This is a genomic window from Acetobacter cerevisiae, from assembly GCF_001580535.1.
Lineage (GTDB): Bacteria > Pseudomonadota > Alphaproteobacteria > Acetobacterales > Acetobacteraceae > Acetobacter > Acetobacter cerevisiae.
Map to the genome: position 1 here is coordinate 1 of NZ_LHZA01000147.1, position 57521 is coordinate 57521.

Consider the following 57521-nt stretch of genomic DNA (forward strand, 5'->3'; position numbering starts at 1 on the left):
CGGCCTCTTTTGTTTCCGCCGATGGGCTGGTGATGACCAATCACCATTGCGCCAATGAGTGTCTCCAGCAGCTTTCCGGCAAAGGGAAGAACTACTTTCAGGATGGCTATAGCGCCAAAAGCCCTGCGGATGAGCAGCGCTGCCCTGCCATGGAGCTGAACCAGCTGGATAGCATCACCGATGTAACGGACCGGATGCAGACGGCCCTGCGCGGCAAGGATGGTGCGGCCTACACCACGGCGCGTCAGGCCGAGGAAAGCGCCATTGAAAAAGAATGCGCCAAGGATGACCCCAAGAAATGGCGCTGCGATGTCATCAGCCTGTATCACGGAGGTCGCACGGCGCTATATCGTTACCGCCGTTATCAGGACGTGCGCATGGTGATGGCGCCGGACCAGAACGCAGCCTTCTTTGGCGGAGATCCGGACAACTTCAACTTCCCGCGTTACGATCTCGATATGGCGTTCATGCGTGTTTACGAAAACGGAAAGCCCGCCAAGGTTGAGGCTTTCCTGCCGTTTGACGCTGCCGGGCCGAAAGAAGGGGAGCTGGTGTTCACCTCCGGCAATCCGGGTTCTACGGAACGTGAAGTGCCGCTGGCGGATCTGGAATTTTCCAGAAACGTGACAGTGCCGTTCATCATTGATAACTATTCCGCACTGGATGGCGCGCTGTGGCAGTACAGCCGGGAAAGCACGGCACATCATCAGGAAGCGCAGGAACGGGTCTTCGGGATTGAGAACAGCCTGAAAGTCTATCGCGGCCGCGTGGACGTTCTGTCTGACCCCAAACTGCTGGATGCCAAGGCAAAAAGTGAAACCAGCCTGCGCGACTGGATCAACGCCGACCCCAAACGCAAGGAAGCCTATGGCGACCCGTGGGCGAAAAACGCCCAGGCGCTGGCCGTCAAGAAGCGTATTTTCAAACCTTACGTGATGCTGGAAGGCGCTTTTGGGATTCAGGGTGAACTGTTCCAGTATGCCAAGCTGCTGGTGCGCGCTGCGAACGAACGCCAGAAACCCGATGCTGAACGTCTGACAGCGTATCATGATGCCCGCCTGCCTGCGCTGGAAGCCGAACTCGGTTCCACGGCCCCGGTCTATCCTGATCTTGAAAAGACAGAACTCGCCTTTTCTCTGACCAAACTGCGGCAGGTGCTGGGTGCGGATGATGAGATGGTGAAGCTGGTTCTGGGTAAGGCTGCCCCGGATGATCTGGCCGAAACGCTGGTCAAAGGCACGAAACTGGCAGACCCCAAGGTGCGTCTGGAGCTCTGGAAAGGTGGGGCAGACGCCATTGCCGCCTCCAAAGATCCGATGATTGTGCTGGCCCGCAGCACCGAACCGCAGACCCGTGCCCTGCGTAAGCAAATGGATGATGAAGTAGCTGCTCCGTCCCGTCAGGCGAGCGAAGCGATGGCTAAGGCCCGTTTTGAGCGCGATGGAGTGTCGTCCTACCCGGATGCCACGTTTACGCAGCGTCTGTCTTTCGGTCAGGTCAGGGGCTGGGATGAAAACGGAAAAGCCGTGCCTGCCTTTACCTATTTCTCCGGCCTGTATGACCGCGCAACCGGGTCTGACCCGTTCAAGCTGACCAAGCCCTGGCTGGACGCCAAGGCGCACGTCAACATGAAAACCCCCTACGATTTTGTCTCAACCAATGACATTATTGGCGGCAATTCAGGTTCTCCGGTCATTGACTCTGAGGGCCATGCCGTGGGTCTGATTTTTGATGGCAACATTCACTCTCTGGGTGGGGATTTCTATTACGATGAAACCACCAACCGTGCTGTTGCTGTCGATACGGCTGCCATTATGGAAGCGCTGAAGGTGGTTTATAAAAATCAGGCGCTGGCTAACGAACTGTCTCAGGGGCATCTCTGAGGCCTGACGACTGATCTGCAAGGCTTCGGCGTATAGAGCGCCGGATTTTGTAGGGTAGCGTGCAGGAGGAACAGGCTCGCGGGGCAATGGCTCTGCGGGCCTGTTTTGCGTTCTGTGCAGGCTCTCTGGAATGCGAGCGACATAAAACCGTAACATGTGTCATTCTTTTCCAGTCAGAAGACTCTACAGTATGATGTTAAGTCTTAAGAGACGATGAGCCCTATGCCCGCAAGGCTGATGCGGGCAGGATGAGGGCAAACAGGGGAGAATGGGTGTGACGACGGGGCAGGACAAAAAGACGGGTCAATCAGCCGGAGCCAAAGTGCCCGCCCGCAGACGCACGCCGGCAGTTCGTCGAACCAGAAAAAAGCCGGCCCAGAAAAAGGTGACGCTGGACATGCCCGAGCGGTTTATCAACCGCGAACTCTCCTGGCTGGCCTTTAACCAGCGTGTGGTGGAAGAGGCGGATAACGCGCGCAACCCGTTGCTGGAGCGCCTGCGTTTTCTGTCCATCAGTGCCAGTAATCTCGATGAATTTTATTCTGTGCGTGTGGCCGGTCTTGTCGGGCAGGTGCGGGAAGGGCTGGTGGCGTTCTCGCCCGATGGTCTGACCCCTGCCGAGCAGCTGGATGCCGTGCGGGAACGCTGCGCGCAGCTTCTGCGTGAACAACAGCGTATCTGGGTAGAACTGCGCGGCCTGCTGGCGGATGCCGGTGTGGTGCTGTGTGAACCGTCTGATCTGGATGAAGCCGACCGCGCCTGGCTGCACACCTGCTTTATGGACCGCGTTTTTCCGGTGCTGACGCCGCTTGCGGTGGACCCGGCGCACCCGCTGCCCTTCATCCCCAACATGGGGCTGGCGCTCGGCCTGCGTCTGCTGCTGGCGGAAAACGGCGCGTTTGCCATGAACGCGCTGATCCTGCTGCCTGCGCAGGTTGAGCGGTTTATTCGCCTGCCCAGCAAAGACGGTGCAGGCAACCGCACGGTGCGCTTCATCCGTCTGGAAAACCTGATTACCCTGTGCATGGACCAGCTTTTCCCCGGCCTTGTGGTGGGGGAAAGCGGTATGCTGCGCGTGGTGCGCGATACCGATGTGGAGTTTGAGGACGAGGCGGAAGACCTTGTCCGCTCTTATGAAAGCGCGCTCAAACGCCGTCGCCGTGGCGTGGTGATCCACCTGGATATGGAAAAGCGCGTGCCGACGGAACTGGCGGACGCCATTGCCTCCGGGCTGGACTTGCCGCCGGAAGAAATTGCCGTCCATTCCGGCATGATCGGTGTGGTGGACCTCAAGCAGATGATTGTGGATGACCGCCCCGATCTCCTGTTCCCGCCCTACACGCCGCGCTTCCCCGAGCGGATTCTGGACTTCAATGGTGATTGTTTTGCCGCCATCCGGGCGAAGGATCTGCTGGTTCATCACCCGTTTGAAAGCTTTGACGTGGTGGTGCAGTTCCTGCGTCAGGCAGCGCTCGACCCCAACGTGATTGCCATCAAGCAGACACTGTATCGCACGTCCCGCGACTCCCCCATCGTCAAGGCGCTGATTGAAGCCGCTGAGGCCGGGAAGTCCGTTACCGCCATGGTGGAACTGCGGGCGCGGTTTGATGAAGAAGCCAATATTCGCCTCTCCCGCGCGCTGGAAGCCGCAGGCGTGCAGGTGGTGTTCGGCTTTGCGGACCTGAAAACCCACGCCAAGCTCAGCCTTGTGGTGCGGCGCGAGGGCAATCAGGTGCGGTCCTACGCGCATTTTGGCACGGGCAATTATCACCCGATTACCGCCAAGATTTACACGGACCTCTCCTTCTTTACCTGCAAGCCGGAACTGGCGCGGGATTCCGCACGCCTGTTCAACTACGTGACCGGCTACGCCATGCCGGCCAAGATGGAAGCCATTTCCTTCTCGCCCATCACTATCCGCAGCACGCTGCGGGAGCTGATTGAGGAAGAAATTGCGCATGTTAAAGCCGGGCGTCCGGGCACCATCTGGCTGAAGATGAATGCGCTGGTGGACCCGGATCTCATTGACTGCCTCTATCGCGCCTCCTGCGCCGGGGTGCGGATTATCGGTGTGATCCGGGGCATCTGCTGCCTGCGGCCGGGGGTGCCGGGGCTTTCTGAAAACATCCGTATCAAATCCATTGTCGGACGTTTTCTGGAACATTCCCGCATTTTCGCATTCGGTAATGGCCATCGCCTGCCGTCCCGCTACGCCAAAGTCTATCTGTCCTCTGCGGACTGGATGACGCGGAACATGGACTGGCGGGTGGAAAGCATGGTGCCCGTCACCAACCCCACGGTGCATGCTCAGATGCTGGGGCAGATCATGGTCTCCAACCTCAAGGACAATCTGCAATCCTGGGGGCTGGAAGCCAGCGGCACATGGCGCAGGCTAACGCCGGGGGCGCGGCCTTTTTCTGCGCATGAATGGTTCATGACGCACCCGTCGCTTTCGGGCCGTGGCTCCGCTGCGCATGAAACGCCCCTCCGCGCACCGGCCTCTCTGCCGACGTCAAAAGACCTGATGTTTGATGACTGATTTCAGTCAGCAGTGCGGGAAAAGCAGAATGCGTGCTTTTGGCATCTGTTCTCGGTTTTCGTGAACGATTTTCGGGAGTAGAGTGCCGCCCATGCAGACTGATATGCCGCGCCGCTCGGCCGTTGTTGATCTTGGGTCCAATTCTGTGCGCCTCGTGGTGTTCGAGGGCGTATCGCGCAACCCTGTGCCTATCTTTAATGAAAAGGCCGTGTTGCGACTGGGCCGGGGCCTGACAGCAACAGGCAAGCTGAATGAAGAAGGCGTGCAGATGGCCATGGAAGTGCTCAGCCGCTTCCACGCTATTGCCCGTGCTATGGATGCGGACCCGTTTGAAATTCTGGCGACTGCTGCAGTAAGGGATGCGCTGAACGGGCCGGAGTTTGTCGACGCCCTGCGCAGGAACATGCCGGGGGTGCCCATCCGTATTCTGAGCGGGGAAGAAGAGGCCGATCACTCCGCCATTGGCGTGATGTGCGGCATTCCTGGCGCAAAGGGGCTGGTGGCCGATGTGGGCGGCGGCTCTCTGGAGTTGATCCGTCTGGCGGAAGATGGCCGCCATGATGCCAATACCCTGCCGCTGGGCGTTATCCGCCTGAGTGACCGCGCCAGGGGAGACCTCGGCGTGGCGCGCACGCTGGCGGATGAGGATATCGGGCGCGTCAAATGGCTGTCTCAGGTCAAGGGGAACACGCTGTATCTGGTTGGCGGGGCATTCCGTGCGCTGGCCCGCCTGCATATTGCCCGCATGCAGTATCCGCTGAATATCGTGCATTATTATACGCTGGGGCTGGAAGAAGCGCGGGAGATGACCGGCTGGCTGCTGCATGCGCAGCGCCGCAGTCTGGAACGTCTGCCCGGTGCCCCCAAAAAACGTCTGGATGATGTACCGTTTGCCGCGACTGTGCTGCGCAGATTGCTGCGTAAGGTGCAGCCGGACCGGGTGGTGTTCTGCGTGGATGGCCTGCGGGAGGGGTGGTACATGCTGAATGTCGCCCCGGACTGCCTGCCGCAGGACCCGATGGACGTTGTGGCGCGGGATATGTGTGCCCGTCTGGGCCGTAGCAATACGCTGCCGGATGTGCTCTGCCGCTGGACGGATGGCCTGCTGCCCAAGGAAAGCAGGCAGGAGCAGCATCTGCGGCGCATTGCCTGCCTTCTCTCGGATGTTGGCAGTCACGATCACCCGGAATATCGGGCAGAGCAGACCTACTGGCGTATCCTGCGCATGCAGGGCGTGGGGTTTGATCATGAATCGCGGGCCTGGCTTTCTCTGGCACTGGCCGTGCGGTATGCGGCGGATACCAATGCAGAGTTTCTGGGAACGTCCCGCACGTTGCTGAGTGAGGCCGCATGGCGGCGCGCCATCGTGCTGGGGCAGGCGCTGCGTCTGGCGTATTCCCTTTCCGGTGGGACGGCGGTGTTGCTGGATGGCACGGCTCTGCTCTGGCAGCGCAAGGAGCTTGTGCTCAAACTTGTGTCATCCCGTGTGGCTGTGCGGGGGGAAACCGTGGGGCGTGGACTGGCCCGGCTGGGTCAGGCGCTGGATGTTTCCACCCGCTTTGAGTCTGATCTGGAAGCCTGATACAGCCTTTTGCCTGTTCTCTGTCAGGAGCAGATGTGTGCGGGGAGCAGGGCATAGAGGCTCTGCGCCGGCGGGCACAGTCATGGGACTGGACAAGCTGCGGCGTTCTGGGCACCTTAAATTTCAGACATCTGCCGGGGATGGGGATTTATGACCAGTAGTCAGGGGAAAAAGTGACGTGTCTTCTGATGAGATAGCCGATCCGACAGTGCAGAATGATGCGTCCGTGCGGCGTGTCCTGCTGCATCTGGTCCTGCCGTTTGGCTCGCTGCTGCTGGTTGTAGGGGCAATTGTGGCCATTGGGCTGCATTCCTACCGCTCCACGCGGACCGGTGTGGTCTCGCTGACCCATGAGCTTCTGGGCGCGGTCCAGCAGAATATTTCTCAGGAAGTGTCTGATTACATCATGCCCGCCGTGGCGGGGAACGTCATCGCCAGTGGCATGATTGCGCATGCGCCGCCGCAGGTAGCGGACCGGGTGTTTAATTCCTATGGCGCGGCCATGCTGCAAAGCGTGCCGCAGTTGCAGTCCTTCTATCTGGGGGATGAAGACGGCCATTTCCGCCTGATTACCCGCGGGCCTGATGGCAAAAATGAGGAACGTACCACGTTTGAAGTGCGTGATGGCAAGCAGGTCTATCACCGCGAATTCTATACGAATGACGGCGTAAAAACGGGTGAGGAATACACGGACGCAACCGGGTATGACCCGCGCAAGCGCCCGTGGTACAGCAATACGGAAGGCAAGACGGACGTCCAGTGGACGCAGCCTTATCTGTTCCCCTCCGCGCGCCAGTTTGTCATGACAAGCTCGCTGCGGTTTAAGGCCGCAAACGGGCACACCTATGTTTTTGCGACCAATATTTCCCTGAATGAACTCAGCACGTTTCTGGATCATCTGAAGGTCGGCAAGACCGGGAACGCCATTATTCTGGACAGTAAGGGCCGGGTTATGGCGGGGCGTAACATCATGCAGCAGGCGGAAGCTGCCGGGTGGGACCCCAACAAGATGGTGCTGGACCCCAAGACCCATCCGGTTTTTGCCCGTGGGTATGACCATTACCGGGTGCGGGGCTTTGGCCCGCGTAGTTTTGAGCTGAACGGCAAACGCTATGTGACCATTGCCTCCCCGCTGAAAAGTTCTGCAGAGGGCTGGATTTTACTGCTGTCCGCCCCGGAAAATGACTTTGCCAGTTTTGCCCGCCAGAGCAGCCAGCAGAGCCTGCAATTTGCCGGGATTATCATAGTGTTCTCGCTGGCGCTGGCCGGGTTCCTTGTGCGGCAGGTGCGGCGTTCGGAACGAATGGCGCGCAAACTGGCGCAGCAGGGCGTGCAGATTACGCATGAAAGTGCAGCAGTGCAGCAGGTGGCCGTCACGCCGCGTCTGTTTGACCCGACTGCCGAACCTCTGGTGCTCACAGAACAGCTTGCGCACGTTACGGATGCGCGCCGGGCCAGTGTCTGGCGCCTGCTGCATGACGGGCAGGCGCTAATCTGTGAAGATTCCTATGATCAGAAACAGGATGCGCATTCCGGTGGTTTTGAAATGTCCCGCGCGGAACTGGGGGCGTTTTTTGAAGCCATTGAATCCGGGGATGTGCTGAGCGTGGAAAACGCGGCGGCAGATAATCGGACAACGCAGTTCGAGCGGCTGGTCATGCGTGAACTGGGCACCCGTATGCTCGCCATTTATCCCATTCATGGTCCGAAAGGCATTATCGGTGCCGTGGTGCTGGAAGATGCCCATATGGCCCCGCATCTGGTGTATTTTGTGGACCTGATGGCCTCTATTGCCGGGGTCAGACTGGCTGAAACGACGGAAGACACCACCACCGGGCACGGCCTGCCTGCCGATGAAGTTCCCGGTGCGGTCAATTCCGCCAGACCGCAGCCGCCACCGCAGTATGATAATATGCTGATGCGTGCGCCGCAGGTGGCTGGCGTGACGACGTCCGGGATCTATCCGTCCGTTGCCGTGCTGGTCATTACCTTCTCCGATCCTGTGGTGGATGGGGATGCGGAAACGCAGGCGCTCCTGACGTTGATCAACCAGCTGGCCACGGATGTGCAGCGCATCTCCAAGGAGCGCGGCCTGTTTGGCGTGGAAGTGGCTGGCCATCGCATGATCTGCATGGCGGGCTGCACCACGGAGGAAGATCCGACCGCCATTATCCGCATTGCCGATGCTGCGCTGACCATGCGGGAAACCTTCATGGCAGCACTCGCGGCCGCTAATCTGGAACCCGTGTTTGCCATGGGGCTGGATTACGGCGCAGCCTTTGGTGGTGCTGTGGGGGAAGAGCCGAAAGTGTTCAACCTGTGGGGGCAGACGGTCTCTCTGGCGGAACTGATGGCGCAGGGCGCGACAGATGGCGGCACCATTCAGGTAACAGACCGGGTGTATCAGGCGCTGCGTGACCGGTATCTGTTCCGCTCTCGCGGGTCCTTCTTTGCGCCGCATCTTGGGCTGGGTCGGGCCTATGTTCTGGCGGCGCGCCGATGAGTGGCTCGAACGAACCACGTAGTCCGGGGGGGGAGCGGGACCCGATTTTAGAGGCAGATGCCTCCACCCATCCGCAGCACAGGCAGAAGTTCGTGCTGCATGAGTGGGTGCGGGAGAAGCTGGCCTGGACAGGCCGCCTGACGCGGCGGCAGATCCGCTTTTTCCTGATCATGCTGGGGGCAAGCTGGGGCGTTATTTTTGAGAGTTTTCGCTCTCATTCCTGGCGGCGGACCGTGCGTTACGAGTTCGGCACAACCCTCAACAGCGTGATTGGCGGCGGCCTGATCGCCACTATGTTTGCGGGCACACTGACGGGCGTGGCTGCGGTCTCGCAGACCATTTACTGGCTGGGTCTGGCGGGCATGGCCAAGATGACCGGCACCATTCTGATTGATGTGGTCATTCGGGAAATTGCGCCCATTCTGGTGGGCATCCTGCTGCTGGGCCGCAACGGCATGCTCTCCGTCACGGAGCTGGGCCTGCTAACGACAGGGGGAGAAATCCGCTCCATGCAGGCGCAGGGGCTGGACCCGTTTCTGCTGCTGGTCATGCCGCGCACGCTGGCGTTTACCGTGGGCGGCTTTACGCTTGGGATCCTGTTCTCCTTCGCCGCACTGGTTACGGGCTATATCATCAGCCGCATGTCCGGTGTGGTGACCAATCCGGTCTGGACGTTTCTCTATGACGTGATTACCGCCATGTCCCACGCGGATTATCTGGTGATCCCGCTCAAATTCATCACCGTCGGGTTTGTGGTGGGGCTGGGCGGCTGCCTGACCGGTCTGACCGCCACCAATGAAGATAATCTGCGCACCCTCCTGCCGCGAGGCTTCTCCCGCGGAATGCTGATTGTGATGGCTGTCAGCGTGCTGTTCAGTCTGGACTTGTAAGATGGATACACGCACTGCCGGACCGCTGCTGGAACTGAACAAGGCTGTGCCCTCTTTTGAGGAAAGCGGCCTGCCGCCCGTGCCCTTCAGCATGAAGCTGATGCCGGGGGACTGTATGGTGGTGGAAACCCGCTCCAGTTCCCGCGCCACCATGTTTGCGGATCTGTGCTGCGGGCTTGTGCCGCTGGACGCAGGTGTTGTGAAGTTTATGGGGCTCGACTGGTCAGACCTGCATGACCGGGAAATGAATGCCCTGCGTGGGCGCATAGGTCGTATTACCCGCAGGCCCAGCTGGCCAGAGTTCCTGAACACGCACCTTGCCATCACCCTGCAGCAACTGCACCATACCACCCGCCCGATGGATGAGGTTGTGGCGGAAGCGGCCCGGCTGGCGGAATGGTTTGGTCTGCCCGGCCTGCCGGTTTTGCCGCCCAGCCGGTTGTCGGATTCTGATTTGCTGCGGGCGGCCTGCGTGCGGGCTTTTATAGGGCACCCCCGGTTGCTGCTTCTGGAAGACCCGCTGGAAGCAAGTCCTGTGGAACTGCAAAATCCGTTTCTCAGTGCGATAACGGACGCGCGGGACAAGGGGGCTGGTGTAATCTGGCTGGTGCGTAATAATGCCATCTGGCAGGGCTACCGACAGGGGATTACGAGTATGTGGCGCCTGGCTGATGACGGGCTTGTAGAAGTACGGACGGCATAATGTTCCAGATCCGCTTACGACAGAAAGTCAAACCACTCATTTCTCTGCGCTATGCGGATGAATGGGTTGGGTTCCTCGTGCTGCTCAGCGTGGTGCTGTTTGCTGGCGCCGTGGTTGAGGCCGGGGTGCTGCAAAACTGGCTGACACCGCCAGCGCGGCTGCACGTCACGCTGCCAGCCTCTGGCGTGGGCGGCCTGACTGTAGGGAGTGACGTGCAACTGCTCGGCACCCATGCCGGCACCATTCGCGCCGTCAAGCTCAACCCCTCGGGTGAGATGTATGCTCAGGTGGATCTGGACCCGCAGGCCAAACCGTTTATCCGGCGGGACAGCACAGCCATTATCCGCAAGCAGTTTATTGTGACGGGTTCTTCCTATCTGGAACTCAGCCGTGGGCATGGGGATGCGATGGACTGGAGCTATGCGGTGCTGAGCGCCACACCTGCTCCCAACCCGGCGGACCAGATTACAGCCACGCTGAATGATATTCAGGCCCAGATCATGCCGGCCATTGCCAGTGCCCGGCACATGATGGCCGAGCTGGACGCCACCATGACGGACATGCACGCGGGCAAGGGCACCGTGGGGCAATTGCTGACCAATGATGAACTGCTCAAGCAGGCGCAGGCAGCAGCGGTTTCTCTGAACACCGTGATTGATCGCCTCAAGCCGATTGAACAGCAGGTGTCCGGCATCATGACCAAGACGGATGGCACCATGAACAATCTGCGCTCTGCCTCGCATGACCTGAAAGGGGCCACCCCGCATCTGCCCGCTATTGCAGGCAGCGTGGAGGCCAGCACGGCTGATCTGCCCGCATTGCTGGCGCAGGCCCAAACCACGCTTTACGGGCTGGAGAAGCTGACTGATCAGTTGCGTGGCATGTGGCTGCTGGGTGGCCAGAAAACCAGCAAGAAAAACCGCCTTGCACCCCGGCAGGTGCGGCCATGAGGCGCGTTCGCGCACTGACCCTGCTTGCGCCCTTGCTGCTGGCAGGGTGCGGCGGAGGGGCTGTGGAAGCACCCTCTGCGCGGGATGACGCCGCGTGGGATCAGGCGATGACGGCCGGGCAGGATTCCTTTGAGCTGGGGCGCTACAGCGTCGCTATTACCCAGTATCGCAAGGCAGCCGATCTGGCTTTGCTGCGGGATGATGGCGTCGCGGCGTCCGAAGCAGGGTATGATCTTGCCGTGTCGCAACTGGCGGGGGATGACCCGGCGGCAGCGGTTGAAACCGTGCAGACCACCCGGCAGGCTGCCGCTGTGCGCGGGCAGACGGCGCGTCCGGAATTTGATCTGATTGAAGCGGCGGCCCGGTACCGCCTGCGGCAATACCCGCAGGCGATTGCGTTGGCATCTGGCGGCATGGCCTCCACCGATACAGCCTATGCGGCTCGTTCCGCCCTCGTGCTGGGGCTGGCGGCGGATGCGGGGCAGGATGCAACGGCGTTCCAGAAGGCGCTGGCCTATTTTAACGGATTGAAGCCGCCGCTGTCCCGCACGGAGCAGGCGGATAAGGCGGAAATTCAGGCGCGTGCCGTTCTGGTGTCCAACCCGGCGCAGGCGGAGCAACTGGCTGAGCAGGCTGCGACCCTGCGGCGGGATGACGCCTCTTATCGGGATATGTCCCGTGCCTTGGCTCTGGCGGGGCAGGCAGCAGATCGCAGTGGCGACCACCAGAAAGCCGCCAGCTTGTGGGCGCGGGCTGCACAGAGCGCCTCCATGCAGGCTAACTCCGCCAATACGGTGGATGCTGCAACCGTCACGCAGGGTTCGAGCCTGCTGCGCGGCGGGGCGACAACAGCGGAGAGCGATGCGGCGCAATGGGCGCATCTGGCGGGTGGCGTCTCCCTGCATCCGTTTGCGGAGCCGAAGAAGCAATAAGCAAAATCGCTGCAAAGTGATGCGGATTTGCTATGCGTAATTGATGGAAGCAAGCCTTTCTGAGGCCGTGTATTACCGTTTGATCGCAGGGTCGCGCGGCATGGCGGCCTTTCAGACCAGAAGGGCGGACATGAAAAGCGTATTTCAAAAGCTGAAGGAAAAGCGCCAGGCGCGGCTGACGGCGCGTTACAATAGGCTGGACGATACGCCGCTTGAAGAGACAGGCAAGAAGTCTCATTTCACCACCAAGGAAGCCATGCGCCGGTTCCGGGCGCATGCGCTGGTGGAAGAAAAAGGCCATCGTGATGTGGTACGTGTCGGCCTGTCCGATAGTGTCTGGACGGACCTGTATCACCACGCTTTGACGGCAAGCTGGACGGCTTTTGTTTATACATCAGTTATTTTCTATTTTCTGATCAATCTGTTCTTTGCCCTGCTGTATCTGATCGCCCCTTCTCAGGTGACGGGGGATGGCCAGCATACGCTGCTTTCCCTGTTCTTCTTTAGCGTGCAGACCCTCTCCACCGTCGGGTATGGCGGCATGGTGCCGGTGGGGCCCTATGCCAACATTGTGGTCTCGTTTGAGGTGCTGGTGGGCATGATGATCAACGCGTTGGCAACAGGCGTTGTGTTTGCCCGTTTTGCCCGCCCACGGGCGCGCATCATGTTCAGCAATACAGCGGTTATCAGTAATGAAAACGGCATTCCGGCGCTCTGTATTCGCATTGCCAACCTGCGGCTGAGCGTCATTTTATCCGTGGATGTGGAAGTCTCGCTGTCCCGACTGGTCATGAGTGAAAACGGGCATCTGGTAAGGCAGTTTGACCAGCTTTTGCTGGTGCAGTCGCACGTGCCGGTGCTGCGGTTTGCGTTTGTCATGGCGCATGTCATCGGGCCGGAAAGCCCGCTGCACGGCAAAAGCATGGCGGAACTGGAAAAGGAAGAAGCCGAAATTGTCGTGACCGTAACCGGCACGGACGAGGCGCTGGGCCAGACCGTGTTTGCCCGAACCGCGTATCGGTTTGACCGCGTACACCACAATCATCGGTTTGTGGATATCGTTCTCTCCCGCCCGGATGGACGGATTGCTGTGGATTACACGCGCTTTCACGATATCGAAAAACACTGAGAGCGACTTTAGAGCGGTCTTTCAGGCCGCTGAAGGCAGGTGAAAGCGGCGGGTTGTGTCCAGAAAGGTGACATTGTCCGCCAGTTCCCGCTTCATCACTTCCAGACTGCCCACGGCACGGGTCAGGTCCATTTGTAAGGACAGGTTGGGCTCCCGCAGGGCGGCAGGGCGTAGCTGCGCCAGCGCTTTGGCCGCGGTCTCCGCAGGCCGTGTGGTGTGACCATGCAGAGTGGCGATACTGTGCATCACAGACTGCAAGAGTTGAGTCTGTTCTGGCGATAGGTCGTGATGCTCCAGCACATGCTGAATACGCAGCACCAGTAGCCCGACCGTCATGATCCCCATTGCCCCGGCCAGATAGGCTTCCGTCAGCGCATCGGGTTTAACGCCGGCATGATGAATAATCTGCGCAATGCGTCCGCAGGAGCGGGCCATCCATTCTGCCGGAGTAAACGGGCTTTTCTGCGCGGCCAGCCTGCGTAAATCCCGCACCAGTTTGCGGCGCAGGCGCCAGCGTTCGGCAGCGGCATCAAATGGCAGCACAAGGCGGAAAGCCCAGACCCCCAGCGCAATGCCCAGAACAACAGCCGGGGTGGTGTTGAACCAGATAATCTCATTCATGCGGCTATGGTTGGCCGGGCCGATCATGAACGGCATGAAATTGTTATAGGCTGCGGCGGTACCAATGGAATTTGGCGCGCGGAGGGCAAGACCGCCCACCAGCATGGGGAAAAACAGAGAGGCCAGCAGGGTCTCATTACTGGCCTGATCCGGCAGGACCAGAAACACTAAAAACCATGAAACAACGGCAGCCCAGACAGCCCCCCTCAGAAAACCACTTGAGGCCAGAACAGGATTTTCAAAAGAGGAAAAGCGTGTGCTAGTCACGGCCACAAACATGGCCAGCGTGGAGCCATCCGGCCAGGCGGTGACTTCCCAGATCAGACCACCAATGCAGATGGCAGCGGCGGCTCGCAAGCCATTGTTGAGCGCCAGAACAGGATCTTTTTCAATGTGCTGCGCAAAACGGAAGTGGTCTTTAGGGCTGGGTTCCTGCGTTGCAATAAAATGCTCAAGGGCTTCATCCAGTTCCAGAATGAGCTTTGCAAGAGCGGTTGCCAGAATGCGGCTTTCCAGCAGGTCACGCATCAGCTCTTCGGAACTGTTCGGATGCGTTCTCGCCTGTTCAAAAAGGATCAGCGTATCCGTGGCGGTTTGCAGACAGTTTGTGCGGGCGTGATACAGGTCTGCCCGGATCTGTCGCGCGGCGTCTACCGGATCAGAATTTTTCAGGTGATCGGGAATAGTTTTCAGGATTTGTGCAAAGTCGGAGAGCGATTTTTTAAACGTCTGGGGTGGCGGGGCGGCGGCTTCCATATGGATATGCATGCTCAGCCCACGCGCCAGAAAGGTCGAGATACTGGCCAGAACGGCGCGGGCGTGGTCGCCCACATGCGCATGTGGGCCTAACTCGATCTCACTAAATTCTACCTGATCGGCCAGAGAGGGGATGCTGCCCATCAGCGCGCGGGAGCGGAACAGGCCATCCTTTTCTCCCAGCAGCAAACCGGTCATGCTCAGGCAGGCGCCGCTGAGAGCGTCCTGCAAGCGACTGCGAATTTCTTCATGCGCAACAGTATTCAGGCGAGGGGCGAACAGGCCCGCCAGAGTGCTTTCACACACAATGCCCAGCGTGATGTAGGTGGTGCGGGACATGGCGATCATAAACACATTGTCCGGCTGGTTGGCCGCACTCAGCACAATGATGGTGCAGGTAAAGGCCACCAGAACCAGCGCGTAGGACCGGAAGTTGCGCAGAAACGTCGCTTCCGCGCAGCAGGCCCCGGCTCCTAAGGCCAGCAGGGGGAACAGCAGCCAGGGTTCCTGCGGAAAGGCGGCCAGAAAGGCAATGCCACATATCGCACCAATACAGGTGCCAATCAGTCGCCATTTGGCTTTGGAAATACTTTGTCCGCGCGAATTCTGCGCCACAATCCATGTGGTCATGGCGGCCCATTGCGGGCTGTCCAGCTCCAGCCACAGCGCAAGGCTCAGCGCCAGCAGGGCCGCAAAGGTTGTGCGCAGAGCAAACCCCAGATTGGCCGGGGAGGGCGCAATCAGCCAGGCAAGGGGGGCATTTTCTGAAAGACCGGTTCGGCCCTGTGAGAGTCTGGTGGCCCACGCACGTATCTGCTGCGAAAGGCGATCAGAGAATGAAGACACATGCACGGACCGATTATTCCTCCAAGCCTTCTGTTATAACATGAAGGTGAGGGTCCGGTACATATTAAAATAGTTTTTCAAAACGGGGAGAAATGCGTTCCCCCTTACGCCGCCTTGTAGGGCTTGGAGGCATCAAGGAACACGGCGTTAGCATCCAGCTCGTGCGAGACGACGATCAGATATGCAATGGCGCGGGTCAGTTCGATACGGGTGGTGATGTTGGGTTCCATCGCTTCGATACGGCGCAGCGTATTGGTGGCGAGGCGTGCGCTCTGAGCGGTGCGGCCATATTTACCTGTAAAGCGGCTCATGCGGGCCATCACGACTTCAATCGGTCTGCGGGCTGAACGCGGAATCTGGTTACGTTCAAGCAGATTACGCAGTCGGATAATGTTGAGGCCGATGGTCATGGCGGCCAGTGTGCCCTGCAAGCAGCCCTCAATGGTAGGAGAGGGCGTTGGGCCTGCATGACGGATCAGGCGGGCAAAGCGGTCAATGTTCCGGCCAATCCAGTTCTGGTTAAGCGGAATGGGTTCGGCAGAGGCCAGAGTGCGCAGGTCACGCAGCAGGGTGCGGCGCATGCGCCAGCGTTCTGCCGCACTGCTGAACGGCATGACCGCCCGGAACATGATAACGGCAAACGCCACCCCTAGCAGAATAGCGGCGGTGGTGTTGAACCAGGCAATTTCGTTTTCACGTCCCTGATTGAACGGGTGAACGAAGTTGGGCAGCAGCAGGGTATAGGCGGCGGCGTGCAGGGCCGTGCCGGCATTCCGACTGGCCAGCCCGCCTGCAATCATGGGCAGGGCAAGGGAGGCGACCAGCATCTCGTAATTTTCCTGCGTGGGCAGCACCACAAACACAAGAAAGAAGGAAACGAGGGCCGCCCAGAGGCTCCCCACCATGAACTGCGTTGTGGCCACAACCGGATTTTCACGGGTGGCGAACAGGCCGCAGACAATGGCGACAAAGGTGATAAAGCCGAGGCCTGCGGACCATGCGGTGACTTCCCACACCAGACCCGCACTAGTAATGGCGACCGCCGCACGGATGCCGTTATACATGGCCTCGCGCTTATCCACATGGGACTGGAGGCGGAAGTGGAAGTGGTCTCCGCGGATAAAGTGCTGGCTGGCGTCATATTCCCGAATGGCCTGTTCCAGCTCACCCAGCAATTCATCCAGCGCGTTGTGCAGAATACGGCCATCCAGCAGCGCCTGAATTTCCGGATTATCCTGTACGCGGACCTGCTGCATGCTGATTTCGGTCGTCAGCGCATCCACAATCTGCTGCCGACATTCCCCCCGGATCAGGCGCAGGTTTTCCAGCAGATGCTGGACGGTATCGTCAGTTTCCAGCTGGGGCGGCAGGGCGTTGAGAAAAGCGCTGACTCTGGCCGCTGTGGCGCGGAAAACCGGCTGGTCTGTCTCCACATATTGCAGCCGGACGGCCATACCCAGACCGCGGGAAAGCAGCACGGAAACAGCGGCGAGGGCAGCGCGGGCGTGGTCGCCCTCATGCCCGTGCGGGCCCATTTCCACTTCGGAAAATTCAATCTGGTCATTGATGGACAGAATGGGGCCGAACATGGCGCGGGAGCGCACAAGGGCTTCATCATCCCCGGAGAGCAGGCTTGAGACGGAGCCGGAGACATTCCCGAGCGCTGTGCGCAGTTTGTCACGGATGTTCCGGCGGGCTGTGGCGGCCAGATTATGGGCGAACAGCCCCGCCAGAACGCTCTCACACGTAATGCCCAGCACAATATACGTGGCGCGGGACATGGCTGTCATGAACACGTTGGCGGGGTTGGGAATGGCCCCAATGGCAATGATGGCGCAGGTGTACCCGGCCAGAACCAGCGCGTAAGAGCGGAAGTTACGGACCAGCGTTGCCATCGTACAGCAAAGCCCTACCCAGATCCCCAGAGCCGGGAAGAACAGCCAGGCCTGCTGGATAAAGGCGGAAATCAGCGTGATGGACATCACCACGCCAATGGCGGTGCCGACCAGTCGCCATTTCGCTTTGGAAATACTTTCCCCGCGGGAGCCCTGCGCCACAATCCAGACGGTCATGGCGGCCCATTGCGGGTCATCCAGTTCCACCCACAGCGCAATGATCAGGGCGATCAGCGCCGCGGCGGTGGTGCGCACGGCAAAGCCGAGTGCGGGAAGGGATGGGGCAAACAGCCATCGCAGCCGGCCACTCTGCTGCTCGCCGGGGCGGCGCAGCGGGCGCAGATGGCGCAAGGGGCCGATGCGGTCGAGAAGGAAGACGGGGAGACTGGGCAAAGGTGCTACTTTTTCGGCTGCGGCTGTTTGAAGCGTTTCAGACTTTCAAAGTAGCCCGATTCCCTGAATTTTCCTTGAGGTGTCAGACGCATATCAGCTATCGGTCCATCTCAGTGGGGTGCCGGGATGATAAGAAAGGCAGTTATTGATCTCGCACATGACTGCTATTTGGTCCATGATCATCTTAACTGATGCCCGCCTGGAACAGTGTAAGACTTACACACAGGCTTAATGGAAAAGCAGAGAGGCTTTACATGTCCGATTTCATTCAGAACCTTGTTGGAAAAGTGGAAGGCGCACTTGGCGTCAGTCTTCAGGGGGAAATGCAGCAGCAGCTCCAGAAACTGCTCCAGCCTGATACGCTCCAGAGCATTCTGACGCAGGCTGATCAGGCCGGTCTGGGTGATAAGGTTCGGTCATGGATCAGCCAGGGTTCCAATGTGCCTGCAACGGCTGATGAAATCCGCGATATTCTGGGCAGCAGCACCGTGCATGATCTGGTGCAGCGCACCGGCCTGCCGGCTGATGCCGTTCTGACCACGCTGGCGCACTTCCTGCCGCAGGCCGTGGATAAAAAGACGCCGGAAGGCACGCTGCCGGCTCCGGCCGAGGCAACAAAAGAAGCCTGAGGCTTTTACCTGCCCCCGGCCACTCCATGCGCCGGGGGTGGGGCTTTGCTACTGAGATGGCAAACTTGCACGATTGAAAGGTGCATCAAGCCAGACAATCCGTTATGATGCCCGCATGAATCTTGGTGAGCGCATCACACGTGTTGATAGCTGGCTGCTGGATGACCTCTGTCAGCCTCTTGCAGACAGGCTGCCCGAGCGCATGCCGGCGCTGGAAGTTGGCATGAGCTGCCAGCTCGGCTCCCTCCTGTTTTCTGCCGTGTCTATTATCGCCGTGTTCGTCATTGGCGGGATGGAAGACATCACCAACATGATGTTCAACGTGCTGGTCTGGGGCCTGTGCGTGACGTTCTTTATCGGCCTGAACCGCATGCGTGTTCTGGTGCAGCCCGGCAGGCCCAACCCGTTACGTTATATGCTGGTGGGGGTGCGGCTGGTGTCCATCCCGTTTACGGCCTACGTGCTGTATCAGGCGTACGATGCACCTGCGCCGTTCCAGCTCCCCATGTGGTTTAACGCCCTCTCTAACCTCGTCTTTGTGGTGGGGCTGTATTTCATTTCCTGCCAGCCCCGGCCGCCGCAACGCCGCGCGCGGGAAGATATCTGGGCGCGGACCCCGCTGCAGGAAGCCGGGAACAGCTGATCAGAATACCGCGTTCACGGCAAACTGTGGGGCGACTTTAACCCCGGTATTATGCCCGGCGTAATAAACAGCAGCCCCTGCAATCACGCCCCAGCGTGGGTTCCAGTTATATTCAACCGCCGGTGCAATCTGCCAGTCCGTTGAGGCTGCGCTGATCTTGTTTACGCGTGTGCCCGCAGCGGTCCACCCTTTCAGGTGCGATCCGTTGGCCCAGTCCCGCGCCAGATCCATAGCCAGAACCCAGCGCTGGTTAATGCCGTATTCCAGAGAAAACCCGGTCTGGCCGCTCATGCCCGGACGCCCCGTGCCATGAAAACCCGCTGAGGTGCCATAAGTGGTCATGTCGTGCAGGCGTGCGCTGGTTAAAGCATGTCGCCACCAGTTCCAGACACGCAGGCGGAGGGCATGATTGCCGGGAAGGGTGTAAGTGGATTGCTCGGTAACGGCCACGCGGAAGACGTAGGCACCGGTCCCCGTGCCATCCTGCGTGGTGCGCAGGCGGGAATAGGCCCCCGTTGGCATGACGACACCGGCAAACAGGTTGAGGTCCGGGATAAACCTTTTGGGGTTTGGGTGGAGGAACCGCCAGATGAAATCGACCGGGAAATCCCCAAATTGCGGGCCATGCGAATGGCCAGCGGTGTGCTTCCACCCATAACTGATGACGGTATGGGTCTGAATGCTGATGTCATCCGTAATGCCGTATTTCCACAAGGTGGAATTACTAAAGGTCTGCTGCCTTGGGTGGAGCGGGTGACTGGTGCCGTTTGATGCAAACGTGCCGACCGGCTGGCTGTAGGTATAATAAGGTTCAATCCCCAGATCCCCCGCATGAGACTTTGCGCCCGATGGTGAGACCAGAGAGCCGGTATACCACTGTGCAGTATGCGCCGGGCGGGAGGAGAGGCTTGCAAGGCATGATCCGACCAGCACCGCACACAAAGACCGGGAGCAGGGAGGGAACGATAGTCTGACCATAACCGTTAAAAACGCCTTATTTTTTTTCTCCTGGGCCGCAGAAGGCCAGCAAATGTGTTTAAGATCAAGAACAGGCGGAAGTTTTAACGAAAGATTTGATGGCTCTTATTGAAAGAGTCTGAGTTTTCTGCGGGTCTTGTGGAAATTTTATTTCGTTACACTTAGATATCGAAACTTTATTGTTACGATGATTTATCTATTTCATGGAGTCTTCTTTGTGGGGAAGAATTCATGATTTGAGCGCTGTGTGGTCTTCAAATATTGCCGCCAGTAGCGTAGAAACCGGCAAAATAGTGACAAAAAATTAGAACAGGGAACAACGCAATGGCCATTGGGACGCAGCCGGTCAACACCAGACGGCGGACTTATGCCATTCTGATAGCCCTTGTTCTGGGTGTGCTGAGCGGGCTTTTCATTCACACGCTCTCACCCGCTGTCATTCATTTTGCCGAGCAGGCCGCAACCCTGATGACGGGGATTTTCCTGCGGCTGATCAAGATGGTCATCGCCCCGCTGGTTTTTGCCACGCTGGTGAGCGGAATTGGCAAGCTGGGTGATGACAGTCAGGTTTTCCGCATTGGCGGCAAAATCCTGCTGTGGTTCATCAGCATGTCTTTTATCTCCCTGCTTATTGGGCTTCTGGCCGGGAATATTTTCCAGCCGGGTGCCGGGTTTGAGCCTCCGGCCGTGGAGGATCTGGCCAGCCTGAAGCACCCGTTCCAGCCGGTGGATTTCCTGCTGCATATTGTGCCGACCAGCGTTCTCGATGCCATGTCCCGCAATGACATCCTCCAGATTGTGGTGTTCTCCGTGCTGTTTGGTCTGGCTCTGCCTGCCGCGGGCAAGGCCGGAAAGACCATGCTGGGCTGGACGGAAGAACTGGGCCATATCATGCTACGGATGACCGACATGGTCATGCTCTTGGCCCCCATGGCTGTTTTTGGCTCCGTTATGGGCAGCATTGCGCATAGTGGCGGCGGGATGCTGATCCAGTACAGTCGTTTTCTGGTTGAGTTCTACAGCACTATTCTGGTGCTCTGGATTGTCTTGACCACGCTGGCGTTTCTGGTGCTTGGCCCCCGGATTAAAGACCTGATCCGTGAACTCATTCAGCCGCTCATTCTGGGTTACGCCACGGCCAGCAGTGAGTCCGTTTATCCGCTGCTGCTCGAAAAGCTGGAAAATTTTGGCGTGCCGACCCGCATCAGCGGCTTTGTGCTGCCGCTGGGCTACAGCTTCAATCTGGACGGCTCCATCCTGTTCCAGAGCTTTGGCGCGCTCTTTATCGCGCAGGTTTATGACATCCACCTCTCCGCCATGCAGCAGTTCACCATGGTGCTGGTCATGATGCTGAGCAGCAAGGGCATTGCCGGTGTGCCGCGCGCGTCCATCGTGACACTGGTAGCCGTGCTGCCGCAGTTCGGCCTGCCGGAAGCGGGCATTACCCTGATCCTCGGTATCGACCACTTCCTCGACATGGCCCGCACCGCCACCAACGTACTGGGCAACGGCTACGCCGCCGCTATTTCCGCCAAGTGGGAAGGCGTGTTGTCTGACGGGCCGACGGAGGATCGGCTGTAAGCGGAGCGGATAACCTGTTTCTCCCCGGTAGAAACAGGCCTCCGCTCTCTTTCTAAAGCCAGGGGAGCGGTTGCAGGTTGAGGCTCAGGATTTCCATAGCCTTGCGATTGCACGCCCCTGTCAGGGTGTTCTGGTAATAAAGACTTTCCTCGCCCAGCAGGCGAAGAGCCTCCTGCTCATTTATGTGGGGTGGAGGCGCAGATCCAATCCAGCGGGCATAGGCTGGCAACCACGCAGACATTTTTGTCGGCTGATTATCCACGACGTTATAAATCCCGGCTGGCGCAGTTAAAGCCGCTACCGTTGCCTGTGCGGCATCGTCCACATGGATAAAGGAAAACGTGCTGCTTCCTTTACCAATCAGCGAAACCTCGCCTTGTGCAAGATGGTGGCTGAATGCGCCATCAGGCCAGTACCATGTGCCCGGACCGTAAAAGAAGCCGTAGCGTAAACCTATGGTGTCCATAGACGGTGCACTCAGTAGCCGCTTTTCGAGCTGCGCATACATACGGGCACTTTGCCCAATCGTGCCGGGGGCGTTGAGCCGTAAAGGAGAGGCCTCAGTGGCCAGCCCATTGCCGCCATCCAGATAGAAACCGGATAATTGCTGGATATAGCGCTGCACCCCGAAGGTGCTGGCTGCCTCAAACAGATTGCCGCGGCCTTCCAGACGTAATGTGCAATCGGCAGGGATGTGCTTTGGTAAGTCGAAAGGGCTGGCGGGCAGCGAGGTCAGCTGGTCGATCACCACGTCTGGCCGGATACGCTCCATCAGATCAAAAACACTGCTCCGATCCAGTGCATTACCTTGCACCGGATGCGCGCCGAGCATTTCGATCGCTTTCAGACTCTCTGGGCGGTGAGCCAGTCCCCGCACGTCATGCCCCGCATCCCGCAGGCGCGTTATAAGCGGACGGCCAAGCGCTCCGCTGGCTCCGGCAACAAGAATTTTCATGGTGCGGTCTCCTTTGGCTTAATGCGCGGGAAAGACGAAGGGCGCTGCTTTATCCTTGACGAAAAATGCAAGGAAACGGGCAGGCTGCGTCTGGCTGGCATTACGCCCGACGAGATGAACGTCATCCGGTCCTTCAAAGAAGCTTTGTCCTTCTTTCAGAGTAACGGGTGCGCCTCCCGCGACCTGCATGGTGACGCTCCCTTTCAGGACATAGACAAATACGGAGGCATTATGCCTGTGGATGGGGTCTGAACCACCGGGTGGGTAATCGACTGTCAGCATGGCTCCTTCCTTGCCAGGAATGCCTTGCAGGTCATGTGTTATCAGAGGTGTGACTTTGGTCTCTGCGTGAAGAGGGCCAGCAAAGAAACCTGCTGTTATGGCCGCGAGAATGGCAAATTTGCGCATACTCAATACTCCTTTTGAGAAGACGGGTTCAGGGTGTGGCAGACCGTCTGCGTTGTCTGACTTTGCTGGTGCGGCGGGTCTGAATGCGCTCGTCAAACCATGAGTGCGCCTCTCCGAAGAAAGGAGGGGGAGCCTTGTCCCGCACTGATTGTGCCAGATCAGCCAGTGAGGTCTGTGCCAGTTCCCGCCGCATGGCCTGTTCAGCCCGCAGCATGACGGCATGAATTCCGCAAACGCCCTGCGTTGCCCATTGGGGTGGTTGTTGGCCAAAGAGAGCGCAGCGGCCTCTGATTTCCTGACAGTTAAACAGGCTTTTTTCGCCTTCAACAGCATCAACAACGGTGAGCACGCTGATCTCGCTGGCGGGTCTGGCCAGCGTGTAACCACCTTTCATCCCTTCGGATGCGGCGAGAAGGCCAGCCTTTTCAAGCCGGGGCAGGAGCTTGGCGACGAATGCCGCAGGGATGTTCTGAAGCTCCGCGAGGTCAAGACTGCTGACAGGTTCAGGATTGTCCACCAGCCAAAGCAGGCTGTGCAGGACATATTCGGTGCTTGCGCCGTAAAGTGACATACGCGGACCATATAAGTCCGCGTTTAGATTCGCAAGATTTTAAACCCGACTGAACCGTCGTTCAGATGGTCTTGTTCATATTGATGCCAGTTACGCGAAACCCACTGGCTTCATAGACATGCTGAGCGCGTGTATTGTCCGCCGCCACACGAAGCTTGATGTGTTTGAACCCTTGTTGGCTCAGGTTTTCTTCCAGAGTTTTTAAAGCTTGCTTTCCATAACCCTGACCCTGCTGGTCAGGGAGAATGTGGAAATCATAAATATAGACTGATTGATTATTTTGGTCGGGGCGATACCAAATATACCCGATGATTTCGCCAGATTTTATAATGCACAGAAGGGTTTCGCTTTCTGTGAGCGCGCCTTGAGGAAAGCTGGTTTCTATAGTTTCGTGTGCCTGCTTGAGAGAGTCTGAAAGAGATAAGCCGTAATTTTCTGATATCTCATGAGCATAATCGGATACAAAATAGTCAGTGTAACGAGAAAATTCGTTTTCCTGCATTGGTCTGAATGAAATCATAAAAGCTTTTCTACCTTTTGAATTCCGGTATTGATTTTGATTTGAAATATTGGAGGTCTGTCTCAATACAGAACTCAAATAAGTATTGGAGACTCTTTTGGCGTGGGCGCAATATTTGGTTAAAAGGCTGTTGGCACTATGGAAGTATAGTGCCAACAGCCTGCTTTCTGGTGAACTTTTCGGTTTAAAAGCTGCTCACGGATTATCCTGCTCATGCTCGCCCTCAGCAATGCGGGCCTGAATGGCGCCGCGCCAGGGGGCGTCTTTGGGGGCGGCGTCCAGCGCTTTGCGGAACAGGTCGAGTGCCTGCGGGGTGACGTGGCTTGCTGCGCGGGTCAGGGCCTCGCCGGTGCGGGCGGCAACTTCTGCGTCAAAGCCGAGGGAGAGGGCGTGGTTCCATGCCTCGGCGGCTTCTGCATAATGCTCGCGGGTGGCTTCGGCCTGCCCGAGTAGCAGGTAGCCCTGGCGCAGGTTGGGATCGCCTGCGGGGATCATGGCCAGCGTGGCTTTCAGGCGCTGGACCACGGCATCGCCGCGTGTGTTCTGCTCATGCTGTGCCACCAGACGCGGGCCGAGCGGCTGCGCGGGCAGGGAGGGCACGCCGTTGGTCAGATACAGGCCAACTGCTGCAATGGGGATCAGCCCCAGTGCGCTCCATACGGCAACTGGCGGAATGGCATCGTCCGTATGGGTGGGGGCTGTGTCTGCTACCAGAATGCGGCGCTGGATTTCCAGCCGGGCAATGTCATGCTCCGCCGGGGCAATCAGGCCGATATCCAGATCGCGGTCAATTTCAGAAAGCTGAGCTTCATGCAGCGAGAGTGCCGCACTCCGCTCATCCCGCACCTGCCGGGTGCGTCGCCATAGGGGGAGGGCCGCCGGAGCCAGAGCCAGACAGCTTAACAGCACAATGGAAAGCCAGATCATGCGCTCAGTCCTTCGTCAGGTCGGCCAGACGGGCCTTTTCTTCCGCTGTCAGCGGCGGGGGGGCAGCGGGGGCCGCATTGCGGCGGCGATAGGCGAAAAATGCTGTGGTCAGGCCCAGCAGCAGGGCCAGAACCGGCATACTCCACAGCAGCAGCGTGCCAATGGAAAGTGGCGGGCTGAGGCGAATGAAGTTGCCGTAGCGGTTGACCATCCAGTCCATGATCTGGCGGTTGCTCTCACCCTTGGCAACGTGTTCCCGCACCACCCGGCGCAGGTCCCGCGCCAGTCCGGCGCTGCTGTCCTCAATAGATTCATTTTGGCAGACCAGACAGCGGAGCTGAGAGCCAATGGCCTCGGCCCGCGCTTCTTCCTGCGGGTTGGGCAGCATTTCGGCAGGGTCATCCACGGCCAGAACCAGAACCGGGGCCAGCAGCAGGGCGCAGCCCAGAAACAGGGCGGACAGACGGCTCAGCATCATGATTTTTTCAGGCTTTCCAGCAGGGGCACCAGCGTGCCGCGGATGGTGTCCACATCCAGCGGGGCGGCGCTGTGCCAGCGGATAATGCCGCCGGGGCCGATCAGGAAGGTTTCCGGCACCCCGGAAATACCCCAGTCGATGCCCACACGCCCGTCGCGGTCACTGCCCAGACGGGTGAACGGGTTGCCGGAATGCTTGAGGAACCCGGCAGCGTTCTCCGGGCGGTCCTTATAGGCAATGCCCCACATCGTCAGGTCATCCTTCAGGCCCATCAGGGTTGGCATTTCTGCAAGGCAGGGGATGCACCATGAGGCAAAAAAGTTGACCAGAACCGGCTGCGTGAGCGCCCGCAGATCCTGCGCGCTGAAGCCCTGACCGGGAGCCTGATCCGGCACACTGAAATCAGGCACCGGGCGATTAAGCACCGGCGCGTTGATATCATGCGGGTTGAAGGAGCCGTGCTGCATGCCGGAGAGCATCTTCCAGAAGCCAACGCCAACAATCGCCGCTCCGGCCAGAGGGGCGGCCATCAGCAGCCGCCGGCGCGTCATGTTTTCAGGAGGGTTGCTCATGCTGCCGTCACCGTATTGGGGGAAGATTTGGCACGGCGCGGTGCACCCACGCGCATGCGCCGGTCGGAAAGGGAAAGCACGCCGCCAATGGCCATAATCAGCGCACCCAGCCACATCCATGGGGCGAGTGGGTTGTAATGCAGCCGCAGCACGTAGGTAGGGGCAGCGTCTGTGCCGTGCTTGTCCCCCAGCACGCCATACAGGTCAGCCAGCAGATTGGTGTGGATGGAGACTTCCGTCGTCGTCTGGTTCTGGCTGTTAAAGCTGCGTTTGGACGGATGCATGATGGTGACAATCTTGCCGTTATGCCGCACCTCAAGGGTTGCAACCATAGCGGAATAGTTCGGCCCCGGTTCCTGCGTCACCTTGGTCAGCGTCCAGTCATACCCGGCCAGATGCTCGGTGGTGCCAACCGGCACTTCCACAATCTTGTGCTGGGCCTGAGACATGGCGGCCAGCCCAAGAATGGTCACACCCACACCCGCATGGGCAATAGCCGTGCCAAAAATGGAGCGGGGCAGCATGCGGGCACGCTGGAGACTGCCGGAGAGCGGCATGCGGAACAGGCGCATACGCTCCGTGATATCGAGCACGGAGGCCGCAATGACCCACACCGCCAGCGCGCTGCACAGGATAGGCAGAATGCCGGACATGCCGAAGGTAAACACTGCAAACGCGACACCAGCCAGCAGAGCGGCAATCCACAGCCGTTGCAGCACCGGCCAGAGCTGGGCGCGCTTCCACGGCAGCATGGGGCCAAAGCCCATGAAGATGAACAGCGGGATGGCCAGCGGAATGGTCGTGGCATCAAAGAACGGCTTGCCGACGGAAATGGTGCGGTCAAACAGCAGGGACATGAAAGGCGGATACATGGTGCCGGTCAGCACCACGGCGCACAGGGAGCACAACAGGATGTTGTTGAGCACCAGCGCACCTTCCCGCGAGATGGGAGCGAACAGGCCGCCTGCTGTCAGCGTCGGGGCGCGATAGGCGAACAGCGCCAGAGAGCCGCCGATCACCACGGCCAGCAGGCCGAGAATAAAGATGCCGCGGGCCGGGTCATTCGCAAAGGCATGCACGGAGTTCAGAATACCGGAGCGGACAAGGAACGTGCCGGAGAGCGAGAACGAGAACGTGGCAATGGCCAGCAGCACCGTCCAGATTTTCAGGCTCTCGCGCTTTTCCACCACAATGGCGGAATGGATCAGCGCCGTGCCGGTCAGCCAGGGGATGAGGGAGGCGTTTTCCACCGGGTCCCAGAACCAGTAACCGCCCCAGCCCAGCACGTAATAGGACCACCATGAACCGAGCGCGATGCCGCAGGTGAGGAAGCACCATGCCGCCACCGCCCACGGGCGCACCCAGCGGCCCCATGCGGCATCCACGCGGCCTTCAATCAGGGCGGCAATAGCGAAGGCAAACGGCACCGCAAACCCGACATAGCCGGTGTAGAGAATGGGCGGATGGAAGGCGAGGCCCGGGTCCTGCAGCAGCGGGTTCATGCCCTGCCCATCCATGGGGGCGGGCCAGACGCGGGCGAACGGGTCTGACGTGGTCAGACAGAACAGTTCAAACCCGGCAGCCACCGCCCCCAGAACCGCAATCACCCGCGCCCGCAAAGCAGAGGGCAGGTTGCGCCCGAAGGCGGCCACGGCTGCTCCGCAGATGCCCAGGATAAGCGCCCAGAGCAGAATGGAGCCTTCATGATTGCCCCACACACCGGTGATTTTATACAGCAGCGGTTTGGAGACTGCGCTGTTGGCCGCAATGTTCTGGACCGAGAAATCATCCGTAACGGCGGCGTACACCAGACAGAGGAAGGCCATCAGCAATGCCAGAAGCTGCCCGACGGCCAGCCCCGGCGCGAGCATCATCACCCGTCTGTCGCGCCGTTGCGCGCCGATAAGAGGCAGAATGCCCTGCGCGGCGGCAAGGATGCAGGCAAGGGCCAGCGCATAATGTCCGAGTTCAGGGCTCAGCATGTCAGAGGGATGTCTCCGGGTGGCGGGCTGTCAGAACAGCGTAAAAGACGCTGGCAGGGAAAGAGACCTGCCAGACAGAGGCAAAAGACGCAAAAGGGGATGTGCGGCGTAACACAGGGTTTTAGTTGCCAGCCGGGGCAGGGGGCGCAGGAGCGTCGGACGCGGGAAGGCCCTTCTTTGCGTCCTGCACCGTCATGCTGTTCCAGCTTGCTGCACTGGGTGGCGGCCCAAAGCGCGGGTCCCACTTGCCGGATTTTTTCAGGGCTTCCGCCACTTCCTTCGGCATATAGGTTTCATCATGCTTGGCCAGCACTTCACTCGCGACAAACCCGTCCTTGTGCATGGTGCCGACGGCCACCACGCTCTGCCCCTCGCGGAAAAGGTCGGGCAGGATGCCTTCATACCGCACGGTTACAGCAGCCTGACCATCTGTGACGTCAAAGCGGGCAATTGGGGTTTCGCCCCGTTTTTCCCGTTTGACGGAGCCAGCCACCACCATGCCACCCAGCCGCACGGTACGGTCTGCCGGAGGCGCGGATGCTGCGACCTGAGAAGGCGTGACAAAGAAAACGATATCTGAGGAAAACGCCTTGAGCATGAGGGCTGCGGCAGCCCCCAGACAGGCAACGCAGGCGATAACGAGCCAGAGGCGACGTGTCTTGCGGGTCATAGAGACGAAGTGGCTCCTGTGGTGCGGTCCGAGGGGCGTTCAAGAACGGCCAGCCGCATACGGGCCTTTTTGAGGCGGAGGGCCGCCCCGATGGAGAGGGTCAGCGCGATGACAGTGGCCAGACCATAGCTGGCCAGAATATAGGGCAGATGCGTCATGCGGCGTCTCCCGAAGCATTGCCAGCGCGGCGGCGCGGGCTGGAGAGCAGGCTGCGGATGCGGCTTTCCATCACGGCGGCCCGGGTGCGGGCCAGCACAATGGCGGCAAACCCCAGCGAGAAGCCCAGAGTGGATAAAGCCAGCGGCCACAGCATGGAAGAGGACATGGTGGGCGCGCCTGTCAGCGTGATGCTGTCCGGCTGATGCAGGGTGTTCCACCACTGCACGCTGAATTTGATCACCGGCAGGTCGACAGCGCCCGCAAGCGCGAGAATGGCCGCAGCTTTGTAGCCGCGTTGTGGGTCATCGAACGCGCGGATAAGCGCAATATGGCCCAGATACAGGAAAAACAGCACCAGCACGGAGGTCAGCCGGGCGTCCCACACCCACCATGTGCCCCACATCGGCTTGCCCCACAGGGAACCGGTGGCCAGACACAGTGCGGTAATGCAGGCGCCCACGGGGCCGATTTCCACCGCAGCCAGATCCGCCAGCGGATGCCGCCAGACGAGTGACAGTACGGCGCATACGGCAAGCCCGGCATAACCGGCAGAGGCCAGCATGGCGGCTGGCACGTGCACATACATAATGCGGACAGAATCGCCCTGCTGCCAGTCGGCAGGCGAGAAAAACAGCCCCCAGCCCAGCCCCACGAGGGTGAGCAGCAGGGCTGGCCATGTCAGCCAGGGCTGCAGGCGTGCGCCCAGCTTGAGAAACCGGCCGGGATTGGCATACCGATGGAAGAATGTCCCGGCACGCGCGACGAGGGTCGGTGTGGCGCTCAAATGTCAGTCCGTTCCGTATCTCAACAAATCACGTGAGCTTGCAGGGGCCTTGCGTGCAGGAGTTTCCTGCCCAGACATGCGCTCGCGCACCTTTTACATCATTCGGGGCATCTTGACACGAGGCAGTTATTCATGGGCGTCCTGTCCCGACAACACAGCGGAGAGAAGACATGTTGTTTGCCGTTATTTGCACAGATCGCCCCGGAGCCCTTGAAATACGTAAGGCTACGCGTGAGAAACATCTGGCTTTTCTGGAAAATTACAAGCAGGCGATTCAGTTCGCCGGACCTCAACTTGACGTGAACGGCACCCCCTGCGGCAGCCTCGTGCTGCTGGATGTGCAGGATCGCGCGGCGGCGGAAGGCTTTGCTGCGGCTGACCCGTATGCCGAGGTTAATCTGTTTGAAAGCGTGATTGTGCGCCCCCTGCGCACTGTGTTCCGTGATGGCGCGCTGGTGGAATAGCCATGGCCTACTGGTTGATTAAGAGCGAGCCGGACGCCTTTAGCTGGGATGAGCAGGTGGCCAATGATGTGGAACCCTGGACCGGGGTGCGCAACCATCAGGCCAAAAAGAATCTTGCTGGCATGAAGGTGGGAGACCGCGCCTTTTTTTACCATTCCAACGTGCAGCGCGCGATTGTGGGGGTGGTGGAAATTGTGCGCGAAGCCTACCCGGACCCCACGGCGGACAGCGGCAACTGGGTGTGTGTGGACGTGAAAACCGTTGGCCCCATGCCCAGCCCGGTTACGCTGGCGGATATTAAGCAGGATGAGGCGCTGGCGGATCTGGCTCTGGTTCGGCAGTCACGCCTTTCAGTGTGTCCGGTTTCTGCGGAACATTGGCAGTATCTGTGCCGCATGGGCGGCTGGTCTGGCGACTGACGACCAGAAGCAGGCCGGGCTTTGTTCCCGCCGCATCAATAAAAAAGGGAGCACCCAGACCGGGCGGCTCCCTTTTTTGTTGGCCGTAGTCAGAGCGGCTTAGCCCTGTGTGGCAAGTGCCCAGAGCTGGCCCGCGCGGTTGCCGGAGCGGCAATAGCTGAAGATCGGGCCGGGCAGGGTGTTGAGGGATTCCTGCATGATGATCACGGCATCGGAAGACGGAGCCTGACCGCCAGCAACCGGAATGGAGATGAAGGACAGGCCAGCCTGCTTGGCGGCTTCTCCAATGGTTTCAGCCGTCGGCTGGCCGGGGTCTTCCCCATCCGGGCGGGTGCAGATGATGGTTTTGAACCCGGCCTCTTTAATGGCGGGGATGTCGCTGACGGCAATCTGCGGGGCAACAACAAAATCGGGGGACAGGCTGCGATAGTTCATGGTCAATAAAGTCCTTTCAGACAGCATTCTGCTCACAAGCTCCCTGACCTTGTAGGCCCGGACAGAGCGGGCGGAAAGAGGGAGACATACTGCTCTGGCTGTATGCCTGCCCTGAAATCCGGCATGGTGGGCGTGGATCAGAAAAAAGAAGGGCGGCGGGACATGCAGAAAGAACCGGGTTTTGCAGATGTTGTGGCAGCATCTGTACGTCTGAAAGGGCATGCGCATCGCACGCCGGTTCTCACTTCTCGCTATCTGAACGGAGTGAGCGGGGCGGAGCTGTTCTTCAAAGCGGAAAATTTCCAGCGCGTGGGGGCGTTCAAATTCCGAGGCGCGCTGAATGCAATTCTGGCTCTGCCCGAAGACGTGCGTCGCCGGGGCGTGGTGGCGTATTCCTCCGGCAATCATGCGCAGGGCGTGGCCTGTGCGGCGCAGCAGGCTGGGATTCCCGCCGTGATTGTCATGCCGGAAGACGCCCCCGCGATGAAGCTGCACGCGACCCGAGGGTACGGCGCGGAAGTGGTTCTGTATGATCGTTACACGCAGGACCGGCAGGCGATAGGCGACGCACTGGCCGCAGAGCGAGGGGCGACGTTGCTCCCTCCGTTTGACCATCCGGATATTATTGCCGGGCAGGGCACTGCAGCGCTGGAATTGTTTGAAGAGACCGGACCGCTTGATGCGCTGTTTGTGCCGGTTGGTGGTGGCGGTCTTGCCTCAGGCTGCGCGCTGGTTGCGCAGGCGGTCTCGAAGGGGTGCACCGTAATTGGGGTGGAACCGGCAGCCGGGGATGATGCGCGACAGTCTCTGTCCGCAGGTCACATCGTGCAGATTGAGGTGCCCAAAACACTGGCGGACGGGGCGCAGACCACAGCCATCAGCCCGCTCACTTTTGGGATTATGCGCAGGCTTTTGCGGGAGATTGTCACGGTGGACGATGCCACGCTGGTTGCGACCATGCGCACCCTGGCGGAGCGGATGAAAATTGTCGTCGAGCCGACGGGCTGCCTTGGCGTCGCTGCCGCTCTTGCGGCTGCTTCCGAATGGAAGGGGAAGCGTGTCGGCGTGATTATTTCCGGCGGCAATGTTGATATGGCACGGTTTTCCAGACTGATGCAGGAGGGCGCGTAACACAGCCGGAGACTGAAAAATTAGTCGCGCTAAATTTTAAGGGATTTTTAAAACGCTTGTCCGGATAAGGGATAATTGTCCCTCTTGTCCCGGACAGGCGATGTGTAGGCTGTAAAGCCTGTTTTAGCGATGAATGAAGTACAGGTCTGAATACAGGTCTTTCAGTGCGGCCTTGTTGGCCAGGCAGCGACGGACCAGATGGGCGCGGAGGTCGAGCGCGCCTTGCTGCACGATCGGATCTTTGGACGGCGCATCAAAGGCCGGATAGCGCTGAATGCAGGATTTCAGATCCGGATTGTTCATGTCCAGACCGGCTTCAATCTGCTTCATGGTCGCATCATATTCCTGCGTGACTTCCGCATCGGAATACCATTCGCTCAGCGCGGACTGCACCTTGTTGTTGCGGATCAGGTAGGTGAAGGTCAGAAACCCGTTTTCCGTGGTGCCATTGGGCAGTTTGGTGCTCAGGCGGCAGACGCGGTGGAAATACGGCGGCAGGCTGAGGTCCGGCATGGCGGTGGCACCCGTCACGCTGATCTGCATGGTCGGCTGGAAAGAGGAATCCGGCTTGTCATCCCGGTCCGGCGTCTTGCTGGATTGCAGGCTGTGGTCGCGCTGCATGGCTTCGGCCAGAAGCGTGTCATACTGGTGGGAATAGCAGTAGGACGGGTCCGTCCGCGCATGTTCCAGCGCAGAATGATAGGCTTGCTGCTGCGGGGTCTGGGCGCAGCCTGTGGCAGCCAGAACGGCGGCAACAGAGCCCGCGCGCAGCAGATTCTGCCAGCGTGGGGTGCGGGCTGAGCGGGAGGAAGGCGTGGTGTGCGACATGGAAAAACTCCTGTTGGCGCACAGTCTGCGCCGGGATGGTCTCACCTTCGGCTGTGTAAGGTGTTCCGATGCACGTGACAACCACTGTGAAGTCTGACGCCAAAAGGGCGCACGCACGCCGGAAAACCATGGCAAAAATCGAAAAGTAAAAGGGATAGGAGGCAACTTCTTAGCCCGCGGGGCTTTTGTGAGGGAAGGTGGACATCGCTGTACAGGAGATGGGAGGCATATGCCGGACGAGGGGCGGCCCGTGTCGCTTTTCGAGCGTGCTATGCTACACTCTCCTTTACAAAACAGACTATTGCGGGCGCTCGACTGCGCCCCGGCCCGGCCTTTCACGGCAGGGCAGAGCAAGCAGAAAGGGCGCAAATGAGTACGCAGGACATGACAGGGAGCGAGATGGTGACGCTCAAGCTCAGTGGTCACGATCTGGGAGAGCTGGAACACGCCCTCGCACAGGTCGAGTCTGGCAAAGGCGTTCTGGTGCGTCTGGCGGACCTGATGGGCGGCGCTGTTGGCCACGCCACGCGGCTGGGCCTGCGCGGGCTGGGCATGGCTCCCGGCATGGAAGACAAGCTGCGTGGTCTGGCGGAAAGCGCCATTGCCCGTGCCTTTGATGTTGCCATTGTCGGGCTGCGCAGCCCCGGTGACGCTCTGGCGGAACCGCAGCCCTGGCGTGGCCCGGCGTTGCAGGCGGCTGTTGCCGTCTCCGGCGCGGTAGGTGGCTTTGCTGGCCTTGCTGGTCTGGCCCCGGATATCAGCTTCACGACGCTGACCATCATGCGTGAGATTGGCCGTATTGCGCGCGAAGAAGGCGAGGACCTGTCCGACCCGGATGCACGCCGCGCCTGCCTGGAAGTGTTCGCACTGCGGGCCTTTCCCAATGCGCGGAAGGCGGAAGATAGCGAACTGGGCTATTTCTCAGCCCGTGCGCTGCTGCGCGGCCGCCCGGTTGTGATGCTGATTGCGGAAGTCGCCTCGCATTATGGTCTGGCTCTGGGGCAGAAAGTCTCTCTTCAGCTTATGCCAGTGGCGGGTGCGCTGTGTGGGGCGTCGCTCAATACGGCATTCCTTAACCATTACCGGGCACTGGCCCGGGCGCATTTCACCATCCGTCGTCTGGAGCGTGAACATGGTCCGGTGGTGCGGGATACGGCTGAGGCCCTGCGAGATCACGTCGCAACGCGTAACGGTCGCGTTTCCTGAAGGTATTGAGGCATTAAAAAAGCCGGAGGCAGATCCTCCGGCGTGGTCTCAGACGGTCTTATCAGAGAGCCAGCTTTCCCTCAGGAGGCTGGCTCTTTCTGTTTTTTGACCGGTGGCGGTTCTTCATCAATCAGCGTGCCGATGACGGCAAGAAACAGCATGAACCCGCCCACAATCATGCAGGTCTGCTGGTAGTGGAAGTCGATCAGTCTCACCACCACGCAGGCAAGAATACCCAGCAGGCAGGCTATTCTTAAGGTCATCAGTCTCTCCGGTTCAGGCCGTTACAGGGGTGACAAGCGGCTTATTGGCGGCGAGAGCGGCCACATTGTCCAGCGAGAGCATGCCCATGGCCGTGCGCGTTTCCACTGTGGCGCTGCCGGTGTGGGGCGTCATGAAAATCTTCGGCAGGGCGAGAATGCTGGGGTTCGGGTTGGGTTCGTTCTGATAAACATCCAGCCCGGCATTAAACAGATGGCCGGAGCGCAGGGCGTCCAGCAGAGCCGTCTCATCCACCAGTGCGCCGCGAGCAGCATTGACCAGCACACTGCCGCGCGGCAGCAGGCCGAACATTTTGGCTGTCATCAGCGGCGGTGCGCCGGCGGTGGCGGGCATGTGCAGGGTGAGAATGTTGCAGTGGGGCAGCATCTCTTCCAGATTTTCAAAATAGGTCGCGCCTTCCTCCTGCGCAGGGTCCAGCCTGCGGCGGTTATGGTAGAGCACCTTCATGTCAAACCCACGCGCCCGGCGCGCAACGGCCTGCCCGATGCGGCCCATGCCGACAATGCCCAGAGTCTTGCCGGCCACGCGCATGCCCAGCATCTCATCCATTTCCAGCGTGCGGCCCCAGCCGTTCTTCATCAGCGTGTAATATTCCGCAGCGCGGCGGCAGGCGGTCAGAATCAGCATCATGGTCAGGTCAGCATTACAGTCGGTCAGCACGTCCGGCGTGTTGCAGACCTTGATGCCACGTGCCAGCAGGGCGGGCACATCCAGATGGTCCAGCCCGACACTGACGGTTGCCACCAGCTTCACGCAGTCCGGAATGGCCGCCACATCCGCGCCTTTCAGCGGGCAATGATGCGTGACCAGCATGGCAAACGCCTGCTGCTTTTCCGCCAGAGTCAGCATGCCAGCGGTGTCCAGCGGGGCATCGGGGGCAGGGGGAGCGGTAAAGTCGGTCTCAATCCGCTTTTCAACGGCGGCAGGCAGCCGGACGGCACGGATCAGGCAAGGCTTTTCGGAAGGCATGGGCGTTCCTTTTTTCAGTGGGACAGATTGAGTTTCCGTAATGACAGACTAGCATGACCCTTCAGAAAAGCCATGACGAGCGTATAACGACGGAAACGGACGCGGGATCAGGCGCGAGCGTTATAAAGAACGCAGATCTCATCTGTTTAAAGGAGGCGACATGACTGACGCGCTGACGCCGGAACTGATTTTAGGCGCGTATGCGGCCGGGATTTTCCCGATGGCGGCCGATGCGGATGATGACGAGCTGCAATGGTATGATCCGGACCCGCGCGGCATCCTGCCTCTGCGTGGTTTCCACCTCTCGCGCCGTCTGCAACGCACGGTGTTGTCAGGCCGGTTTGATGTCAGTGTGGATCAGGATTTCCCCGGCGTGATGAAGGCCTGCGCAGCGCCTGCACCGGGGCGTGAGGACACATGGATCAATGGTGAGATCTTCCGCCTGTTCTGTGCCCTGCATGACATGGGATACGCGCATAGCGTGGAATGTCGGCAGGACGGAAAGCTGGTGGGCGGCTTATATGGCGTGGCGCTGGGCGGCGCATTTTTTGGGGAAAGCATGTTCAGCCGTGCGACCGATGCCTCCAAGGTTGCGTTAGTGCATCTGGTGGCGCGGCTGCGGATTGGCGGCTTTATCGTGCTAGACACCCAGTTTGGAACAGACCATCTCGCCCGCTTTGGCGGGGAGGAAATTCCGGCAAGCCTGTATAAGGCAACCTTGGAACGCGCTGTCCAGATGATGCCATGTTGGCAGGCTAGCATTCCTGCAGATGAGCTGGAGGCTGAAATTCGCGCCATGCGGGCAGAGACGCATGCGGCAGACTCTCAGGACAGTTAGGGACCGGCTCTGGGAGCAGAGCGGTCTGGATGAGAAACAGGAAAGACGAAGACGTATGACACACTGCCAGCCGGCCCGGACGCGCCGTATGCTGACCCTTTGCAGCCTTCTGGCCACCGCACCGCTGGCGGCAGGACTGCTGAGCCAGCCAGGCCATGCCGCCGAGACAGCCGCAACGCCTGCGGCCCCGGCAGGCGCACCGGCTCCCGCCCCGCAGATGGACCACCCGCGCCTGATGCCCGGACGTGATGCCACTATTGATTACGTCTTTCAGCCGCGCCCGCCTGCGGGTGGAGGCCCCGCAACGGCCCTGCCGATCAGGGACCGGCATGTGCAGGTTCTGTTTTCCGGTGATGGCGGGCTGATGCGCATCAACTACATGCTCAGCATGGACGGGCCGGAAAGCCGCGGGGCCGTCATCATCAACCGGGCGGCGCAGGAAGTGATGATTATCCTGAACGACCGCAAGATTTATACCCGGCTGGTGCAGCAGGAGGTGGCGCGCAGCCCGTTCCTGCTGGATATGTCCATGAGTTTTACGCGCAAAGGCAAATCCGAAGTCATCGGCCAGCCCTGCACCCTCTGGGGCGTGGTCTCCGCCCAGGGGAATGGGACTGCCTGCGTGACGGATGACGGCTTTATTCTGGAGCAGGACGGCGTGGATGTGGATGGTCTGAACGGCCACCTCAAGGCGATGAAAATCTCCTATGATGACGTGCCCGCTACCTCTTTCCAGCCGCCTGCGGGTTTTCAGGAAGTCACGCCGCATTCCCCGGGATCTCAGTCTGGTGGGAATGAGGACGGTTCAGCCCCCCCTTCCGTTATGCGGGGGCCAACCAGTGTGCAGCAGCAGGAACATTCCAGCGTGCCCTCCGCCACAGGCGTTGTGCCGGGCGTTGGTCCTGTAACGACCCTGCCATCCACCGATTCCAACGCGCATGATGCGTCAGGCAATACGCCATGAGCGGGCTGCGTACGCGGCGGCTGCTTGGTGCCGGGCTGGGTGTTATGATGGGTGTGGCCTCTCTGCCCGTGGCGCAGGCGCAAACGTCTGCTACGGGTACCGACGCAGGCAACGCTGTTTCCGCAGGTGCGAGCGGTGCTCAGGCGGGTGCCAACCCTGCGTCTGCCCCTGCGCCAGTCGCCCCGCAGGATGCACCGTTCATCACGCCGTCTGTGGATGCGGATGTGCTGTATGAACTGACATCGCCCACCGGGGATGCGGTGATGAAGCAGCGGATGCGCTGGCAGGTGGGCAGCCTCCGTCAGCGGCTGGACCCGGAAGGGTCTGACCTGTTCATGATCACCTCCTGGCCTGAGCACACGCTGACCGTGGTGGACCCGAGCCGCAAGCGGAAGAGCGTGATGCCGGCCCCCAGTCAGGACCTTACGCCGCCCGGTCACCCGGCTATGGTTGGCACCTATGCACGATTGGGTGGTTCCGTGGTGGCGGGGGAAAGCTGCATTATCTGGCGCACCAAAGACGCCGACGGACATGCAAGTGATGTCTGTTACACGGCGGATGGTCTGTTGTTGCAGGTTGCACAACAGGGACAGATTACCGTCCGGGCGCTCCGTGTCAGCCGGGTGGCCCAGCCTGATGATGTGTTCGCCATTCCATCGGGCCTGAAGCAGGAGGCCCCCGCCAGACCGTAATCCGCCCGGACCGTTACGACGGAAAGGAAAGGGTATGCGGTTGCGTTACCCTGTTGTGCTGGGTCTGGCGCTCAGCGCGCTGATTGCGCCCGGCGAGAGGGCATCTGGACAGTCGGTGGACCATGCACCTCAAGATGCTGGTGCAGGCACATCCGCGGGGGCTCAGGCCGTTTCCATCTGTGTCAAACCTCCGCCGGGAGCGGCGCGGGATACGTTGCTGGTCATACCCTCCGGCACTGTGCTGGTTGGTCAGGCTGTGCCGTCTGGCCGTCGGCAAAGTGCGCAGATGGAAGCCGTTGTCACCACAGAAACCGTAACGCTGACAGAAATGCAGCCCTGTAGCGGTGCGGATGCCTCCACGCTGGTGTCCCGCACGCGCCACTGGCTGGTGGACCCGGTGCGGCCTCAGGCGGCTGTGGTGTTACATCCGGTGGGGGAAGTCAGCGGCAATGGCGTGGATACATCGTTTGAGGAAGAACCCGACGCGTTTCGCAGTGCTGTCAAAACAGGGGCCATTACGGCCCATGTGCAGGGCACCCTGAAAGAAACTGTCGCGCTGACGGAAACGCAGGCTGATATCCCCGAAGAACCCGATAACAGCATGGGCCCGGACTGGGCGCACAGCACCGGCTGGGATCAGAACAGCTTACGCAAAACGCCGGGCAGCAGAACGGAATAGGGGTTTACGCTCAGGTCCGGGTTTTCCAGCTTGCCCGCAATGCCAAAGGTCATGGCAACAAGGCCGCCCTCTTTTTCCGGGCTGAACAGTTTGCCAATGCCGGGGAGCTTGCCGGGGAGTTTGTTGATCGCAAAAACCGGCACCACGGTCCCGTTCAGGTCGAGCGTGCTGTGGTCCAGATCAATCTTGCCCTCCAGCGTGGCCCCCAGCGCATCATTCCCCATGTGGCCATTCTCAATAGTCAGAACGCCGTCAGAAAACGCGACGGGCATGGTCAGGGTGGAGACTTCAAATTCCGGAGATTTGCGGGCATTTACCCAGCCATAGAGCGACAGATTGCGGGCCAGAAGCACCGTGGCGGGGGCTTTCTTCAGCACAAACGGGCTGACATGCAGCGTGCCTTTGAAGGGGGCCGTGGCCTGTGTGTCATCAAACGCACCATTTAGCGTGGCGTGGCCGCCCTGCACGTTGGGCAGGATGTTGAGGGCTGCCAGAAACCCGCCCATGTCTGGAATGGTCACATGCAGGGCGCGGGTGGCCCCTTTGGGGTCCAGCGTCATGGTGACGGGGGACGGTCCACGCATGGCAAAACGCATGCGTTCCAGACGCTGGCCGTTATCTTCAAAATGCCCGGTGACGGCCCGCAGGGGCTGCTTGGTCTGGCTGTAATACAGGGCGTTGGCCGTCATATCGATGGTCCAGGCGTTGCCCGGCGGCCCGTGCAGCTTGCCTGTCGCCGCTTCCGGCACATGCAGGCCGGGGGAGGCAGCCTGTTTGGGGGCGTTCGGGTCGCCCTCCATCAGGGGGGCGAGGTCCAGCGTATCGGCATAGACCCCCACCTGAATGGTTTTGTCCTGCGAGGCATAGGGCAGCACAAGGCGGGCATGGCCGGAGGAGCGTTCTATTTTAAACGAGGAAATCAGCAGCTCCGGTGCTGCTTTTTCCCGCAGTACGGCACGGCCCCGCACATCCAGTTCCGGCCCTGTGGCAAAAATTTTCTCAACGGAGGTAATCCGCCCGTCCAGCAAGGCGAGAGTGGCGGTGACCTGTGCCGTGCGGCCTGCTGCCTTATGCCAGAGGGGGATGACAATGCGGGAATGCTTCAGGTCAAGATTGATATGAACCGTGCCCTGCTTGTTCGCCTGCCGGGCATAATCCACACCGAGATCGGCGTTGCCGTAGAAATGCGAGCTGGTGTCGATGCCCGCAGCGGTCGCCGTTTCCGGCGTGATGCGGGTGAACAGATGTGCCTTTTCTGCAATTTCCTGCGGCTGCAGGGAGCGGAAGTTCATGAAATAGGTAATGTCTGACGGCAGGCCACCCAGCACGCCATGCCCGTTCAGATCCATTTGCTGCGTGGTGGCGGCAATCTGGAACGTGCCATTGGTGATGGCGCGGCCTGCAACAACATTACCCAGATGCGTGTGGCTGACCTGTGCGTGGGCGTCCACAATCATCTGATCCGTCGTGACATCACTTTCCAGCGGCAGGGTCAGGGAGAATTTGGCGCTGGCCTGCCCGGAGGGGCTGGTAAAGCTGATGGGGTGGCGGGCCAGTAGATGCAGCCGCGGTTCAGCCAGCATGGCCAGAAGATCCCGCAGATTGCCGTGCAGTTCCGTGACAATGGTGCCCATCTGGTCCTTTTTGGACAGACCGGTAATTTCCATGGAGCCGGGACCTGCAGCGACGCGCCCGATACCGGTAGCCCCCACATTTTTATCGGCCCGATCCACCAGTTGATAGGCGTGGTCGAAATGGATGGTCAGTTTATCGAGATCATTCACCTCAAGATGCGCATCCAGATGATGCAGCGGCGAGATGGGGCGCAGCCAGTGCACCGTAAGATCTGACCCTTCCACGCTCCCTTTGATGGAGGTGAGCTTGATGCCGTTCCAGCCTTTATCACTATGCAGCGTGACGGCGGTGTGCAGGTCATGCGCTGTGCCGTCGGTAATGTTGGTGTCCACCCATTTTCGGCCACCTTTTGCCGCTTTGGCGGGCCAGTAATTGGCAATATCGCCAAACGGAATGGTGGGGATATCCAGTGCCATCTGGCCAGACAGCACGGTGGGGCTGAACAGGTCGGATGCATTCAGCTGGCCCGTCAGGCTGACGGTGATGCCGCCATTCACATCCTCCGGATGTTCCGGGTTCAGCAGGTCCAGCGTCAGACCTTGCAGCGTGATGGTGGCGGGCGTGTGGGTGGCAGAGCGGTGGTCAAGGGCCAGATGGGCCAGCAGAGACCCATGATTGAGCAGATAGGTGGAGCCACCGCCCTGAAGTTCGCCTGCGCCGAGATCGGTTTTCAGGTCCAGCCCCTGCGGGAGTAGCCAGCTGCTGTGGGGGGCGGGTGCAAAGACGGTATCCGCCGTCAGGCTCACCGGCACATCCAGCGTTTTCAGAGCCGGGGCCAGACCGGCAAAGGTGCTGGGGCGCACGGGGGCGAGCGCTGCATGCCACTGGATGGTGCCGTGATCGGTCTGTGTTCCCTGTGCCGTGACACTCAGCCGTTCCGTGCTGTCCTGCTCTGCCTGAAAGGTGAGGGCAACGGAGCCGGTCAGACCATTGCCCCCATGCAGGCTGACGGCATGCAGGGTGGACGTGATGGGCGAGGCAATCCACTGCGTATGGGTCAGTCGGTCATCAATCGTAACCTGTGCGTCGGTCAGGCCAATGCGTTGCAGGGTGCTGGGGTCGAGCGTGTTGGTACTGTCAGGCGGCGTGGCAGGTGTGGGGGGGGCGTCCACATCCAGTCCGACGCTGCCATCTTTCTCACGCCGTAGGGCCATGCGCACGCCGCTGAGGTCCACCGTATTCAGTGCCACGCTGCCGTGGATCAGCGCCAGCGGGTCGAGCGTGACGTTGGCGGACTGAATGGTGTCGGTTGTGGTCTTGTCGGCTTTGAGAATGCGAACGTCATGCAATGAGAGCATAACAGGCACGCTCAATCCGTCCCGCAGGCCATTCCATGCCAGATCGGCCCGCCGCAACGTGAGGGTCGCGGCGGCGGGCTGACCGGGCTGCCCGTTGAGGACTGCAACCGGCAGGAAGGGCCGCACAAAAGGCGTGACGTTGACCGGCCCGAACAGCATGCGCACCAGCAGAGCCGCCACACACAGCACCGGCAGCACCAGCACACCCACTGCCAGAACAGTCAGAACGCGCAGGGCCCGCTTGTGCAGGGGGCGCGGGAGGTCTTGACCCGTGGAAGTCAACGCAGCAACCCTTTGCGTTCAATAAGAATGGTCAGATTATGACAGCAAGCGTTGTTTCTTCTTACTTCCGGGATGTGCGGGCGCCGCGCGGCGCCCGCACGCGTCTGTGGCCCGATGCGAACTGGGCCGCGCCCGCAGATACGCAGGCGGCTACGCATTTTGCGCAGGATATGAGGGTGGCTTTGCAGGAGGCCGGAGGGCCGGGCGATGTGCTGAACCTGCCGGGTGCTGAAGGGCTGGTTGCCTGTCTGGGGGGCAACAGCCCGTATCTGTCTGATCTGGCACGGCAGGACCCGGTGTTTTTTGCAACGCTGGTGCAAAGCGGGCCGGAGCCCTGTGCGAAGGACGTGTTTGCAGCATTTGCCGATTTTGACATCACATCGGGGCGAGAGTGTGTTGCCCGCTTCCTGCGCGAGGCCAAAAAACGCACAGCCCTGATATGCGCTGTGGCGGACCTTGGGGGATTCTGGTCGCTGGAGGAGGTGACGCAAACGCTCAGCCGGCTGGCGGACGCGGCGCTGGAAGTGGCTGTCAGACATTTGCTGTGGAGTGCTCATCAGGCTGGGCAGATTCAGTTACGAGACCCCAAACGTCCGGCGCATGCCAGTGGTTTTGTTGTGCTGGCAATGGGAAAACTAGGGGCACGGGAACTGAATTTCTCCTCGGATATTGATCTGATGGTGCTGTACGATCCGTCCGTGCAGTCTCAGCCTGATACCGTGCGGCGCGTCTTTATCCGTATGACTAGCGATCTTGTGGGCCTCATGGAAGCGCGGGATGCGGATGGCTACGTTTTTCGGACAGATTTGCGCCTGCGGCCAGACCCGTCCTCCACGCCTCCGGCAGTCTCCGTGCAGGCGGCCATCCAGTATTATGAAAGTCTGGGCCAGACATGGGAGCGCGCCGCCATGATCAAGGCGCGGCCGGTTGCAGGCGATATGGCGTTGGGGCGGCGGTTTCTGGCAGCCATTCGCCCGTTTGTCTGGCGCAGACACCTCGATTTTGCGCTGATTGATGATATTCACGACATGAAGGCCCGCATTGACCGCTACCGCAAGGCGGGGCGCACCGGGCTGGCAGACCTGCCTGATGCGGTGCTGGCGGACCCGGCGGCCAGCCGTGACTGGCTGCTGGGCCATAACGTCAAGCTGGGGCAGGGCGGGATTCGGGAAATCGAATTTCTGGCGCAGGCCATGCAGCTTGTCTGGGGCGGGCGTGTGCCTGCATTGCGAGACCGCACAACCTTTGGCGCGCTGAAAAAACTGGTGGGGTCCGCCTACCTCCCGCGTGAGGAAGCGGAAGTTCTGGCCCGGACCTACCGGTTTTTGCGGGATGCGGAACATCGGTTGCAGATGCGGGCTGACCATCAGACGCATGACCTGCCGGACCGCCCGGAGGCGTTTGATGCCTTCGCCGTGTTCATGAATTATACGGATGGCGAGGCACTGGCGCTGGAAATGCTGCCCCGTATGCGGGAAGCCCGGCGTATTTTTGAGCGGCATTTTGCCACCCCGCAGGTGAGCGCTCCTGCACAGGATGCGACCCTTCTGGCCGTGGCCCCGGATGATGAAAATTCTCCGGCTTTGCTGGAACGTCTGGGTTTTCCCGCTGCTCAGACAGAAGAGGCGGTGCAGGTGCTGGCCCGCTGGCAGACCAACAGCCTGCGGGCGCTGCGTTCCGAGCGGGCCCGGGCCTTGCTGCGTGGTTTGTTGCCTGCGTTGCTGGCCAGTTTTGCAGCGCGTAGTAACCCCTTGGCCTGTCTGCGCCGGTTTGAGGCCTTGCTGGCGCGTCAGCATGCCGGGGTACAGTTGCTCTCCCTGTTCGAGCGGAACCCGGCGTTGATTGACCGGATTGCCGCCCTGTTTGATTCCTCGGCCTTTCTGGCAAACCATCTGGCCGATACGCCGTCTGCACTGGAAGGTCTGCTGGAACCGGAGCCGGAAGAAGGCCGCAACGTGCTGGACCGCCTGCGGCATCTGGCGACGGAAGTGGATTCTGCGGAGTTGCTGGTAACAGCCCTGCGGCCTCTCCTGCGTGGGGAAGAATTTCGCCTGTCCGTGGCGGTGCTGGAAGGTCGGTTGGGAGAAAATGAGGCCGAAAAGCAGCGGACAGCGCTGGCCGATACCATCATGACCGTGCTGATGCGGGCGGTAGAAAAAGAGCATCAGCAACGCTACGGCCGCGTGCGCGGTGGTGGCATGGCTGTGCTGGCGCTGGGTAAGGCGGGGTCTCGGGAAATGATGCCGGGGTCTGATCTGGACCTGCTGCTGGTGTTTGACCATCCGGAGGACGTTCAGGTCAGTCAGGTGCCGGAGAATGCGCCCAGACTTCAGAATGGTCTGCCGGTGCGTGCGCCACGGTCACTAGCGGTATCGCAATATTATACCCGTCTTGCACATGCCTTTATTGCCGCGCTGACCGCCCCCGGCCCGGAAGGTCCGCTGTATGCGGTGGATATGCGGCTCCGTCCTTCCGGTGCAGCTGGGCCGGTTGCCGTCTTCCGCACCGCCTTCCTGAAGTATCATCAAGATGCCGCCTGGACATGGGAACGCATGGCGTTGACCCGTGCGCGTGTGATTACGGCTCCCGCGGTGCTTAAGGCACGCTTGCAGGCGGATCTGGTGCAGATTTTGAATGGCGATCTGCGCAAACCCCGGCCCTCCACCGAAACGCTGCTGGAGGATGCCCGGCAGATGCGCGCCCGTCTGGCGCGGGATCTGCCTGCGTCCAGCCCGTGGGACATTAAACGCCGGGCGGGCGGCCTGATGGAAGTCGAGTTTGTCGCCCAGATCCTGCAACTGGTGGCAGGCACAAAGGACGCCAGAAATCCTTGCACACGGCGGGCGCTGGCTCTGCTGAAAAAAGGTGGTTTGCTGAGTGCGGCGGAAACAAAACTGCTGCTGGAGGCCGATGCCGTCTGGCGTCAGCTGCAATGTTTGCTGCGGCTGCTGTGCGGCCCTGTGCCACCGGTTGATCTGGAGCGGGGGTTGGCGCCCGGCGCGGTAAGAATCCTGCTGCGTGTGATGGGAGAAGCCACTCTGCCGGACCTGATGGCGCGCACCGCGCATCTGGCGCAGACTGTGCGGCAGATCTTCGAGCACCGCGTCGGGCCGGTTGGTGGGGAGGCTAGCTTTGCGGGAAAAGCTGCCGAAGAACGTTCCGCACCCTCAGCCGTTGAGTTTTGAAGGCTGTCTGACAGGGAAATTTTTCAGGCAGCGTTTTCCGATACATTGTTTTTTCAGGAAAGAACCGAGCATGACAGACACGCAGGACACCACAAAAAACGGCCTGAAAGAGGGCGATATCGCTCCGGATTTCAAAATAGAGGCCAGCCGGGGCCGCACCGTCAGTCTCGCGGAGCTGAAAGGCAAACCATTTGTGCTGTATTTCTACCCCAAGGCGGACACGCCCGGTTGTACCAAGGAAGCCTGTGGCTTCAGTGAGGCTCTGGGGCAGTTTGAAGGGGCGGGGCTGACCGTGATCGGCGTCTCGCGCGATCCCGTCAAAGCGCTTGATAAATTTGCTGAGAAATATGACCTCACATTCCCGCTGGCCTCAGATGAAGCAGGGAGCGTGACGGAAGCCTATGGCGTGTGGGTCGAAAAATCCCTGTATGGCAAAACCTATATGGGGATTGATCGCACCACGTTCCTGATTGGGGCGGATGGCAAAATCGCCCGTATCTGGAAAAAGGTGAAAGTGCCGGGCCATGTGGAGGCTGTGCTGGACGCCGCGAAGGCTCTTTAACAGCACGCCTCCTGCAATCAGGCCCTCAATCCGGCTGGGGTTACGAGCCGGAGTAATAGCTGCCGGGGACGGCGTAATAGCCCGGAGCAGGAGCCACCGGCACTGCGGGCACCACCGGCACGGCATAGCCCATAGCGGGCGGAGGCGGAGGTGGCGGCGCATAAGCCACCGGCGGCGGTGCGGCATTGCCCATGGCAGCACCGGCCAGAGCGCCAACAGCCAGACCACCAATCAGCGCGCCGGCAATGGCACCGCCACCGGGGCCACGGTGCCAGCCTCTGCGCGGGCCACCACCCCAGTAACCACCACGCGGCGGCGGAGGCGGACCACCCCAGCCGGGACGGCCCCAGCCGCCACCCGGATGCGCCTCTGCGGCGGGCAGTGTCGCCAGTGTCGTGCCTGCAATAAGGGGCAGGGCGAGAAGAAGTTTTGTCATACGGCGCATCGTGTGCCTCCTCGAAACTGACAGAGGAAACACCGGAGCGTCTCCTCTTCACGTCCTAATAACGCGCTGCCTCATGGCAATTTCAAGGCCGCTTCCGGGCAATTTGTGTCCCTTAAAAAAGGACGACTGTTATCCCTGATCAATCACGGTTGTGCGGGGCAGTGTCAGCACTGTCAGCAGTGTGACAAGGGCGCAGGCGGACACGTAATAGGCAAACCACATCTCGTGCCCCGCCTGCTTGCACCACAGCGCGACATATTCCGTTGTGCCGCCAAAGACGGACACCGTAACAGCATAAGGCAGCGCCACACCCAGCGCGCGGATGCGGGTGGGGAAGAGCTCCGCCTTCACCACCGCATTGATGGAGGTGTAGCCAGAGGCGATGAACAGCGCGCCCGTGATCAGCCCAAATGCGGCCCATGCAGAGTGAACACCGGAGAGAATGGTCAGCAGCGGGACGGTGCCCAGCGTGGCGCAGACGCCAAAATACAGTAGCAGCGGGCGGCGACCAATGCGGTCAGACAACGCCCCGAACGCAGGCTGGATGGCTGCAAAAATAATCAGGCAGGCAGAAGAGATCAGCGTTGCAGTCTCTTTGGGAAAGCCCAGCGTGTTGGCAAGATATTTCTGCATATAGATGGTGTAGGTATAGAAAATAACCGTGCCACCCAGCGTCATGCCACAGACCGTCAGTACGGCACGCGGGTGCTGAAGCAGGACGCGTAGTCCTCCTTTTTCCTTTTGTGTGCTCGTCTTTTCAAAACGCTCGCTCTCCTGCATGTGGCGACGCAGCCAGAACACCAGCAACGCTCCCAGCGCCCCGATAACGAACGGCACGCGCCAGCCCCATGCCGCAATCTGTTCCGGTGTGAGCAGGACATATTGCATCAGCAGCAGAAGCAGCAGCGCCAGCAATTGCCCCATAACCAGCGTGACATACAGAAAGCCAGACCAGAACCCGCGATGTTCCGGGGTAGCCATTTCCGCCAGATAGGTGGCGGAGGCTCCATATTCCCCACCCAGACTGAGGCCCTGTACCAGTCGGGCCAGCAGCAGCACGGCTGGCGCCAGAAGGCCGATTTGCTCATAGGTCGGGCAGACGGCAATGGCCAGCGAGCCAAAGCACATGGCTGTGACGGAATAAGTCAGCGCGGTGCGGCGACCATAACGGTCCGCCGCCATACCAAGCAGCCATCCCCCCACCGGACGCATGAAGAAGCCAACGGCAAAAATGGCTGCGGCATTCAGCAGCTCTGCGGTTTGGTTGCCACGTGGGAAGAAGGCGTGTGCGAAATAGATGGTAAAGGAGGAATAGACATACCAGTCGTAATATTCCAGCAGGTTCCCGGCAGAGCCTGCCAGAATGCCACGAAGGCGCTGCGCCGTTGTCATTCCGGTTCTCATGTAAAATCTCGCATCTGATAAGAGGCTTTTAAAGGCTGAAAAAGGAGAGGGAGCGGCTTCAGGTGTCTGATTTTTCGCTCAGGGCTTTGTGGAGTTGCTGTGTGTCCAGAGAGTTTTCCCAACGGGAAATAACAATGGCAGCGACCGCATTGCCGACCAGATTGGTCAGGGAGCGACATTCCGACATGAAGCGATCAATTCCCAGAATAAGCGCCATGCCACCGACCGGCACGCTGGGGACCACGGAAAGTGTTGCCGCCAGCGTAATAAACCCGGCCCCAGTCACACCGGCCGCGCCTTTGGAACTCACCATGGCAACAAGCAGGAGGGCAATCTGTTCCCCAAGGCCCAGATGCACGTCGGTTGCCTGCGCGATGAACAGGGCGGCGAGGGTCATGTAAATATTGGTGCCGTCCAGATTGAAGGAATAGCCCATGGGCACCACCAGCCCGACAATCCCCTGTGGGCAGCCTGCATTTTCCAGCTTGGCAATCAGCCCCGGCAGAGCAGATTCAGAGGAACTGGTGCCCAGAACAATCAGCAGCTCTTCCTTGATATAGGCCAGCAGGCGGAAAATGCTGAAGCCCATCATGCGGGTCACCAGCCCCAGAATACCGCAGACGAACAGAATGGCCGTCAGATAAAACGCCAGAACCAGCCCCACCAGATGCCCGATGGACGCCACGCCAAACTTGCCCACCGTAAAGGCCATGGCCCCGAAGGCCCCAATGGGGGCGACATACATCACCAGACGCACCACGCCGAAGACCAACTCCGTCAGGCTGCGGAACAGGGTGAGGACTTTCTGACCACTTTCTCCCATCTGCGCGAGGCTGACGCCAAACAGGATGGCAATCAGCAGCACCTGCAAAATCTCGCCCGATGTGAAGGCCCCGGCGGTGGTGCTGGGGATGATGCGCATCAGGAACTCCGTAAAGGAGTGGGAATGCGCTTCACTCACAAAACTGGCGACAGAGCCGGTGTCCAGCGAGGCAGGCTGGATATGCAGCCCCGCGCCGGGGCGGGCGATATTGGCCACCAGCATGCCGACAATTAGCGCCAGCGTTGAAAAACACAGGAAATAGGCCATGGCCTTACCTGCCACACGGCCTGTCTGTTTGAGGTCCGCCATTCCGGCAATGCCGGTGCAGACGGTCAGAAAAATGACCGGTGCAATGACCATCTTGATGAGTTTGACAAACCCGTCCCCCAGCGGACGCAGGGCCGCGCCAATGTTGGGGAAGAAGGCGCCAACAAGAATGCCCGCAATAACCGCAATAATCACCTGAATATAAAACAGGTGCGCGCGGGAGGAGCCGGAGGGGGCGGAAGCAGTGGTAGGATGAGACATGGCGAAAAGGGTATTTTCCCGGTTTGTTCATTATTCTTGTCAACGCTGGAGCAGCGCGGCAAACCTGAATGCTGTTGTATACAGGCTCTTCGTTGCATTGGCGTCATAATTTATTACGGGGACCAGATCAGCACGAACCGGCCTCCCTGCCGAGAGAAAATGAGACGGATCACGGATGGATGATGGAATAATGCTGGTTGTTGTGGCTTTGGGAGCACTTGCACTGGGGGCGGTGCTGGCCTGGCTGCTGGGCGGTGGCCGCAAGGGTCAGGGCGGGGCAGATGCGGATCTGCTGGCCCGGCTCTATGTGCTTGTGGAGCAGGAAACCGCCGCCGCCCGGACGGAAGCCGCGCACCAGAGAACGCATCTGTCGGAACTGGAACGGGTGATGACCGGGCGCATTGAGCAGGTGCGCTCCGAGCTGGCTGAACGTCTGGCTGGCATGGTTGGCAACATGGGGCGGGAGCAGGCCGAAGTGCGGGCTGCGCAGGCTGAAGCCTTGCGGGAGATGGCGGAAACCTCCGCCCGCCAGTTGTCCGCCATTCGTGTGGCGGTGACGGATCAGCTGCATGAGGCCGTGGAGCGGCAGATGCAGACCTCCTTCCAGCGTGTGCTGGAGCAGTTCAGCGCGATGCAGAAGGCCATGGGCGAAGTGCGGGCCATGACGGCGCAGATCAGCGACCTCAAGCGCCTGTTCGGCAACGTGAAGACCCGTGGCGGCTGGGGAGAAGCGCAGCTCAAGGCCATTCTGGATGATGTGCTGCCGGAAGGGTCATACGAATCGAACGTGCGGCTGGGGCCGGGGAATGATGTGGTGGAATTTGCCATCCGCATGCCGGTGCGTTCCAGCACACCGCCGGTGCTGCCGGTGGATAGCAAGTTCCCGACCGAAGCCTATGAGCGTTTGCTGAACGCCGTGGAGGACGGCGATGCGGTGGCTGAGAAAGCCGCTCGCAAGTCTCTGGAAAGCACTTTGCGGCTGGCAGCACGAAAAATTGCGACCAAATATATCCACCCTCCGCGCACGGTGGAATTTGCCGTGCTGTATCTGCCAACCGACGGCCTCTATGCGGAAGCGGCCCGCATCCCCGGCCTGATTGATGAAATTGGCCGGACCTGCCGGGTGATGATTATGGGGCCCGCTCTCATGCCCGCTCTGCTGCGCACTGTGCATCTGGGTTATGTCACGCTGGCGCTGGAAGACCGGACGGAAACCATTGCCCGCCTGCTGGGCGCAACCCGACAGGAAATGATCCGCATGGATGGCGTGCTGGAAAAACTGGCGCGGAATGCGCAGGCTATGTCAACATCCATTGAGGAAGCCCGCAGGCGCACCCGCGTGGTCAGCCGCCGATTGCGGGAACTGGATGCCCCGGAGACGGAAGACGTAGCACTTAATCCTGAAATGGAATTTACTGGCCCTGAACCGGGGAAAACAGCATCAGGACAGTTATGACGGAAGAGACAGCACTGAACACAGATCCGGATACAGCACAGCTCGGCCAGCCCCGAGGCCCCGAGCAGTCCCGAGGCGTTGTGCTGCTGATAGAAGATGACAGCGCGATTGCTGAAGAAATTGTGGGCGAACTGACGGCCCATGGTTTTGAGGTGCGGCACGAGGAAACCGGCGATGCTGGTCTTACGGCAGCCCTCACGGGTGAGGCGCACGTCATGGTGGTGGATCGCCTGCTGCCGGGGATGGATGGCCTGAGCGTGATTGAGGCGGTGCGCCAGCGCGGCATCCGGACGCCGGTTCTGGTGCTGTCCGCTCTCTCCGCTGTGGATGACCGCGTGACCGGTCTGAAAGCAGGCGGCGATGATTACCTGACCAAGCCCTTCGCCATGGAAGAGCTGATGGCCCGGGTGGAAGCGCTGCTGCGCCGCCCGGATGATACGCGCAGCACCCAGTTGCGGGTAGGGCCGCTCTCCATGGATCTGATCGAGCGCCGCGTCTGGCGGGATGGCCGGGAGATTGAACTGCTGCCGCGCGAGTTTCGGTTGCTGGAATATCTCATGCGCAGGCCCGGACAGGTGCTGACCCGCTCCATGATGCTGGAAGATGTCTGGCAGTATCGCTTTATTCCGCGCACCAATCTGGTGGATGTGCATATCGGTAAGCTGCGCCGCAAGGTGGATGTGCCCGGAGAAGAGCCGCTGATCCGCAGCATTCGCGGCACAGGATTCCTGCTGCGTGTTCCTGACTGAGCTTTTCCGCACCGCAACCTTCCGCCTCACACTGGCTGCTCTGGCGGCCATGGCAGGCGTGATGGTGATGCAGTTCGGGCTGGTTTATACCCAGATGGAAGCGGTGGAATCCCGTCGCTCGACCGAACTGCTGCGTGGCGAGGCCCATTTACTGGCACAAATGACGCCGGAACATCTGGAATATGTCATCCGCAAACGCGCAACGGATGATCTGCGGCTGGTTATCAGCAGTGCCGGACTGTTTGACGCCAGCCATGCCCTGATTGCCGGGGATCTGCACGCATGGCCCAAAGGGCTCGTAGCGGACGGCAAACCGCATAATATCGAAATCTACCCGGAGGAGGGCGCTGCCTATCCGCTGCGCCTGCTGGCGGAAACTCTGCCGGATGGCACCATTCTGGTGCTGGGGCGCAGCTTTCACCTGCTGGCTGAGCAGAAGCTGATGCTGCGGCATGCCACGGTGGTGGCGGCCATTCCCACCCTGTTATTCGCCCTGCTGCTGGGCATGGTGCTGAGCCGCCGCGCCCTGTTCCGGGTGAAGGAAATGCACGAGGCCATTGACCTGATCATGGCGGGGGATATCCACGAGCGTCTGCCTGCCGGGAAGGAACGGGATGATCTGGAGCGTCTGGCAGGGAGCGTGAACCGCATGCTGGACCGTCTGGAGCACCTGATGGACGGAATGCGGGAGGTCGGCAACGATATTGCGCATGACCTGCGCACACCGCTTTCCCGCGTGCGCGCCAAGCTGGAGCGGGCCTTGGCCTCTGGTGGCGAGCGCGAGGCGCTGGAAGATGCCGTCAGCGGGGCAGTCGGCAATCTGGACCAGTGTCTGGGCATTATCACCGCCCTGTTGCGGATTGCGGAGCTGGAAAGCAGCCGTCGCCGTGCCGGGTTTGCAATGGTGAATCTGAACGATCTGGGCGCTGACGTGGTTGATCTCTACGAACCGATTGCGGAAACGGAGGGGGTGACGCTGGTTATGCAGCCGACCACCGTGCCGGTCTGTCTGGACGGGGACCGGCATCTGCTGATCGAACTGCTGGTCAATCTGGTGGATAATGCCATCAAATTCACCCCGGAGGGTGGGGAAGTGACGGTGAGTGTAAGCCGTCAGGCCGGCGCGGTCTGTCTGACCGTGACCGACACCGGCATTGGTATTGCTCCGGAAGAACGTGGCGCGGTGCTGTCCCGCTTTTACCGCTCGGACAAGAGCCGCCATGTGCCGGGCAGCGGGCTGGGCCTCAGCCTTGTTTCCGCCATTGCCCACCTGCATGACGCGACGGTGCAGATCGATGCGGGGCCGGAAGGGCGTGGAACCCGCTTCACTGTTATATTTGTGTTACAACATTCCTGAAACGCCCAGATTAAAAGCATTTTTATTGGCGCTGAGAGGGGATGTCTGTATCTCAGTTTGTATGAGCGATTTATCTGGATGCTGGCGTTTAGACGTGTCGGCAGGGGCTGTCACGTATGAATGAGATTGTCGTAACGGCGCTTAAAAAGCCGTATACCTTTGTGGTACTCTCCATTCTTATTCTGGTGTTTGGTATCAGAGGTGTCTTCACGACACCGACTGACGTCTTCCCCAGTATCAAGATCCCGGTAGTGGCCGTGGTCTGGACCTATACCGGCCTGATGCCGGAGGATATGTCCGGCCGTGTGGTTTACTACTACGAGCGCGCGCTGACCGCGACGGTGAACAATATCGAGCATATTGAAAGCCAGTCCTATTACGGCCGCGGGATTGTCAAAATCTTCTTCCAGCCCGGCACGGATACCGCCGTGGCGCAGACGCAGATCACCTCGGTCTCCCAGACCGTGATCAAGCAGATGCCCACCGGCTCCACGCCACCGCTGGTGCTGGCCTATAATGCCTCCTCTGTGCCGGTCATCACGTTGCAGGTCTCCTCGACCTCCATGACGGCCTCACAGATCTACGATATGTCGTCCAACCTCATTCGACCGGCGCTGGTGTCTGTTGCGGGGGCGGCCATCCCGAACCCGTATGGCGGCCAGCCCGGTAACGTGATGGTCGATCTGGATCCCGTCAAACTGCTGGCCCACCGGCTCTCGCCCATCGATGTGTCCAAAGCCCTTAACAGTCAGAACATTGTGCTGCCCGCGGGTGACCAGCGGATTGGCGCGTTTGACTGGATGGTGCAGACCAACGCCTCGCCGCGGGATATGGATGACCTCAACATGCTGCCCATCAAGCAGGTGGGGAATGCTGTGGTCCGCCTGCAGGACGTGGCGTGGGTGCATCAGGGCGGACCGCCGCAGACCAACCTCGTGCTGGTTAAAGGCCAGCAGGGCGTTCTGATTGTGGTCATGAAGAGTGGTGACGCCTCGACACTTGAAGTTGTGGCGGGCGTGAAAAAGCTGCTTCCCGGGATCGTCAAAACCCTGCCCGAAGGCGTCAACATCAAGGTGTTGAATGACGCGTCCACTTTCGTGAAGGAATCCGTGCAGGACGTGCTGCGGGAAATGCTGACCGCTGCCTGTCTGACCGGGCTTGTGGTGCTGCTGTTCCTCGGTTCCTGGCGCTCGACTGTCATTATCGCCACCTCCATTCCGCTGGCCATGCTGTGCTCCATTATCGGGCTGGGCTGGGCCGGGCAGACCATTAACGTCATGACCCTCGGCGGGCTGGCGCTGGCCGTGGGTATTCTGGTGGATGATGCCACCGTGATGATTGAAAACATCGATGCGCATCTCGAGATGGACAAGGATCTCGAGACCGCGATTATCGATGCCGCCAATCAGATCGTAATCCCGACCTTCGTCTCCACGCTGTGTATCTGTATCGTCTGGATGCCGCTGTTCCAGTTGACCGGCGTTGCGGGCTGGCTGTTCATGCCGATGGCTGAAGCCATCATCTTCGCGATGATCGCCTCTTTCATTCTCTCCCGGACCCTCGTGCCGACCATGGCGAAATACATGCTGGCCGCTCAGGTGGCTGCGCATGCCCATGGCCCGGTCGCGCCAAAAACCATTTTCGGCCGGTTCCAGAGGGGGTTTGAGCACAAGTTCGAGCAGTTCCGGCATAGATACCAGAACCTGCTGACCCATCTGGTCGCGACGCGCGGCACCTTCATCCCGGTGTTTGTGGTGTGTTCGCTTGGGTCTCTGGGGCTGCTGTTCTTTGTGGGGCAGGACTTCTTCCCGGAAATCAATTCCGACACCATGGCCATTCACATGCGCGCGCCGCTGGGCACCAAGCTCTCGGAAGCCGGCAAAATTTCCCAGCTGGTGAATGACGAAATTGAACGCACGCTGCCGGGGCAGGTGGAAAGTATTGTCGATAACTGCGGTCTGCCGTTCAGCCCGCTGAATCAGGCCTATATTCCCACCCCCACGGTCGGCACGCAGGATTGTGACCTCACGGTCTCGCTGAAAGACCCGGACTCCCCGGTGGCAGAGTATCGCCGGATGATCCGCCATAATCTGGGTGAGAAATTCCCCGGTACGCAGATTTCCTTCCTGCCGGGCGATCTGACTGCCAAGATCCTGAACTTTGGTCTGCCGTCGCCGATTGATGTGCAGATTACGGGCCGCAACCTTGCGGAGAATTTCCGCTTTGCTAACCGTCTGGCCGACCGCCTGCGGCACGTCACGGGGCTGACAGATGTATCTGTCCAGCAGCCGATGACAACGCCCACCCTGCGGGTCAACACGCGGCGAACCTACGCGCTGGGCACCGGCATTACGGAATCCGACGTGGCGAACAACGCGCTGGTTTCGCTCTCCGGTAGCTCTCAGGTGGGGCAGGTCTACTGGCTGGATACCAAGACGGGTGTTTCGCATCTGATTGATATCCAGACGCCAGCGACCTTCCTGCAGACCATGAATGATCTGGAAATCACGCCCATTGATAAGGGTGACGGCAACCCGACCGGCCAGACGCCTCAGATTCTGGGTGGTCTGAGCCAGATCGTCCAGACCGGCACGCCGGGTGAAGTCTCGCACTATAACATTCTGCCGGTGTTCGACATTTACGCCTCCAACGAGGGCATTGACCTCGGCACGGTCTCCCGTGAGGTGGAGCGTATTGTGGATGAGGTCCGCCCGGACCTGCCGCATGGCTCCGCACTGGAAGTGCGCGGGCAGGCGGTCACCATGAACAGCGCCTATGCACAGCTGCTCGGTGGCCTCGCCATGTCCGTGCTGCTGGTCTACCTGCTGATTGTGGTCAACTTTCAGTCCTGGCTGGACCCGTTCATCATCATCACAGCCCTTCCGGGCGCACTGGCCGGGATTTCCTGGAGCCTGTTCCTGACGCACACCACACTTTCGGTGCCTGCGCTGACAGGGGCCATCATGTGCATGGGCACGGCAACCGCCAACGCCATTCTGGTGGTGTCCTTTGCGCGGGAGCGGCTGGAAGAGCATGGCGACGCCATTAAGGCCGCCATTGAATCCGGGTTTGAGCGTATTCGCCCCGTGCTGATGACGGCCTCCGCCATGATTATCGGGATGTTGCCAATGTCCCTCAGTAATTCTCAGAACGCGCCACTGGGCAAAGCCGTCATGGGCGGCCTGCTGGTGGCAACAGTTGCAACCTTGCTATTTGTGCCATGTGTTTTCGCCATGCTGCATAATCGAAAAAAGCCGACCACGACGACGGAACAGGGAGAAGGCGCATGAGCGGGTATCATGAAGACGGTGGCCAGCCGGAGCAGACCACACAGCATGATGCGGCGTCTTCCCGCAAAAGGACGATCGGGATCATCATTGTCGCGATAGTCGCCATTATTCTGGCGGTCGTCGGCATTGTGCAGCGGCAGGCGCATTACATGCATCTGGCCAGGGAAACGCAGGAAAACGCGATACCCGCCGTGCAGGTCATCTACCCGCAGCCGGGGCCGTCTGTCCGCACGCTCTCGCTGCCAGCCAATATCGCCGCATGGTATCAGGCTCCCATTTACGCGCAGGTCTCTGGCTACGTGAAAATGTGGTACAAGGACTTTGGTGCCGTGGTGAAAACCGGCGACGTTCTGGCGGAAATCGACACGCCGGGACTGGATGCCCAGTATGCCGCCGCCAAGGCCAATCTGGATGTGGCTCAGGCCCGCTACAAGCTGGCGCAGATTACGGCGCGGCGCTGGAAGGCATTGCAGGGCACGCAGGCTGTCTCTCAGCAGGAAGTGGACGTGCAGGCAGCCAACGCCGAGGCCCAGCAGGCACAGGTGGAAGCCGCACGTCATGACGTGGAACGGTTTGCCGCACTTGAAGGCTTCAAGAAAATCGTCGCACCGTTTGATGGCATCGTGACGTCGCGTTTTGCGGACGTGGGCGATTACGTCAACGCCGGGCGCGGGGATGTGGACTCTCACGGGAATGCCACGGAACTGTTCAGCGTGGCGGATGTCCATGCCATGCGCGTGTTCGTCGCTGTGCCGCAGGACTATGCGGACATTATCTCCCCGCGTCTGGAAGCCGATCTGAGCATCCCGCAATATCCGGACCGCACCTTCAAGGCGAAATTCCTGGCGACCGCGACCGCCTTCAATGCGTCGACCCGTACGGTGACGACGGAACTCACGCTGGACAACAAATCTGGCGAACTCTGGCCGAACTCCTACGCTACCGCCAACTTCAAGGCACCGGGTGACCCCGATATGCTGATCCTGCCGGAAGGTGCGATTATTTTCCGCGCAGAAGGCACACAGGTCGCGCTGGTGGATGATTCCAACCATGTGCATCTGGTGGGTGTAACGGTCGGGACCAATCTGGGCACGACGGTGCAGATCCTGCGCGGTGTGAAGAAAACGGACCGCGTGGTGAACAGCCCCTCTGCCGGCTTGCTGGATGGCCAGAGCGTAAGGATTGTCAAAGGCACGCCGGGCTACAACGTCGCCCCCAAAAAGCCGACCCCACCTAAGGCAGAGCAGAAGGCTCCGGCTGAAAAAGCCGAGCAGGGCAACGATGATATCCGTGCCATGCCGGAAGATAATCAGCCAGCGGCAGAAGAAGGAGGCCGCCCATGACAGGGCGCGCCGTGACGCTGCGACTGAAGCGGAGTTTTCTGGTTGGTCTTTCGCTGGCCACCATCCTCTCGGGGTGTGACATGGCCCCGCGCTACAACCCGACAAAACTGAAGCTGCCTGCCCAGTGGGAAGGGCAGAATCACGGGGTTCTTCAGCCCGGTCAGCCGGCGGATGATGCGATCCGCCCGGACTGGTGGACCATGCTGGGAGACCCGCAACTCAACCAGCTGGAAGAGCAGGCCATGCGCCTGAACCCGAGCCTTCAGGCGCAGGCGGAAGCCTTCATGCAGGCGCGTGATGTGGCGATGGAAGCGAAGTCCCACCTGTATCCGCAGGTCAATGGTGCTGCGAGCGGTGAGAAATATAAGGGCTCGCGCCACAGGCTGTGGCGCGGGGCAGGGTCCGCTGGGCCGGTCTATATGTCGTCCGAGCAATATTCAGGCACAGCAACATGGGAGCCGGATTTCTGGTCGGCCATCCGCAACAAGGTGCGCATGGCCAAGCAGGGCACGCAGGCTGAGGCCGCAGCCTATGCGCTGGCACGCCTGAGCCTGCAGGCCGAACTGGCGAGTGATTATGTGACGCTGCGTGGTCTGGATGCGCAGGATGCAGTGTATCGGGATTCCATCCGCTACTATCAGACTGCGGTGCAGGTCACCAAAATGCGTCTGGCGGGGGCAATTGCGCCGGGGATGGACGTCTCACGTGCAGAAACCCAGCTCTACACCACGCAGGCGCAGGAAACCGAAGTGCGCTCCCAGCGGGATGTGATGGAGCA

50 protein-coding genes (1 of these 50 running past the window's edge) are annotated in these 57521 nt (G+C 60.1%); 28 read left to right on the plus strand and 22 right to left on the minus strand.

From position 1 onward, the window contains the following. The 9 genes from AD928_RS08590 to AD928_RS08630 form a co-directional block, all read left to right on the plus strand. A partial coding sequence (locus tag AD928_RS08590; protein WP_062249810.1) for a S46 family peptidase occupies window positions 1–1883 on the plus strand: 1883 nt, incomplete at its 5' end. Between the two features lie 268 nt (window positions 1884–2151). After that, a complete protein-coding gene (locus tag AD928_RS08595; RefSeq protein WP_062249812.1) occupies window positions 2152–4422 on the plus strand; it encodes an RNA degradosome polyphosphate kinase in 2271 nt (756 codons plus the stop codon). Window positions 4423–4513: 91 nt separating this feature from the next. Beyond that, a complete protein-coding gene (locus AD928_RS08600) occupies window positions 4514–6004 on the plus strand; it encodes a Ppx/GppA family phosphatase (RefSeq protein ID WP_062249814.1) in 1491 nt (496 codons plus the stop codon). 178 nt (window positions 6005–6182) lie between these two features. After that, entirely contained in the window at window positions 6183–8507 is a 2325-nt protein-coding gene (locus AD928_RS08605) for an adenylate/guanylate cyclase domain-containing protein (RefSeq protein WP_062249816.1), read from the plus strand. Continuing rightward, complete coding sequence (locus AD928_RS08610; protein ID WP_062249818.1) at window positions 8504–9397, plus strand: MlaE family ABC transporter permease; 894 nt, start codon at window positions 8504–8506, stop codon at window positions 9395–9397. The genes AD928_RS08605 and AD928_RS08610 overlap by 4 nt, the downstream gene beginning before the upstream one ends. A gap of 1 nt (window position 9398) precedes the next feature. Then, window positions 9399–10100, plus strand: a complete 702-nt coding sequence (locus AD928_RS08615) for an ABC transporter ATP-binding protein (RefSeq protein WP_062249821.1) — start codon at window positions 9399–9401, stop codon at window positions 10098–10100. Further along, window positions 10100–11050, plus strand: coding sequence for an MlaD family protein (locus tag AD928_RS08620; protein ID WP_062140846.1), 951 nt, complete (start codon window positions 10100–10102; stop codon window positions 11048–11050). The genes AD928_RS08615 and AD928_RS08620 overlap by 1 nt, the downstream gene beginning before the upstream one ends. Beyond that, entirely contained in the window at window positions 11047–11982 is a 936-nt protein-coding gene (locus AD928_RS08625; protein WP_062249824.1) for a hypothetical protein, read from the plus strand. The genes AD928_RS08620 and AD928_RS08625 overlap by 4 nt, the downstream gene beginning before the upstream one ends. Window positions 11983–12238: 256 nt before the next feature. Then, entirely contained in the window at window positions 12239–13111 is an 873-nt protein-coding gene (locus tag AD928_RS08630; RefSeq protein WP_231866215.1) for an ion channel, read from the plus strand. Window positions 13112–13132: 21 nt separating this feature from the next. Here AD928_RS08630 and AD928_RS08635 read toward each other — a convergent pair whose 3' ends face one another. Both AD928_RS08635 and AD928_RS08640 read right to left on the minus strand, forming a co-directional pair. Beyond that, entirely contained in the window at window positions 13133–15301 is a 2169-nt protein-coding gene (locus tag AD928_RS08635; protein WP_407639265.1) for an FUSC family protein, read from the minus strand. A 137-nt stretch (window positions 15302–15438) separates the two neighbouring features. After that, entirely contained in the window at window positions 15439–17622 is a 2184-nt protein-coding gene (locus tag AD928_RS08640; RefSeq protein ID WP_062249828.1) for an FUSC family protein, read from the minus strand. Between the two features lie 254 nt (window positions 17623–17876). Here AD928_RS08640 and AD928_RS08645 point away from each other — a divergent pair, with 254 nt between their 5' ends. Next, window positions 17877–18251, plus strand: coding sequence for a YidB family protein (locus AD928_RS08645; protein ID WP_062140855.1), 375 nt, complete (start codon window positions 17877–17879; stop codon window positions 18249–18251). A gap of 115 nt (window positions 18252–18366) precedes the next feature. Beyond that, complete coding sequence (locus tag AD928_RS08650; RefSeq protein ID WP_062140857.1) at window positions 18367–18894, plus strand: hypothetical protein; 528 nt, start codon at window positions 18367–18369, stop codon at window positions 18892–18894. Here AD928_RS08650 and AD928_RS08655 read toward each other — a convergent pair whose 3' ends face one another. Next, window positions 18895–19872 carry a hypothetical protein gene (locus AD928_RS08655; protein ID WP_233420017.1) on the minus strand — a complete coding sequence of 326 codons (978 nt, stop codon included), beginning with the start codon at window positions 19870–19872 and terminating at the stop codon, window positions 18895–18897. Window positions 19873–20196: 324 nt separating this feature from the next. On the opposite strand from AD928_RS08655, the gene AD928_RS08660 reads away from it, so the two are divergent. Next, a complete protein-coding gene (locus tag AD928_RS08660) occupies window positions 20197–21453 on the plus strand; it encodes a dicarboxylate/amino acid:cation symporter (RefSeq protein ID WP_062249830.1) in 1257 nt (418 codons plus the stop codon). Between the two features lie 52 nt (window positions 21454–21505). On the opposite strand, the gene AD928_RS08665 is transcribed toward AD928_RS08660, so the two are convergent. The 11 genes from AD928_RS08665 to AD928_RS08710 all read right to left on the minus strand — a co-directional run bounded on the left by AD928_RS08665 (window position 21506) and on the right by AD928_RS08710 (window position 29479). Beyond that, on the minus strand, window positions 21506–22408 hold the full coding sequence (locus AD928_RS08665; protein WP_062249832.1) for an NAD-dependent epimerase/dehydratase family protein: 903 nt from the start codon (window positions 22406–22408) through the stop codon (window positions 21506–21508). Window positions 22409–22426: 18 nt separating this feature from the next. After that, window positions 22427–22816, minus strand: a complete 390-nt coding sequence (locus AD928_RS08670) for a cupin domain-containing protein (RefSeq protein WP_062249834.1) — start codon at window positions 22814–22816, stop codon at window positions 22427–22429. 28 nt (window positions 22817–22844) lie between these two features. Continuing rightward, window positions 22845–23387, minus strand: a complete 543-nt coding sequence (locus AD928_RS08675; protein ID WP_062249836.1) for an RrF2 family transcriptional regulator — start codon at window positions 23385–23387, stop codon at window positions 22845–22847. Between the two features lie 61 nt (window positions 23388–23448). Then, on the minus strand, window positions 23449–23907 hold the full coding sequence (locus AD928_RS08680; RefSeq protein WP_062249838.1) for a GNAT family N-acetyltransferase: 459 nt from the start codon (window positions 23905–23907) through the stop codon (window positions 23449–23451). 195 nt (window positions 23908–24102) lie between these two features. Next, window positions 24103–24834 carry a c-type cytochrome biogenesis protein CcmI gene (ccmI, locus tag AD928_RS08685; RefSeq protein WP_062249839.1) on the minus strand — a complete coding sequence of 244 codons (732 nt, stop codon included), beginning with the start codon at window positions 24832–24834 and terminating at the stop codon, window positions 24103–24105. Between the two features lie 4 nt (window positions 24835–24838). Next, window positions 24839–25312 (minus strand): cytochrome c-type biogenesis protein, encoded by a 474-nt coding sequence (locus tag AD928_RS08690; protein ID WP_062249841.1) that lies wholly within the window; start codon window positions 25310–25312, stop codon window positions 24839–24841. Next, window positions 25309–25884, minus strand: a complete 576-nt coding sequence (locus AD928_RS08695) for a DsbE family thiol:disulfide interchange protein (RefSeq protein WP_061507109.1) — start codon at window positions 25882–25884, stop codon at window positions 25309–25311. The genes AD928_RS08690 and AD928_RS08695 overlap by 4 nt, the downstream gene beginning before the upstream one ends. After that, window positions 25881–27866, minus strand: a complete 1986-nt coding sequence (locus AD928_RS08700; RefSeq protein ID WP_062249843.1) for a heme lyase CcmF/NrfE family subunit — start codon at window positions 27864–27866, stop codon at window positions 25881–25883. Before AD928_RS08700 ends, AD928_RS08695 begins: the two co-directional genes overlap by 4 nt. A 121-nt stretch (window positions 27867–27987) precedes the next feature. Continuing rightward, window positions 27988–28536 carry a cytochrome c maturation protein CcmE gene (gene ccmE, locus AD928_RS08705; protein WP_062143234.1) on the minus strand — a complete coding sequence of 183 codons (549 nt, stop codon included), beginning with the start codon at window positions 28534–28536 and terminating at the stop codon, window positions 27988–27990. Beyond that, complete coding sequence (locus AD928_RS14975) at window positions 28533–28694, minus strand: hypothetical protein (RefSeq protein ID WP_167347358.1); 162 nt, start codon at window positions 28692–28694, stop codon at window positions 28533–28535. Before AD928_RS14975 ends, ccmE begins: the two co-directional genes overlap by 4 nt. Continuing rightward, window positions 28691–29479 carry a heme ABC transporter permease gene (locus AD928_RS08710; protein ID WP_061502582.1) on the minus strand — a complete coding sequence of 263 codons (789 nt, stop codon included), beginning with the start codon at window positions 29477–29479 and terminating at the stop codon, window positions 28691–28693. Before AD928_RS08710 ends, AD928_RS14975 begins: the two co-directional genes overlap by 4 nt. 170 nt (window positions 29480–29649) lie before the next feature. On the opposite strand from AD928_RS08710, the gene AD928_RS08715 reads away from it, so the two are divergent. Both AD928_RS08715 and AD928_RS08720 read left to right on the plus strand, forming a co-directional pair. Beyond that, the gene (locus tag AD928_RS08715) at window positions 29650–29943 is read left to right on the plus strand and encodes a YciI family protein (protein WP_043552196.1); all 294 of its coding nucleotides are present in this window, start codon (window positions 29650–29652) and stop codon (window positions 29941–29943) included. A gap of 2 nt (window positions 29944–29945) precedes the next feature. Continuing rightward, window positions 29946–30362 (plus strand): EVE domain-containing protein, encoded by a 417-nt coding sequence (locus AD928_RS08720; protein ID WP_062143250.1) that lies wholly within the window; start codon window positions 29946–29948, stop codon window positions 30360–30362. 99 nt (window positions 30363–30461) lie between these two features. Here the strand turns inward: AD928_RS08720 and AD928_RS08725 are convergent, their stop codons facing one another. Beyond that, entirely contained in the window at window positions 30462–30797 is a 336-nt protein-coding gene (locus AD928_RS08725; RefSeq protein WP_062249845.1) for a protein tyrosine phosphatase family protein, read from the minus strand. Window positions 30798–30899: 102 nt separating this feature from the next. Between AD928_RS08725 and AD928_RS08730 the strand changes: the two genes are divergently transcribed. Further along, window positions 30900–31928 (plus strand): threo-3-hydroxy-L-aspartate ammonia-lyase, encoded by a 1029-nt coding sequence (locus AD928_RS08730; RefSeq protein WP_233420018.1) that lies wholly within the window; start codon window positions 30900–30902, stop codon window positions 31926–31928. A 123-nt stretch (window positions 31929–32051) separates the two neighbouring features. Here the strand turns inward: AD928_RS08730 and AD928_RS08735 are convergent, their stop codons facing one another. Then, window positions 32052–32756, minus strand: a complete 705-nt coding sequence (locus AD928_RS08735; RefSeq protein ID WP_062249847.1) for a hypothetical protein — start codon at window positions 32754–32756, stop codon at window positions 32052–32054. 369 nt (window positions 32757–33125) lie between these two features. Here AD928_RS08735 and AD928_RS08740 point away from each other — a divergent pair, with 369 nt between their 5' ends. Next, window positions 33126–33962, plus strand: coding sequence for an EcsC family protein (locus AD928_RS08740; protein ID WP_043552205.1), 837 nt, complete (start codon window positions 33126–33128; stop codon window positions 33960–33962). 80 nt (window positions 33963–34042) lie between these two features. Here the strand turns inward: AD928_RS08740 and AD928_RS08745 are convergent, their stop codons facing one another. Both AD928_RS08745 and AD928_RS08750 read right to left on the minus strand, forming a co-directional pair. Next, window positions 34043–34225: a hypothetical protein gene (locus AD928_RS08745; protein WP_062143259.1), complete on the minus strand. Its 183-nt coding sequence runs from the start codon at window positions 34223–34225 to the stop codon at window positions 34043–34045. A gap of 13 nt (window positions 34226–34238) precedes the next feature. Then, window positions 34239–35213 (minus strand): 2-hydroxyacid dehydrogenase, encoded by a 975-nt coding sequence (locus AD928_RS08750; protein WP_062249849.1) that lies wholly within the window; start codon window positions 35211–35213, stop codon window positions 34239–34241. A 160-nt stretch (window positions 35214–35373) separates the two neighbouring features. Here AD928_RS08750 and aat point away from each other — a divergent pair, with 160 nt between their 5' ends. From aat to AD928_RS08770, 4 genes are read left to right on the plus strand one after another with little or no spacing between them, the layout of a single operon-like run. After that, window positions 35374–36051 (plus strand): leucyl/phenylalanyl-tRNA--protein transferase, encoded by a 678-nt coding sequence (gene aat, locus AD928_RS08755; RefSeq protein WP_062249851.1) that lies wholly within the window; start codon window positions 35374–35376, stop codon window positions 36049–36051. 55 nt (window positions 36052–36106) lie between these two features. Further along, window positions 36107–37015 carry a hypothetical protein gene (locus AD928_RS08760; RefSeq protein ID WP_062249853.1) on the plus strand — a complete coding sequence of 303 codons (909 nt, stop codon included), beginning with the start codon at window positions 36107–36109 and terminating at the stop codon, window positions 37013–37015. Continuing rightward, window positions 37012–37707 carry a hypothetical protein gene (locus tag AD928_RS08765; protein WP_082779829.1) on the plus strand — a complete coding sequence of 232 codons (696 nt, stop codon included), beginning with the start codon at window positions 37012–37014 and terminating at the stop codon, window positions 37705–37707. Before AD928_RS08760 ends, AD928_RS08765 begins: the two co-directional genes overlap by 4 nt. A gap of 34 nt (window positions 37708–37741) precedes the next feature. Further along, window positions 37742–38386, plus strand: a complete 645-nt coding sequence (locus AD928_RS08770; protein ID WP_062249855.1) for a hypothetical protein — start codon at window positions 37742–37744, stop codon at window positions 38384–38386. Here the strand turns inward: AD928_RS08770 and AD928_RS08775 are convergent. Next, window positions 38344–41601, minus strand: a complete 3258-nt coding sequence (locus AD928_RS08775; RefSeq protein WP_062249857.1) for an AsmA-like C-terminal region-containing protein — start codon at window positions 41599–41601, stop codon at window positions 38344–38346. The genes AD928_RS08770 and AD928_RS08775 overlap by 43 nt on opposite strands. Window positions 41602–41639: 38 nt before the next feature. Between AD928_RS08775 and AD928_RS08780 the strand changes: the two genes are divergently transcribed. Continuing rightward, window positions 41640–44786, plus strand: a complete 3147-nt coding sequence (locus AD928_RS08780; RefSeq protein WP_062249859.1) for a bifunctional [glutamine synthetase] adenylyltransferase/[glutamine synthetase]-adenylyl-L-tyrosine phosphorylase — start codon at window positions 41640–41642, stop codon at window positions 44784–44786. A gap of 70 nt (window positions 44787–44856) precedes the next feature. After that, window positions 44857–45348 (plus strand): thioredoxin-dependent thiol peroxidase, encoded by a 492-nt coding sequence (gene bcp, locus AD928_RS08785; RefSeq protein ID WP_062249861.1) that lies wholly within the window; start codon window positions 44857–44859, stop codon window positions 45346–45348. 40 nt (window positions 45349–45388) lie between these two features. Here the strand turns inward: bcp and AD928_RS08790 are convergent, their stop codons facing one another. The 3 genes from AD928_RS08790 to AD928_RS08800 all read right to left on the minus strand — a co-directional run bounded on the left by AD928_RS08790 (window position 45389) and on the right by AD928_RS08800 (window position 48548). Continuing rightward, window positions 45389–45793: a hypothetical protein gene (locus AD928_RS08790; RefSeq protein WP_062249863.1), complete on the minus strand. Its 405-nt coding sequence runs from the start codon at window positions 45791–45793 to the stop codon at window positions 45389–45391. Between the two features lie 129 nt (window positions 45794–45922). Beyond that, complete coding sequence (locus AD928_RS08795) at window positions 45923–47185, minus strand: MFS transporter (protein ID WP_062249865.1); 1263 nt, start codon at window positions 47183–47185, stop codon at window positions 45923–45925. Between the two features lie 70 nt (window positions 47186–47255). Beyond that, a complete protein-coding gene (locus AD928_RS08800) occupies window positions 47256–48548 on the minus strand; it encodes a dicarboxylate/amino acid:cation symporter (protein WP_062249867.1) in 1293 nt (430 codons plus the stop codon). A 175-nt stretch (window positions 48549–48723) separates the two neighbouring features. On the opposite strand from AD928_RS08800, the gene AD928_RS08805 reads away from it, so the two are divergent. The 6 genes from AD928_RS08805 to AD928_RS08830 form a co-directional block, all read left to right on the plus strand. Beyond that, window positions 48724–50004, plus strand: coding sequence for a DNA recombination protein RmuC (locus tag AD928_RS08805; protein WP_062249869.1), 1281 nt, complete (start codon window positions 48724–48726; stop codon window positions 50002–50004). Continuing rightward, window positions 50001–50753: a response regulator transcription factor gene (locus tag AD928_RS08810; protein ID WP_062249871.1), complete on the plus strand. Its 753-nt coding sequence runs from the start codon at window positions 50001–50003 to the stop codon at window positions 50751–50753. The genes AD928_RS08805 and AD928_RS08810 overlap by 4 nt, the downstream gene beginning before the upstream one ends. After that, complete coding sequence (locus AD928_RS08815; protein WP_062249873.1) at window positions 50740–52110, plus strand: sensor histidine kinase; 1371 nt, start codon at window positions 50740–50742, stop codon at window positions 52108–52110. The genes AD928_RS08810 and AD928_RS08815 overlap by 14 nt, the downstream gene beginning before the upstream one ends. Window positions 52111–52226: 116 nt before the next feature. Continuing rightward, window positions 52227–55400 (plus strand): efflux RND transporter permease subunit, encoded by a 3174-nt coding sequence (locus AD928_RS08820; protein ID WP_062249875.1) that lies wholly within the window; start codon window positions 52227–52229, stop codon window positions 55398–55400. Continuing rightward, window positions 55397–56743 (plus strand): efflux RND transporter periplasmic adaptor subunit, encoded by a 1347-nt coding sequence (locus AD928_RS08825; protein WP_062141837.1) that lies wholly within the window; start codon window positions 55397–55399, stop codon window positions 56741–56743. Before AD928_RS08820 ends, AD928_RS08825 begins: the two co-directional genes overlap by 4 nt. After that, on the plus strand, window positions 56740–57521 hold the 5' end (the start) of the coding sequence (locus AD928_RS08830) for an efflux transporter outer membrane subunit (protein WP_062249878.1). The gene runs 835 nt beyond the window's last position; only the first 782 of its 1617 coding nucleotides appear in the window; its start codon is at window positions 56740–56742; its stop codon lies off the right edge, out of view. The genes AD928_RS08825 and AD928_RS08830 overlap by 4 nt, the downstream gene beginning before the upstream one ends.

What these genes read in the sequence shown, in the direction of transcription:
- AD928_RS08595 (WP_062249812.1), top strand. Translation starts at nt 2,152, where the DNA reads ATGGGTGTGACGACGGGGCAGGACAAAAAGACGGGTCAATCAGCCGGA.
- AD928_RS08600 (WP_062249814.1), top strand. Translation starts at nt 4,514, where the DNA reads ATGCAGACTGATATGCCGCGCCGCTCGGCCGTTGTTGATCTTGGGTCC.
- AD928_RS08610 (WP_062249818.1), top strand. Translation starts at nt 8,504, where the DNA reads ATGAGTGGCTCGAACGAACCACGTAGTCCGGGGGGGGAGCGGGACCCG.
- AD928_RS08615 (WP_062249821.1), top strand. Translation starts at nt 9,399, where the DNA reads ATGGATACACGCACTGCCGGACCGCTGCTGGAACTGAACAAGGCTGTG.
- AD928_RS08620 (WP_062140846.1), top strand. Translation starts at nt 10,100, where the DNA reads ATGTTCCAGATCCGCTTACGACAGAAAGTCAAACCACTCATTTCTCTG.
- AD928_RS08625 (WP_062249824.1), top strand. Translation starts at nt 11,047, where the DNA reads ATGAGGCGCGTTCGCGCACTGACCCTGCTTGCGCCCTTGCTGCTGGCA.
- AD928_RS08630 (WP_231866215.1), top strand. Translation starts at nt 12,239, where the DNA reads ATGCGCCGGTTCCGGGCGCATGCGCTGGTGGAAGAAAAAGGCCATCGT.
- AD928_RS08645 (WP_062140855.1), top strand. Translation starts at nt 17,877, where the DNA reads ATGTCCGATTTCATTCAGAACCTTGTTGGAAAAGTGGAAGGCGCACTT.
- AD928_RS08650 (WP_062140857.1), top strand. Translation starts at nt 18,367, where the DNA reads ATGAATCTTGGTGAGCGCATCACACGTGTTGATAGCTGGCTGCTGGAT.
- AD928_RS08655 (WP_233420017.1), bottom strand. Translation starts at nt 19,872, where the DNA reads ATGGTCAGACTATCGTTCCCTCCCTGCTCCCGGTCTTTGTGTGCGGTG.
- AD928_RS08660 (WP_062249830.1), top strand. Translation starts at nt 20,197, where the DNA reads ATGGCCATTGGGACGCAGCCGGTCAACACCAGACGGCGGACTTATGCC.
- AD928_RS08665 (WP_062249832.1), bottom strand. Translation starts at nt 22,408, where the DNA reads ATGAAAATTCTTGTTGCCGGAGCCAGCGGAGCGCTTGGCCGTCCGCTT.
- AD928_RS08670 (WP_062249834.1), bottom strand. Translation starts at nt 22,816, where the DNA reads ATGCGCAAATTTGCCATTCTCGCGGCCATAACAGCAGGTTTCTTTGCT.
- AD928_RS08675 (WP_062249836.1), bottom strand. Translation starts at nt 23,387, where the DNA reads ATGTCACTTTACGGCGCAAGCACCGAATATGTCCTGCACAGCCTGCTT.
- AD928_RS08680 (WP_062249838.1), bottom strand. Translation starts at nt 23,907, where the DNA reads ATGATTTCATTCAGACCAATGCAGGAAAACGAATTTTCTCGTTACACT.
- ccmI (WP_062249839.1), bottom strand. Translation starts at nt 24,834, where the DNA reads ATGATCTGGCTTTCCATTGTGCTGTTAAGCTGTCTGGCTCTGGCTCCG.
- AD928_RS08690 (WP_062249841.1), bottom strand. Translation starts at nt 25,312, where the DNA reads ATGATGCTGAGCCGTCTGTCCGCCCTGTTTCTGGGCTGCGCCCTGCTG.
- AD928_RS08695 (WP_061507109.1), bottom strand. Translation starts at nt 25,884, where the DNA reads ATGAGCAACCCTCCTGAAAACATGACGCGCCGGCGGCTGCTGATGGCC.
- AD928_RS08700 (WP_062249843.1), bottom strand. Translation starts at nt 27,866, where the DNA reads ATGCTGAGCCCTGAACTCGGACATTATGCGCTGGCCCTTGCCTGCATC.
- ccmE (WP_062143234.1), bottom strand. Translation starts at nt 28,536, where the DNA reads ATGACCCGCAAGACACGTCGCCTCTGGCTCGTTATCGCCTGCGTTGCC.
- AD928_RS14975 (WP_167347358.1), bottom strand. Translation starts at nt 28,694, where the DNA reads ATGACGCATCTGCCCTATATTCTGGCCAGCTATGGTCTGGCCACTGTC.
- AD928_RS08715 (WP_043552196.1), top strand. Translation starts at nt 29,650, where the DNA reads ATGTTGTTTGCCGTTATTTGCACAGATCGCCCCGGAGCCCTTGAAATA.
- AD928_RS08720 (WP_062143250.1), top strand. Translation starts at nt 29,946, where the DNA reads ATGGCCTACTGGTTGATTAAGAGCGAGCCGGACGCCTTTAGCTGGGAT.
- AD928_RS08725 (WP_062249845.1), bottom strand. Translation starts at nt 30,797, where the DNA reads ATGAACTATCGCAGCCTGTCCCCCGATTTTGTTGTTGCCCCGCAGATT.
- AD928_RS08730 (WP_233420018.1), top strand. Translation starts at nt 30,900, where the DNA reads ATGCCTGCCCTGAAATCCGGCATGGTGGGCGTGGATCAGAAAAAAGAA.
- AD928_RS08735 (WP_062249847.1), bottom strand. Translation starts at nt 32,756, where the DNA reads ATGTCGCACACCACGCCTTCCTCCCGCTCAGCCCGCACCCCACGCTGG.
- AD928_RS08740 (WP_043552205.1), top strand. Translation starts at nt 33,126, where the DNA reads ATGAGTACGCAGGACATGACAGGGAGCGAGATGGTGACGCTCAAGCTC.
- AD928_RS08745 (WP_062143259.1), bottom strand. Translation starts at nt 34,225, where the DNA reads ATGACCTTAAGAATAGCCTGCCTGCTGGGTATTCTTGCCTGCGTGGTG.
- AD928_RS08750 (WP_062249849.1), bottom strand. Translation starts at nt 35,213, where the DNA reads ATGCCTTCCGAAAAGCCTTGCCTGATCCGTGCCGTCCGGCTGCCTGCC.
- aat (WP_062249851.1), top strand. Translation starts at nt 35,374, where the DNA reads ATGACTGACGCGCTGACGCCGGAACTGATTTTAGGCGCGTATGCGGCC.
- AD928_RS08760 (WP_062249853.1), top strand. Translation starts at nt 36,107, where the DNA reads ATGACACACTGCCAGCCGGCCCGGACGCGCCGTATGCTGACCCTTTGC.
- AD928_RS08765 (WP_082779829.1), top strand. Translation starts at nt 37,012, where the DNA reads ATGAGCGGGCTGCGTACGCGGCGGCTGCTTGGTGCCGGGCTGGGTGTT.
- AD928_RS08770 (WP_062249855.1), top strand. Translation starts at nt 37,742, where the DNA reads ATGCGGTTGCGTTACCCTGTTGTGCTGGGTCTGGCGCTCAGCGCGCTG.
- AD928_RS08780 (WP_062249859.1), top strand. Translation starts at nt 41,640, where the DNA reads ATGACAGCAAGCGTTGTTTCTTCTTACTTCCGGGATGTGCGGGCGCCG.
- bcp (WP_062249861.1), top strand. Translation starts at nt 44,857, where the DNA reads ATGACAGACACGCAGGACACCACAAAAAACGGCCTGAAAGAGGGCGAT.
- AD928_RS08790 (WP_062249863.1), bottom strand. Translation starts at nt 45,793, where the DNA reads ATGCGCCGTATGACAAAACTTCTTCTCGCCCTGCCCCTTATTGCAGGC.
- AD928_RS08795 (WP_062249865.1), bottom strand. Translation starts at nt 47,185, where the DNA reads ATGACAACGGCGCAGCGCCTTCGTGGCATTCTGGCAGGCTCTGCCGGG.
- AD928_RS08800 (WP_062249867.1), bottom strand. Translation starts at nt 48,548, where the DNA reads ATGTCTCATCCTACCACTGCTTCCGCCCCCTCCGGCTCCTCCCGCGCG.
- AD928_RS08805 (WP_062249869.1), top strand. Translation starts at nt 48,724, where the DNA reads ATGGATGATGGAATAATGCTGGTTGTTGTGGCTTTGGGAGCACTTGCA.
- AD928_RS08810 (WP_062249871.1), top strand. Translation starts at nt 50,001, where the DNA reads ATGACGGAAGAGACAGCACTGAACACAGATCCGGATACAGCACAGCTC.
- AD928_RS08820 (WP_062249875.1), top strand. Translation starts at nt 52,227, where the DNA reads ATGAATGAGATTGTCGTAACGGCGCTTAAAAAGCCGTATACCTTTGTG.
- AD928_RS08825 (WP_062141837.1), top strand. Translation starts at nt 55,397, where the DNA reads ATGAGCGGGTATCATGAAGACGGTGGCCAGCCGGAGCAGACCACACAG.